Here is a 55,323-nt window from a genome sequence, read left to right on the forward strand (position 1 = left end):
ATTTTCGAGATGGTGCAGGCCGAACTGCGCCGTTCCGGCTTCGAGGAACTGGTGCGCGCCGGCATGGTGCTCACCGGCGGTGCCTCGAAGATGGAAGGCGTGGTCGAACTGGCCGAGGAAATGCTGCAGATGCCGGTGCGCGTGGGTATCCCGCAGCACGTCACCGGGCTGGGCGAAGTGGTGGGCAACCCGGTGCATGCCACCGGTGTTGGCCTGCTGCTGATGGGCAGCCAGATCGAACACCCCCGCCGCCCGTCGCTGCCCACCGGGCGCGCCGGCAGCATGTTCAAGAAACTCAAAACCTGGTTCCGCGGCGAATTCTGACGCGGCCCCTCGGCGGTAAAGCGGGGTGACACCCTGCTGCAGTACCCGGCACCACCGGCACCACCTGTAATACCAGCACTACACAACCCACACAGCCGCAACGGCGGCATGCAGCGCGACGGCAGGATGCCCGACCGCCCATGCCACCCAAAGCGGATACAACGAGGACACGGACATGGCGCATTTCGAACTGATTGAAAAGATGGCACCCAATGCGGTGATCAAGGTGATCGGCGTGGGCGGCGGCGGCGGTAACGCCGTGGCGCACATGGTCAGCACCAGCGTGGACGGCGTGGAATTCATCACCGCCAACACCGACTCGCAGGCCATCAAGAATTGTGGTGCCAAGCTGCAGCTGCAGCTGGGTACCAATGTCACCAAGGGCCTGGGTGCAGGCGCGAACCCGGAAGTGGGTCGCCAGGCTGCCCTGGAAGACCGCGAGCGCATCATGGATGCCCTGCAGGGCGCGGACATGGTGTTCATCACCGCCGGCATGGGCGGCGGCACCGGCACCGGTGCGGCACCGGTGGTGGCACAGCTGGCCAAGGAGATGGGCATCCTGACCGTCGCCGTGGTCACCAAGCCGTTCCCGTTCGAAGGCCGACGCCGCATGCAGGTGGCGCTGAAGGGCATTGAAGAGCTGAGCCAGCATTGCGACTCGCTGATCACCATCCCGAACGAAAAGCTGATCACCGTGCTGGGCCGCAACGCCACCATGATCCAGGCCTTCCGTGCCGCCAACGACGTCCTCCAGGGCGCCGTGCAGGGCATCGCCGACCTGATCGTGCGTCCGGGCCTGATCAACGTCGATTTCGCCGACGTGCGCACCGTCATGTCCGAAATGGGCCTGGCGATGATGGGTACCGGCACCGCCCGCGGTGATGACCGTGCCCAGGCCGCCGCCGAAGCCGCCATCCAGAACCCGCTGCTGGACGATGTGAACCTGGCCGGTGCCAACGGCATCCTGGTCAACATCACCGCCGGCGCCGACTTCACCATGGCCGAGTTCGACGAGATCGGCCGCACCATCGATGGCTTCGCGTCCGAAGACGCCACCGTGGTGGTCGGTACCGTGCTGGATCCGGACATGCAGGACGAAGTCCGCGTGACCGTGGTGGCCACCGGCCTGAACCGTGTCGTGGCGTCCAAGACCCAGCGTCCGGGCGAGCGCGCACCGATCAAGCTGGTCCGCAATGCCACCACCGGCCAGCCGGAGTTCGGCGAGTTCGACAACGGCGGCGATGCGGTCTCCAAGGCCGTCGGCGGCATGGGTCTGGGCATGGGTCTGCGTCGTCCGAGCGCGGACACCGTGGCCCCGTCGGCCCCGTCCTCCTCGAGCCCGGCGGCGGCTGAGCTGCCCAACGATTACCTGGACATCCCGGCGTTCCTGCGCCGCCAGGCGGACTGAGGGTTGCATGCCGGGGTCTTGTCCTCCCCGGTAGGCGCCTCCATGTCCCTTGCTGCCGGGCCAGGATAGGCCCGGCAGTCTGCTGCCCGTCCCATGATTCAGAAAGGGGCAGTGGTACTGCGTGTTATTCTTGTTTGTCATTGCCGCGCTGACAGCGCGCTCTTCCGGTCACCCCCCATGATTCCGCAACGCACCCTCAAGAACACGATCCGCGCCACCGGCGTAGGCCTGCACAGCGGTGACAAGGTCTATATGACCCTGCGCCCGGCCCCGGTGAACCATGGCATCGTGTTCCGTCGGGTCGATCTGGAGCCGGTGGTGGAAGTGCCTGCGCGCGCCGACCTGGTCACCGAAGTCACCCTGTGCACCGGGCTGACCTACCACGAGGCCAAGATCCAGACGGTGGAACACCTGATGTCGGCCCTGGCCGGCCTGGGTGTGGACAACATCATCGTCGAGCTGTCCTCGGCCGAGCTGCCGATCATGGACGGTTCCTCCGGCCCGTTCGTGTTCCTGCTGCAGTCGGCGGGCATCGCCGAGCAGGACGCGCCCAAGCGTTTCATCCGCATTCTCAAGACGGTGGAAGTCACCGACGGCGACAAGGTCGCCCGCTTCGAGCCCTATGAGGGCTACAAGCTCGGTTTCACCATCCAGTTCGACCACCCGATGATCCCGGCCAAGCAGTCGCGTGCCGAGATCGAGTTCTCCACGGCGGCCTACACCAAGGAAATCTCCCGCGCGCGCACCTTTGGTTTCATGCGCGACCTGGAGTACATGCGCGAGCGCAACCTGGGGCTGGGCGGTTCGATGGACAACGCCATCGTGCTCGACGAATTCCGCGTGCTCAACGACGACGGCCTGCGGTACGCCGACGAGTTCGTGCGCCACAAGATCCTCGATGCCATCGGCGACCTCTACCTGGCCGGTGGCCAGGTGCTGGGCGCCTATGAGGGCTTCAAGTCCGGCCATGCGCTCAACAACAAGCTGGTGCGGGCCCTGATGGCCGATGCCAGTGCCTGGGAATGGGTGAGCTACGCGGCCAATGCCGACGTGGCACCGGTGGTGTACGCACTGCCCGCCTATGCCTGATGGTAGGTAAGTGATTGATTTGATGGTAAAGCGAGCGGCGCCTTGGGGCGCCGTTCTGCGTTTTCAGGCTGAAGGCGGCGTCACGTTGACGTCAATGAACCGTGTACGTGCACAGGTCACGGATTTGTGAACCTGATCCAGGTTCTTACTGAATTTAACGCTTTTTTAATTAAACACTAACGACTGGCGGCCATTACGCAGCTACGATGCTGGCCGGCTCCCTGCCAAGTTCACGTCTCCGTGACGCGGCGGGGAAGGGGCGGGATGCCCCGATGCAGTCAGGACTTGGTGGAATCCACGTCGTGCAGACAAGCCAAAGCGTCGCGTAGCCCTTTGTGCGTGGCGGCTGAAACTGCGTGGGGTCCATTCCGGTTGTCGAGCGCTGGGGAGCGTGGCGGAGAAGGAGACGCAGTCTTGATGGTCACCTTGGTGACTTTCAGCCCGATGGACCGGGCCGCGTCGATGAGCTGGGCTTCGGCAAGCCGCACCTTGGCATGCCAGACCGGGGATTCGACGAGAAAAACGAGGTGCTCGCCGTTCACATTGGCCAACCGGCAACGGGTGGCCAGTAGGGGAGGCAAATGGGGGCGCAACTGCCGGTCCAGCGCATCGAGCCACAAGGCTCGTCGCAGCGGGTTCCCGGTTTTGTCCGCCATGACTGCATCCAGCGCCGGTTTCGGCACTGAGGCAGGACGGGCACTGGATTTCGGCTCAGACATGAAAACTCACTGATGGCATTCAAAAAGATCGTAATCAAAACGCGTGAAGGACAGGCCAAGACGCCGCTGGCGCGTTTGCGTTTCTACTTCGAAGATAGACCCCGGGCCCTGCTGGGCAGTGTGCTGGGGGTGGGCTGCCTGATCGGCTTCGGTGCCGGTATCGGTGGCAGCATGTTCAACGATTCCCGGCTCCACGCCAAGGTCGCCCAGCAGGAACGCGACCTGGCGCAGGCCCGCAAGGACGCCCAGACCCAGGTCAACGCGCTGGCTGCGCGGATGGGCGAGCTGCAGGCCCAGGCCACCCGTCTCAACGCCCTCGGCGAACGGCTGACCCAGATGGGCAAGCTGGAAGACGGCGAATTCGACTTCAACGAGACCCCGGGCCTCGGTGAAGGCGAAGCCGGCCCGACCCAGGACATCCCGGTCAGCGCGGTCAACAGCGACTTACAGGTGCTGGAGCAGCGCTTCGCTGCTTCAGGCCGCCAGCTGTCGGTGATGGAGTCGCTGATGTTCGATCATCAGCTGGAGCAGAACGCCGTGCCCTCGCGCATGCCGATCCGCAACACCTACATCACCTCCAATTTCGGCACCCGCAGCGATCCGTTCGGTCGCGGTGCGGCCACCCACAAGGGCATGGACTTCCACGCCCGTGTCGGTGACCCGGTCATGTCCGTGGCCGACGGCGTGGTCAGCTTCGCCGGCGTGAAGGGCGGCTACGGCAATGTGGTCGATGTCGACCATGGCAACGGCTATGTCACCCGCTATGCGCACAATTCGCGCCTGGTGGTGAAGGCCGGGGACCTGGTCCGGGCCGGGCAGGAAGTGGCCAAGGCCGGTTCCACGGGCCGTTCCACCGGTGCCCACGTGCACTTCGAGGTGTGGGAACGTGGCCAGGTGGTCAATCCGCGCAAGTTCCTCGGTGACGGCGGCAATACCCCGGTCGGGCGCGTGTCGCGCGGCTGATGGCGTCTGGTAGTGCCGGCCGCTGGCCGGCACTACCGCCACGGGGTTGAAACGCCAAGGCCCCGACCCAAGCTACAATGGGTGTTGCCATAGACAGGGCGCAGTGCGCCCTGTTTCGTTTGCGGCCGACGCCTCCCCCGGGAGCGCGTGGCCGTTGGGGCGTCTCATTCCAACCGGTTCCTTCAATGATCAACAGCCTGCTTACCCGCGTCTTCGGCAGTCGTAATGAACGACAGCTGCGCCAGCTCAACCGCATCGTCGCCAAGGTCAATGCGTTGGAGCCGGAAATCGAAAAGCTCTCCGACGAGCAGCTCAAGGCCAAGACCCCGGAGTTCAAGCAGCGCATCGCTGACGGTGAAGCCCTGGACAAGGTGCTGCCGGAAGCCTTCGCGGTCTGCCGCGAGGCCAGCCGCCGCGTGCTCGGCATGCGCCACTACGACGTCCAGTTGATCGGCGGCATGGTGCTGCACCTGGGCAAGATCGCCGAAATGCGCACCGGTGAAGGCAAGACCCTGGTGGCCACCCTGCCGGTCTACCTCAACGCGCTGGAAGGCAACGGCGTCCACGTGGTCACCGTGAATGACTACCTGGCCCGCCGCGACTCGGCGCAGATGGGCAAGCTGTACAACTGGCTGGGCCTGAGCGTGGGCGTGGTCTACCCGGGCATGCCGCACGGCGACAAGCGCGAGGCCTATGCCAGCGACATCACCTACGGCACCAACAACGAATTCGGTTTCGACTACCTGCGCGACAACATGGCGCTGTCGCGCGCGGACCGCTACCAGCGCGGCCTGCACTACGCGATCGTCGATGAAGTCGACTCGATCCTTATTGATGAAGCGCGTACCCCGCTGATCATCTCCGGCCCGGCCGACGATTCCCCGGAACTGTATATCCGCGTCAACCGCGTGGTGCCGGGCCTGATCAAGCAGGAAGCCGAAGAAGGCGAGGGCGATTTCTGGGTCGATGAGAAGGGCAAGCAGGTGCACCTGTCCGAAGCGGGCATGGAGCACGCCGAGCAGCTGCTGGTCGAAGCGGGCATCCTCAATGCCGAGACCGAAGGCCTGTACGCGGCGCAGAACCTGACCGTGGTCCACCACCTCAACGCCGCGCTGCGCGCGCACGCGATCTACCAGCGTGACGTGGACTACATCGTGCGCGATGGCGAAGTGGTGATCGTGGACGAGTTCACCGGCCGTACCCTGGCCGGCCGTCGCTGGTCCGATGGCCTGCACCAGGCCGTGGAAGCGAAGGAAGGCGTGCCGGTCCAGCGCGAGAACCAGACGCTGGCCAGCATCACCTTCCAGAACCTGTTCCGCATGTACAAGAAGCTGTCCGGCATGACCGGTACGGCCGATACGGAAGCCTACGAATTCCAGAGCATCTACAACCTGGAAGTGGTGGTGATCCCGACCAACCGCCCGACCATCCGCAAGGACGGTTCGGACCAGGTGTTCCTCAACCGCAACGGCAAGTTCAATGCCGTGCTGGCCGACATCCAGGCCTGCAACGAGCGCGGCCAGCCGGTGCTGGTGGGTACCACCTCGATTGAAACCTCGGAGATGCTGTCCGAGCACCTGAACAAGGCCGGCGTGCACCACGAAGTGCTGAACGCCAAGCAGCATGACCGCGAAGCGATCATCATCGCCAACGCCGGCATGCCCGGTGCGGTGACCATCGCCACCAACATGGCCGGTCGCGGTACCGACATCGTGCTCGGCGGTTCGCTCGAAGCGCAGCTGCACGAGTTGGGCGAAGAGGCCAGCGATGCGCAGCGCGCCCAGGTCAAGACCGAATGGCAGACCCGCCATGAAGCGGTCAAGGCCGCCGGCGGCCTGCACATCGTGGGCACCGAGCGCCACGAATCGCGTCGTATCGACAACCAGCTGCGTGGTCGTTCCGGCCGCCAGGGTGACCCGGGTTCGTCCCGCTTCTACCTGTCGCTGGAAGACAACCTGATGCGCATCTTCGCCTCGGACTGGGTCCAGAAGGCGATGCGCATGATGGGCATGAAGGAAGACGACGTCATCGAAGACCGCCTGGTCAGCCGCCAGATCGAAAAGGCGCAGCGCAAGGTGGAAGCGCACAACTTCGATATCCGTAAGAACCTGCTCGACTTCGACGACGTCAACAACGACCAGCGCAAGGTGATCTACGCCCAGCGCGATGAGCTGCTGGACGCCGAGTCGGTGAAGGACAACGTGGACGGCATCCGCGGCGATGTGATCTACGACATCGTGGCGCGCTTCGTGCCGCCGAACTCGATCGACGAGCAGTGGGACCTGCCGGGCCTGGAAGCGACGCTGGCGTCGGATCTGGGCGTGCAGATGGACCTGGTGGGTCTGTTCAAGCAGCACGAGGAACTGGACGCCGAGGCGATTGCCGAGAAGGTGCAGACCCGCATCGACGAGCACTTCGCCGAGAAGGAAGCCGGCGTGGGCGACGAGACCATGCGCGCGCTGGAGAAGCACGTGATGCTGACCGTGCTCGACCAGAGCTGGAAGGAGCATCTGGCGCGCATGGATTACCTGCGCCAGGGCATCTACCTGCGCGGTTATGCGCAGAAGCAGCCCAAGCAGGAATACAAGAAGGAAGCCTTCGAGCTGTTCTCGGAAATGCTGGAGAACGTCAAGCGCGAAGTGGTGACCCTGCTGGCGCGCGTACGCATCCGCAGCGAAGAGGAAGTGGCTGCGCTGGAGCAGGCCGAACGCCAGCAGGCCGAAGCCCGCCTGCTGCAGTCGCAGTTCCAGCATCAGGACGCCGGCAGCTACAGCGCGAAGGAAGAAGTGGACGAGATGCAGGCGCAGGCCGGTGTCGGCCAGGTCACCCGCGACGAGCCCAAGGTCGGTCGCAACGACCCGTGCCCATGCGGCAGCGGCAAGAAGTACAAGCACTGCCACGGCCAGCTGAGCTGACCTTGGCGGCATGAAAAGAAGCCCCGCCTTGTGCGGGGTTTTTTTGGGGTTCTTCTTCGATTGAGGGGAGCATCTCACTCCTTTTGAGGCTGAGGCGAGCGTTTGGGGCCGCCTTGGTGGCTGGCAGGCGCCACACGACATGTACCGCAGGGACTTACGCCGGGATTGCATCAGCCCGGTGGCATTGGGCATCCTGACCGCATGCCATCCCCCAAACGATCGATCCACGTCGTGGCCGGCGTCATCACCGACGCCCGCGGCCGCATCCTGCTCAACCGCCGCACCGAGAACAGCGACATGGCCGGGCTATGGGAATTCCCCGGCGGCAAGCGCGAGCCCGGTGAGAGTTCCGAGCAGGCGCTGATGCGCGAGCTGCGTGAAGAGCTGGGCATCGAGGCCGAGGTCGGCGAGTGGATCATGGATGTGCCGCAGATCTACCCGGACAAGCGGCTGCGCCTGGAAGTGCGCCGGATCCGCAGCTGGAAGGGCTCCCCGCGCGGCCGCGAGGGCCAGGCGATCACCTGGGTGGCGCCGGAAAAGCTGTCGCGCTATTCGATGCCCCCGGCCGACCTGCCGGTGGTGGCGGCGTTGCGCCACCCGGACCGCTACCTGATCACCCCGGAACCGGATGCCGACCACGCCAGCGCCCACGATCTGTGGCACCAGCGGTTGGCGCAGGCGCTGCAGGCCGGGGTCCGCCGGATCCAGCTGCGCACGCCGGACAGTCCGGCGCGGGTGGCCCTGGCCGAACAGGCCGTCGCCACCCATCGCGGCAACGTGCAGTGGCTGCTCAACCGCGATATCGAGTTGGCCCGGCGGCTGGGAGTGGGGGTGCACCTGGGTAGCGAGCAGCTGCTGCAGCTGGGCGAGCGGCCGCTGCCGGCCGAGCAGCTGGTCGCGGCTTCCTGTCACGATCTGGCGCAGCTGCAGGCCGCACAGCGGCTGGGCTGCGATTTCGCGGTGCTCGGTCCGGTGCTGGCCACGGCCAGTCATCCGCAGGCTGCGGCGATGGGCTGGGAGGCCTTCGAGGCGCTACGCGAGCAGGTGTCGCTGCCGCTGTACGCCCTGGGTGGGCTGGCCCCGGCGGATATCAGCGAGGCGCGCCGCCACGGCGGCCAGGGCATCGCCGCCATCCGCGCGCTCTGGCCGGACTGACCCCCCGGTAGTGCCGGCCGCTGGCCGGCACGCCGTTCCTACAACGTGATCCAGAAACACCCGTACTGGCGGCGCAGCCCAAACACGGTGCGCGCCGGGGTGGCGCTGTTGCCCAGGGTCTGCTCCAGACGCAGCCCGACGGGACGCGGCCGGCTGCTGGCCGCGACCGTGGCCAGGGCTGGATCGGCCGGCGTTGCGCTGGCACCGGCCTCGGTGGGGGCTGTTTGCGCTGCGTCGTCGCGTTCCGGGTACACCGGCGCGATATCCACCAATGGTCGCTGCACCACCGATTCCAGCCGGCCGATGATCTGGTTCGCGGTCGCGTTGGAGACATTGCTCCACAGGTAGATCGAGGACAGCCGGTTGACGTCCTGCAGGCTCACCGCGTCGCGGATCTGCCCGGTCAATTCGCTCAGTCGCCGCGCACAGCCGGCACGGTAGATGCCGGTGTTGCCCACCGATGGGGCGTGCGCAGGCATCCGCGCGGTGGCGCCCAGCGCATCACAGCTGCGGTCGGTGAACACGGTCTGGCCCTGCGCGTTGGTACAGCGGTTGACCTTCGGCGCCTGCGCCGAGGCCGGGGCAGGCAGGCACAGTGCGCACAGCAGCAGGAATACGACCGGTTTCATCGCAGCAGAGTAACCACGCCGGCGTTATCTGCAAGCGATTGATGCAGCCGACTTCAACCGCGCAGCAGCTTCAATACCTGGGTGGTCGGCTTGGCCAGGTTCAACGTATAGAAATGCAGCCCCGGTGCGCCCCCGGCGACCAGCTGCTGGCACAGGTTGGCGACCACTTCGGCACCGAACGCGCGCACCGATTCGGCATCGTCGCCGTAGGCCTGCATCTTCTTGCCGATCCAGCGTGGAATCTCCGCACCGCATTGTTCGGAGAACCGGCGCAGCTGGCTGAAGTTGGAGATCGGCATGATGCCCGGCACGATCGGCACGCTTACGCCCAGCTTGCGCACCGCATCGACGAAGTGGAAGTACGCATCGGCGTTGAAAAAGTACTGGGTGATCGCCGCGTCCGCACCGGCATCGATCTTGGCCTTGAAGTACTTCAGGTCCTTGAGCGCATCATCCGACTGCGGATGGGTTTCCGGATACGCACCCACCTCGATGCGGAACGCATTGCCATGCTCGGCGCGGATGAAGCTGATCAGCTCGGCGGCGTAGCGCAGGTCGCCCGGGTGGCCCATGCCCGAGGGCAGGTCACCGCGCAGGGCGACGATGCGCCGGCAGCCGATGGCCCGGTAAAGCTTGAGCAGCTCGCGGATCTCCTCGCGGCTGCCCCCCACGCACGACAAGTGGGGCGCCGCCTCGAAGCCGTGGTGCTGCTTGAGGTGGCGCACGGTCTCGGAGGTGTAGCTCAGGGTCGAACCACCGGCGCCGAACGTACACGACACATACTCCGGCGCGAAGGCCTTGAGCTTGGCGGCGGTGCGGTCGAGCTGGGCACGCTGGTCGTCGGTCTTGGGCGGGTAGAACTCGAAGCTGATGGCGGTCATGGGCGGCGGCGGCGGCTGGAGTGGCTCAATCATATCGCTTCATCGCGATGAATGCGAAGTGACACCTGGCGCGGTGGCAACGCTCCGTTCCGAGCTTCCCTCTGCTGTTGACCGATACACCAGGACTCCCGGAATGGTGGCGCTGGCGGTGCAAGGGACAGGGACCCTCGCAGGTTACCCTGTGCGCCCGTCCCGCTGCCGTCCCGCCCCATGTCCATCGTCCTCACCGAATTCGCCCGTCCCCGCCTGTTCCCGCGCGTGCCGCGTGGCAACACCATCCAGGACTGCAGCGCCGAGCAGTTCCAGGCGCATCTGAACGCGCATGCACCCTTCAAGGTGCTCGATGGCTATGCGCCGTTCTGCAAGCTGCACGTATACGAGAACTGGACCAGCACGCGCTGCCTCACGGTGCCGATCACCGATGCCAACCGCCACCAGTTGCATACCGGCTACGAAGCGCGCAACCGCGACGAGCTGCCGGTGCTGGTGCGCTGGTTTGAAGGCGTGGAATCACCGCGGGCCAACTACCTGGTGGTGATCCTGTACAGCGCCGAACAACTGGCACTGGAGGGCGCACCGATCGACGCCGACTGGGGCATCGTCGGCTGCATCTACACCGCCGAACCGGAAGAAGTGCCGATGGCGCCGATCACCATGATGCGCAACGCGCTGGGCGTGGAGGAGGGCGGATCGGGCGTGCCGCTGGACCGGCCGGCCTACCAGCGCGCCGTGACGTTCTGGGACAGCAACGCCAACTGGCGGCCGTGAGCCTGTGATGTGTGATCCGCCGTGACCGATGAATCGGCCACGGGCCGTGACCCATTGATCGGTAGTGCCACGCCATGCGTGGCAGGCGCTAACCCGGACGCAATGCAGCCACGCATGGCGTGGCTCTACCCGGCGGGTGCCCACTCCCACCACGGGTAGTGGTACTCGCGATCGGACGCGATCCAGGCGTTGCCACAGGCCACGCAACTGACGCTATGCGCATCGCCCCAGCTGCCTTGCGCCTCGTCGACTGACACGAGGCGCACGTGGCCCCGTTCAATCTCGCGGCGCGGATCAAAGAAGGGGTACTGCGGGTACAAACCACAGACACACCCGCCACGGTCACGCCACTGCCGCAGCCGGCGCAGCGCGAACTGCAGGTGCACGTCATGGCTCACCAGCACCCCACCCAGTGCGATGCCCGCGGTTGCACGCTCGATGCGTTCGATCCATTCGGCAAGCACCGCCAGCGTGGCATCGTCGCGCAGGTGCGCGATGGCGCAGGCCGCACTGCGGATGCGGTTGGGATCGGAGGACAGCAGGGCCTGTAGCAGCTCGGCACCGGGCCCCGCGGCAGGGGCGACGACACGTGCCGAAAACGGCCAGCGCATCAGCGCGCCTTGCCGATGGCGGCGAACTGTCCGCCGGTCAGCTGCAGCAGGTCGGCCGGGGCCAGGGCAACTTCCAGGCCCCGGCGGCCGGCGCTCACGTGCACGGTCGGCAGTGGCTGGGCACTGGCATCGAGAAACGTGCGCAACCGCTTCTTCTGCCCCAGCGGGCTGATCCCGCCCACCAGATAACCGGTGGCGCGTTGTGCCTGCTCGACCGGGGCCATCTCGCACTTTTTGCAGCCTGCGGCGTCGGCCAGCGCTTTCAGGTCCAGCGAACCACTGACCGGCACGATCGCCACCAGCAGTTCGTGCTTGTCGCTGCTGGCCAGCAGGGTCTTGAACACCACGCTCGCATCCAGGCCCAGTTGTTCCACCGCTTCGCTGCCATAGGAGTCGGCGTCGGCAGCGTGGGTGTAGGACAGCAGGCTGTGCGCGATGCCGTGCTGTTTGAGCAGGTGGATGGCCGGGGTCATGGCGGGTTCGTATTGCCGGGGGCAGTGCCATCGTAGCGCTGTGCCCACGGTGTGGCTTGACTCAGGCTATCGCCGGGTTGCCGCGCTGGCGTGGTTGCCGGCCAGCGGCCGGCACTACCGGGCGCACGGAGGGAAAGGAAGCAGAACGGGCGCCCGAAGGCGCCCGTCGTATGCATCGTCTGGAACCACGCTGCCGAGGGTAGTGCCGGCCGCTGGCCGGCACCTCCCGATGCGCAGGTCCGCGCGATCAGTAGCGGTAATGCTCCGGCTTGAACGGGCCGTCGACCGGCACGCCGATGTAATCGGCCTGGTCCTTGGTCAGGGTGGTCAGCTTCACGCCGATCTTTTCCAGGTGCAGGCGTGCCACTTCCTCGTCCAGCTTCTTCGGCAGCAGGTACACCTTGTTCTCGTAGCTGTCCTTGTTCGCCCACAGGTCGATCTGCGCGAGCGTCTGGTTGGCGAACGAGTTGGACATCACGAAGCTCGGGTGGCCGGTGGCGCAGCCCAGGTTGACCAGGCGGCCTTCGGCCAGCAGGAAGATCGCGTTGCCGTTCGGGAAGATGTACTTGTCCACCTGCGGCTTGATGTTCACGTGCTGCACGCCCGGGAAACCGACCAGCGCATCGACCTGGATCTCGTTGTCGAAGTGGCCGATGTTGCAGACGATGGCCTGGTCCTTCATCGCGCTCAGGTGCTCGATGCGGATGATGTCCTTGTTGCCGGTGGTGGTGACGTACAGGTCGGCACGGCCCAGGGTGGATTCCAGGGTGTTGACCTCGAAGCCTTCCATCGCCGCCTGCAGGGCGCAGATCGGGTCGATCTCGGTGACCACCACGCGCGCGCCGTAGGCACGCAGCGAGGCGGCGCAGCCCTTGCCCACGTCACCGTAGCCGCAGACCACGGCGACCTTGCCGGCCAGCATCACGTCCATCGCGCGCTTGAGGCCGTCGGCCAGCGACTCGCGGCAGCCGTAGAGGTTGTCGAACTTGCTCTTGGTGACCGAGTCGTTGACGTTGATCGCCGGAATCAGCAGGGTGCCGGCCTGGGCCAGCTGGTACAGGCGGTGCACGCCGGTGGTGGTCTCTTCGGAGACACCCTTCCAGTCCTTGACCACGCGTGCCCAGTAACCCGGACGCTCCTTGGCAACGCGCTTGAGCAGGTCCTTGATGACCTGTTCTTCGTGCGAGGCGGCCTTTTCGTCGACCCAGGTGCTGCCGTTCTCGAGCTCGAAGCCCTTGTGGATCAGCAGGGTGACGTCACCGCCGTCGTCCACCACCAGTTCCGGGCCGGTCAGGGTGCCGTCGGCCAGGGTGAAGGTCAGCGCGTCGAGGGTGCAGTCCCAATATTCCTCCAGCGACTCGCCCTTCCAGGCGAACACCGGGGTGCCGGACGCCGCGATCGCCGCAGCCGCGTGATCCTGGGTGGAGAAGATGTTGCAGGACGCCCAGCGCACGTCGGCGCCGATGTCCTTCAGCGTCTCGATCAGCACCGCGGTCTGGATGGTCATGTGCAGCGAGCCGGTCACGCGCACGCCCTTCAGCGGCAGGGTGGCGGCATGCTTGCGGCGGATCGACATCAGGCCCGGCATCTCGTGCTCGGCGATGTCCAGTTCCTTGCGGCCCCAATCGGCCAGCGAGATATCGGCAACCTTGTAATCACCTTCGGTGGAGAAGGTCTTGGCAACAGCGTTCATGCGTAAGCTCCGGTAGTGACGAGCCATGCTCGCCACGCCAGATGTCGGTAATCCGACAATGACATGACCAGCAAAACTCGCAATCGCCGGGCGCCGTTGGAACGTTCCTGGCCACCGAGCCTGGCCGTCCGGACAGGGTCCGGCGCGGTCGCAGCGCCCCTCGGTGGAGGGTCGCCCATTATATCGCGGCCCGGTGCATTGGCATGAATCGGTGGCGGCCCCCAACCAACGGCAGGGGGGCGATCGGTGCCCGGCTGTTAAGGTCCAAGGTTTGTAGCAGCAGAGGGATTGAAGATGACACGCAATGATCGTCGGCGCCGCGCGCGCTGGGGCAGCCTGATCGTAGGGATGGCGCTGCTTGCGGTGGCCCCGTTGGCACTGGCCGCAACGGCCGCCAAGGCCGTGCAGCCCCATGTGGCTTCGGCCAAGGCCGTGCAGGGCTACGAGCAGCCCTCGGCCGCGCTGCAGGCGGTGGTCGATGCCCCGCGCGCACCTACCCTGAGCCTGTCGCCGCGCCGGGACATCGCCGCGATGCTGCAGACCCCGTCGTTGCCGTCGATCACCGAGGTGGCCCAGCCGGAGCTGAAGCTGGCCGGGCTGCGCATCCATCCGGCCACCCACGCCTTCAGCCGTTTCAGCTTCAGCAACAAGCTGTGGCTGATGAACGTGGCCGACGGCAAGGAGCGCCAGATCACCGGCCTGCCGCAGCCGTTGTCGATCGCCACGCTGGCCTGGTCGCCAGACCAGCAGTACCTGGCCTTCAACCAGGTCCATGCGGCCACCGGCGCCAACGAACTGTGGATCGTCGATGTCGCCGCCGGTTCGGCGCGCAGGCTGGTGGCCGACCTGAACACCGTGCTCGGCGAGGGCTACAGCTGGCTGCCCGACAGCCGCGGGCTGCTGGTGATGCAGCAGCTCAAGGGCCAGGGCCCGGCACCGGCTGCCGGTGGCATCCCCACCGGTCCGGCGATCCAGCAGACCGAGGCCGATGCCGGCGTCCGCGCGATCCGCACCTACCAGGACCTGCTCAAGAATGAGGCCGACGCGCGCCTGTTCGATTACTACGCCAGCGCACAGCCGGCGCGGATCGCACTCAACGGCGTGGCGACCCCGCTGTCCACCGGCGGTATCTACCTGGACGTGAGCGTGTCGCCGGATGGCCGCTACCTGCTGGCCGAGCGCGTGCTGCGCCCGTACTCCTACCTGGTGCCGGCCGACGACTTCGCGCGCCGCATCGAAGTGCTGTCCGCCGCGGACGGCAAGCTGGAACACACGGTCAGCACGCTGCCGCTGGTGGAAGGCCTGCCCACCGGCAACGATGCAGTGCCCACCGGCGTGCGCAACATCGGCTGGCGCGCCGATGCCCCGGCCACGCTGGTCTGGGCCGAAGCCCAGGACGGCGGCGACCCGAACCGCGAGGCGAAGGTGCGCGATGCGGTGATGATGCAGTCCGCACCCTTCGAAACCCCGCCGGTCACCCTGGCCCAACTGGGCAGTCGCTATGCGGGCATCCAGTGGGGGCGGGGCGACCTGGCCCTGCTCAACGAATCGTGGTGGAAGAGCCGCGAAGTAAAACAGTGGCGGATCGCGCCAGACCAACAGGACGTTGCGCCGGAGCTGCTGTCCTCGCGCTCCTCGCAGGACCGCTACAGCGACCCGGGCAAGCCGGGCATGGTGCGCGACGTCAACGGTCGCTCGCGCCTGCAGATCACCGCCGATGGCCGCAGCATCTTCCTGTACGGGCAGGGTGCATCGCCGGAAGGCGATCGTCCGTTCGTGGATCGCTTCGACCTGGCCAGCAAACAGACCACGCGCCTGTTCCATTCGCAGGCGCCGGGCTACGCGGTCCCGCAGGCGCTGCTCGACCAGGAAGGCACGTCGCTGCTGCTGACCCGCGAGTCGCCCGATGCGCCGTCCAACTTCTACGTGCAGTCGCTGGCCGATGCCAACGCCGCGCCGCGTGCGCTGACCCGCTTCGAACACCCGCTGCCGCAGCTGCGTGGGGTGAGCAAGGAGCAGATCCGCTACAAGCGCAACGATGGCGTGGACCTCACCGCCACGCTGATGCTGCCGCCCGGCTACAACGCCAAGAAGGACGGTCCGCTGCCGCTGCTGATGTGGGCCTACCCGGGTGAGTTCAAGACCGCCGCGGCGGCCAGCCAGGTCACCGACTCGCCGTACCGCTTCAACGCGATCAGCTATTGGGGCCCGCAGGCGTTCCTGGCCAAGGGCTATGCGGTGCTGGTGAGTCCGTCGATGCCGATCATCGGCGAAGGCGACAAGGAGCCCAACGACACCTACCTGCCGCAGCTGATCGCCAATGCCGAGGCGGCGGTGGATGAAGTGGTGCGGCGTGGCGTGACCGACCGCGAGCACATCGCCATCGGCGGGCATTCTTACGGGGCCTTCATGACTGCCAACCTGCTCGCGCATACCCGCCTGTTCAAGGCCGGCATCGCCCGCAGCGGCGCCTACAACCGCACGCTCACCCCGTTCGGTTTCCAGGCCGAGGAGCGCAACTACTGGCAGGCGCAGGACGTCTACCAGAAGATGGCGCCGTTCAACTACGCCGACAAGATCAAGGACCCGATCCTCTTCATCCACGGCGTGGACGACAACAACTCCGGCACCTTCCCGATCCAGAGCGAGCGCATGTTCGCTGCGGTCAAGGGCCTGGGCGGTACCGCACGGCTGGTGATGCTGCCCAACGAATCGCACGCCTACCGCGCACGCGAATCGATCATGACCATGCTGGCCGAGAGCGAGCGTTGGCTGGAGCAGACCATCGGCCCGGGCGCGCCGATCGGTAAGAAGAAGCGCTGAGGGATTCCCTGGGGTGCCGGCCAGCGGCCGGCACTACCAGATGTAACTATTTGCGCAGTGCAGCACGGGCCCCGATCTGGGGTAGGCTTGGGTGGATTCCGTTCCCGAGGCCAGTGCGTCGCAGATGAACGAGTACCGCAGCAGCATCCTCTTTGCCACTCCCGATATTCCCCTGCGTGACGATGTGCGCCGACTCGGTGCGCTGGTCGGCGACCTGCTTGCCGAGCAGGTCTCCACGCAGTTCTTCGAAGATGTGGAACAGGTGCGTACGCGCGCCATCGCCCGTCGCGAAAGCGACGCCCCGCTGTCCGAGCTCCATGCCGCGCTGAGCGGGTTGCCGCCGCTGCATGCCGAAGCGATGGTGCGTGCGTTCAGTACCTATTTCCAGGTGGTGAACATCGCCGAGCGGGTGCATCGCATCCGTCGCCGTCGCGACTATCAGCGCGCCGGTACCGCGGTGCCGCAGCCGGATGGGCTGCAGGACGCACTGCAGAAACTCAAGGCGCAGGGCGTGAGCCTGGCCGAGCTGGGCGAGTGGCTGCCGCGCATCGACATCGAGCCGGTCTTCACCGCGCATCCCACCGAAGCGGTACGCCGCGCGCTGCTGGAAAAAGAGCAGCTGATGGTGGCCAGCCTGGTCGACAACCTTGATGGCCAGCGCACCCCCGGTGAAGCGGCCGCCGATGCCGCACGCTTCCGCATGGCGCTCACCGCGTCCTGGCAGACCACCGATTCCTCGCCGGTACGGCCCACCGTGGACGACGAGCGCGAGCACGTCGGCTTCTACCTGGTGCAGGTGCTGTACCGGGTGATCCCGGTGCTGTACGAATCGTTGCAGCAGGCATTGCTGGACACCTACGGCGAGAGCCTGCCGCTGCCGCGCCTGCTGCGCTTCGGCACCTGGGTGGGCGGGGACATGGACGGCAATCCGAATGTGGATGCCGGCACCATCCGCCACACCCTGGATGCGCAGCGCCAGGCAGTGCTCGGGCGCTATCAGAAGGACCTGCTGCAGCTGGCCAGCCTGCTCAGCCAGTCCACCGAGCGGGTGGCGGTGAGCGATGCGTTGCAGGCGCGCGTGGCGCACTACGAACAGCTGCTGCCCCAGGTGAAATCACGGCCGCGCCATGCCGACATGCCGTATCGCCTGCTCAACGACCGCATGCGTGCGCGCGTGCAGGCCACGCTCGACGATGCCGAGGGTGCCTATGCCTCACCGCAGGAACTGGAACAGGACATCGAACTGATCCTGGCCAGCCTGCATGCCAACAAGGGTGACCATGCCGGCGGTTTCGCGGTCCGTCGCCTACTGTGGCGCGTGCGCACCTTCGGCTTCCATCTGGCACGGCTGGATGTGCGCCAGGAATCGAGTGTGCATGGCCGCGCGCTGGCCAGCGTACTTGATGGCCAGGAGGCCTGGGACGCGGCCGATGCCGTCGCCCGTGCGCAGCGGCTGGCCCCGTTCGCCAGTGGCGCGCAGCCGCTGCCGGCCAGTACCGACGAGGCGGGCGCGCGCCTGGATGCGGTGTTCGCGGCGTTGGCCGATGCACGGCGCCGACACGGCACCGATGCGTTGGGCAGCTACATCATTTCCATGGCGCACGACCGCAGCGATGTGCTGGCGGTGCTGGCGCTGGCGCGCCGTGGCGGGCTGGTCGATGACGCCGGTGCGGTGCCGCTGGATATCGCCCCGTTGTTCGAGACCGTGGACGACCTCAAGCGCGGCACCGAGATCCTGCGTGACCTGCTCGCCGACCCGGTCTACCGCGCACACCTGGCCGCGCGCGAGGACGTGCAGATGGTGATGCTGGGCTATTCGGACAGTGGCAAGGACGGCGGCATCGCCGCCTCGCGCTGGGGCCTGCAGCGGGCCCAGGTGGAACTGCTGGAGCTGGCCGCCGACAGCGGCATCCGGCTGACCTTCTTCCACGGTCGCGGCGGCTCGATCAGCCGCGGCGGTGGCAAGACCACGCACGCGGTGGATGCCTCGCCGCGCGGCAGTATCGATGGTCGCCTGCGCGTGACCGAGCAGGGCGAGGTGATCCACCGCAAGTACGGTATCCGTGCCTTGGCGCTGCGTTCGCTGGAACAGGCTACCGGCGCGGTGCTGCGCTCGAGTCTGCGCCCGCGTGCGCCGGAACCGCGCGAGGAACAGTGGCGCCCGGTGATGGATCTGGTGGCGGAGAAGAGCGCCGATGCCTACCGCGCCTTCGTGGGCCAGAAGGACTTCATGCAGTACTTCCGCCAGGCCACGCCGATTGATGTGATCGAGCGGATGACGCTGGGCTCACGCCCGTCGCGGCGCTTGGGCGAGGATGCGGCGCTGTCGAACCTGCGCGCGATTCCGTGGGTGTTCGCCTGGAGCCAGGCGCGCGCGGTGATTCCCGGCTGGTTCGGCGTGGGCAGTGGCCTGCAGGCGGCGATCGATGCCGGGCACGAAGCCACGCTGCAGGAGATGGCGCGCGACTGGCCGTTCTTCAGCACGTTCCTGGACGACATCGCGATGGTGCTGTCCAAGGGTGACATCACCATCGCCGAGCAGTTCTCGCGGCTTTCCGGGCCGCTGCATGAACGCTTCTTCCCGCAGGTCCAGCGCGAACTGGAACTGACCGGGCGGCAGATCCTGGCGCTGACCGGCCAGCACGAATTGTTGCAGCATGACCAGCGGCTGGCGCTGTCGATCCGCCTGCGCAATCCCTACGTGGATCCGATCAGCGTGCTGCAGGTGGACCTGCTGCGCCGCTGGCGCGAAAGCGGTGGCGAGGATGACGACCTGCTGCGCGCGCTGGTGGCGTGCGTCAACGGGGTTTCGCAGGGGGTGCAGAACACCGGGTGAGGCGTACCGGCCCACGGTCGGTACCCGCCAGGCCCGCTATTCCGGGGAGGGCGGGTTGGACGCCAGCAGCTCGCGATGGCGCTGCTCCATTTCCTCGCGCAGCTGCCGGCGAATCAGCGCGGCGGCATGGCGGCGGCGCTCGTCGCTGGTTTCCAGCTGCAGCGGCGGTACCGGGGTCGGCTTGCCGTCCTCGTCCACCGCGACCATGGTGAAGAAGCAGCTGTTGGCGTGGCGCACGCTGCGCTTGAGGATGTCCTCGGCGACGACCTTGACGCCGATTTCCATCGACGAAGTGCCGGTGTAGTTGACCGAGGCCAGGAAGGTGACCAGCTCGCCGACCGCGATGGGCTGGCGGAACATCACCTGGTCCACCGACAGGGTCACCACATAGCGGCCGGCATAGCGGCTGGCACAGGCGTAGGCGACCTGGTCGAGCAGACGCAGCACCGCGCCCCCGTGGACCTTGCCGGAGAAATTGGCCATTTCCGGTGCCATCAGCACGGTCATGGTCAGCTGGTTGGATTTGAGATCGGGCATGGCTGGAGTGTAGCGCCGGTGGGTGGGGGGTATACGGAAAAGGGCCGCTTTCGCGGCCGCGCCGCGATGGCATGGATGCGCCGGGGGGATGAACGCATCGCCATGCGCCTGGGTCTTGCCGCCCAAACGACGACGGGCCGCTTTCGCGGCCCGTCGTTGTGTTTCGATCATTGCCGCGCTGCGCGCGGCCAGCCGACCAACGGTCTGGCTCTACCGATGGATTATTTCAGCTTCGCATCGGCGCGCAGGGCGGCGGCGCGATCGGTCTTCTCCCAGGAGAAGGCGGTCGCGTTGACGGTTTCGCCTGCACCGTCGAGGTAGCTGAATTCCTTCGGCTTGCGGCCGAAGTGACCGTAGGCGGCGGTCTGCTGGTACATCGGGTGGATCAGGTCCAGCATCTTGATGATGCCGTACGGACGCAGATCGAAGTGCTTGCGGATCAGCTTCTCGATCTTCTCATCGCTGATCTTGCCGGTGCCGAAGGTGGTGACCGAGATCGAGGTCGGCTCGGCCACGCCGATGGCGTAGGAGACCTGCACTTCGCAACGGTCGGCCAGACCGGCGGCCACCACGTTCTTGGCGACGTAGCGGGCAGCGTAAGCGGCCGAACGATCAACCTTGGACGGATCCTTGCCCGAGAACGCACCGCCACCGTGACGGGCGTAGCCGCCGTAGGTGTCGACGATGATCTTGCGGCCGGTCAGGCCGCAATCGCCCACCGGGCCGCCGATCTCGAACTTGCCGGTCGGGTTGATGTGGAACTTGGTGCCCTTGTGCAGCCACTTGGCCGGCAGCACCGGCTTGATGATTTCTTCGCGGACGGCTTCGATCAGGTCCTTCTGCTTCACGCCCGGCGCATGCTGGGTGGACAGAACAACCGCGTCGATGGCCGAGACCACGCCGTTTTCATAGCGCAGGGTGACCTGGCTCTTGGCATCCGGGCGCAGCCAGGACAGCGGCGAGTTCTTCTTCTTGCGGATCTTGGCCTGCTGCTCGACCAGACGGTGCGAGAGGTGGATCGCGGCCGGCATGTAGCTGTCGGTTTCGTTGGTGGCATAGCCGAACATCAGGCCCTGGTCGCCAGCGCCCATCTCTTCGGGCTTCTTGCGGTCCACGCCCTGGGCGATGTGCGGCGACTGCTTGCCGATCAGGTTCAGCACGCCGCAGGTCGCGCCGTCGAAGCCGACGTCGGAGCTGTCATAGCCGATATCCAGGATCACCTTGCGGGTCAAGGCTTCCAGGTCGATCCAGGCGCTGGTGGTGATTTCACCGGCCACGATCGCCACGCCGGTCTTGACCATGGTTTCGCAGGCCACGCGGGCGCGCTTGTCCTGGGTCAGGATCGCGTCCAGCACCGCATCGGAGATCTGGTCGGCAATCTTGTCCGGATGGCCTTCGGAGACCGATTCGGAGGTGAACAGGTAGCTGGACATCAGGCGTAATATCCTTTGATTCGGATGGAAAGATGGGTGCGGATGATACACGGCAAGGCGTGTTGTTGCATTGTGCGCCACGGGAAGTTGCCGGTGGTTAAGCCGATGTGCCCGTGCCGGGGCGCGTCAGGCGGGCATTGTGGCCCAGCGTCGGGGCCCAGTGTTCCACCAGCGTGACAACCGGCGGGCCTGCGTCCGCGGAGCTTCACGCCCTCGCCGTCATCTCCCTGAAGCCAAACCGCCATCGTGCTGCCGTCTGCCGCGCGCACGCTCTCGGCCAATCCGGGCCGCCGGGCATGAGTGAGCACGCCATGCAGGAACTCGAACAGCGCCTTGCGCAACGTTACCCCGACTGGTTCCACGGTCGTCGCGGCCAGCTCGCCCGGCCCCTGCTGCGCAGCGTCGGGCGCTGGTCACGGCTGGACCGGATCGAGGACTTCCTGCAGCGCAAGGCGGATCTGCGCGGCTTCGCCTTCGTCACCGCCGGGCTGGAGTTCATCGACAGCCAGTACCAGGTAGACCCGACGGCGCTGGCGCGGATCCCGGCCACCGGGCGGCTGCTGATCGTGGCCAACCATCCTTCCGGCGCACACGACGCGCTGGCCCTGCTCGACGCCGTCGGCCGCGTGCGCCGCGACGTGCGGATCGTGGCCAACGACCTGCTCGGGGCGATCGGGCCGCTGCAGGACCTGCTGCTGCCGGTGCGCATCCTCGGTGGCAAGGCGCAGCGCGCCAGCCTGCATGCGGTGGAGCACGCCCTGGCGGCCGAGCAGTGCGTGATCGTGTTCCCGGCGGGCGAGGTGTCGCGGCTGTCGCTGCGTGGCATCCGCGACGGTCGCTGGCAGCGCGGCTTCGTCCGCTTTGCCCGTGCGGCCGGTGCGCCGGTCCTGCCGGTGCGGGTGGAGGCGCGCAATTCGGCGTTGTTCTATGGGGCCTCGACGCTGTTCAAGCCGGCCGGCACCGCCCTGCTGGCGCGCGAGATGTTCGCCCGTCGTGGTCGGCCGTTGCGGCTGCGCATCGGCGAGCCGATGCAGCTGGGGCAGGGCGATCCGGCGGCCGAACTGGTGGCGGTGCGCCGGGCGCTGTATGCGCTGGGCCGCAACGCTGCGGCCCTCGCGCCTGCCGGCGGCGGCCCGGAGCCGCTGGCCGCGCCGGTGCCGCCGTCGCAGGTCGCCGCCGAGATCGCCACGGCCACCCAGCTCGGGCAGACCGCCGACGGCAAGCAGATCCTGCTGGCGCGCTGCCTGCCCGACTCGCCGCTGCTGCTGGAACTGGGGCGCCTGCGCGAGTTGACCTTCCGCCAGGTCGGCGAGGGCACCGGGCGCAGCCGCGACCTGGACGATTTCGATCCGCAGTACGAGCACATCGTGATCTGGGACGGTGCCGCCGAGCGCATCGCCGGTGCCTACCGGATCATGCGCGGTGCGCACGCCCTGGCCCGGCGCGGCCTGGCCGGGCTCTACAGCGCGTCGCTGTTCCGCTATTCCGACGACGCCATCACCCGCATTGCCGAAGGCCTGGAGCTGGGGCGCAGCTTCGTGGTGCCTGACTACTGGGGCAGCCGCAGCCTGGATTATCTGTGGCAGGGCATCGGCGCCTACCTGCACTGCCGGCCCGGCATCCGCTACCTGTTCGGCGCGGTGTCGATCAGCGCCGCGTTGCCGCGGCCGGCGCGCGAGCAGCTGGTGGCCTACTACCAGCGCTACTACGGCGCCGCCGCCGGGCTGGCCGAATCCAACCGGCCATTCCAGTACTTTGCGGCGCCGCCCAGTTTCGGCGTGCTGGATGCGGCGGCGGCATTCGATGTGCTCAAGGCCAACCTGGCCACGCTCGGCACCGGCGTGCCCACCCTGTACCGCCAGTACACCGACCTGTGTGAACCCGGCGGCGCGCGCTTCCTCGCGTTCGGGGTCGATCCGGATTTCAGCGATTCCATCGATGGCCTGATCGAGGTCGATCTGCGGGCGATCCGCCCCAACAAGCGCAGACGCTATCTGCGCGATGTGGGGACGCCGGCGTGAGCGCGCCGGCGACGCTGCTGCCCCATCGGCGCGCCGTGTTTCTCTCTGATGTCCACCTGGGGTCGCGCCACTGCCATGCCACCGAACTGGCGCGCTTCCTCACCCAGCTGCGCTGCGAGCGGTTGTATCTGGTGGGCGACATCATCGACCTGTGGTGGATGTCGCATCGCCGCGCCACCTGGGACACCGCACACAGCGCGGTGATCCAGGCCCTGCACGCGCTGCGCCGCGCCGGGACCGAAATCATCTACATTCCCGGCAACCACGATGCCTCGCTGCGCCAGATCTGCGGGCTGATGCTGCCGGCGATGCAGGTGCGTCGCCGTGCCATCCACGTCACCGCCGACGGGCGCCGGCTGCTGGTTGCCCACGGCGATGACTACGACGGCGTGACCCACTTCGGCGGCCTGCAGGAGAAGTTCGGCGACTGGCTGTACTACCGCATCCTCACCGGCAACCACCTGTTCAACGCGGTGCGGCGGCGGCTGGGCATGCGCTACTGGTCGCTGTCCGAATTCCTTAAGAAGCGCAGCAGCGCGGCCGAGCGCTACATCGAGCGCTTCGTGCAGGCGGGGCTGGACGATGTGCGCCGGCGCGGCCTGGATGGCATCGTCTGCGGGCACATCCACCGTGCCGCGCTGGTCCAGCGCGACGGCTTGGTCTACGCCAACGATGGCGATTGGGTGGAGAGCCTGACCGCACTGGCCGAGGATCACGATGGCAGCCTGCGCCTGCTCGATCATGCCGGGCACACCCTGGTGCAGCTGCCCCGCCCGATGGTGCTGGCCGCGGCGGCCTGAACTGCGACAACGGGCATCACCGCGCGTGGCCGCGCTGGTAGCATCGGCCGATGGACTCTTTTACCCAGATCGTATTGGGTGGCGCCGTTGCCGCCGCCATCGCTCCCGCCGGCCACCGCCGTGCGGCCCTGCTCGCCGGTGCCGCGCTGGGCACCCTGCCGGACCTGGACGCACTGCTGCTGGCATTCACCAGTGCCGACCCGGTCGCGCTGATGACCGAGCACCGCAGCTACAGCCACTCCTTGCTGGTGCTGCCCTGGGTGGCGGCGCTGATCTGGTGGCTGTTCAAACGCTTCGGCCACGGCCGCGTGGCGCAGGCGCCGGGGCGCTGGTTCTGGGCGATGCAGCTGGCCTTGATCACCCATCCGCTGCTGGATGCCTTCACCGTCTACGGCACCCAGCTGTGGTGGCCGTTCACGCCGTCACCGGCGATGTGGTCCAGCGTCTTCATCATCGACCCGCTGTATACCGTGTGGCTGCTGCTGGCCTGCGTGGTGGCCTGGTTCGCGCGCGCGCGCCCGCTGGCACAGCATGCCCTGGTGGCCGGGTTGGTGCTCAGCTGCGGGTATCTGGGCTGGTCGCAGATCGCCAAGCACCAGGTCGACCGTGATGCGCAGACCGCGCTGGCCGCCATGGGGCTGGGCGATGCGCCGCGCTTCTCGGTGCCGATGCCGTTCAACACGTTGTTGTGGCAGGTGGTGGCGATGACGCCCAGCGGCTATGTGATCGGCGAACGTTCGCTGGTGGCCGATACCGGGCCGATGATCTTCGAGGGGCATCTGTCCAACGTGCAGGCGCTGCGTCAGGCCGAGGCGGCGGGAATTCCGGCGGTACAGCGGCTGCAGTGGTTCAACCGTGGCTTCATGCGCGCCCAGGTGCGCGACGATCGCCTGGTGCTGAGCGACCTGCGCATGGGGCTGGAGCCGGACTACACCTTCAGCTTCGCGGTGGCCCGCGCTGAAGGTGAGCGGTGGACGGCGATCACGCCCGAGCAGCTGCGTCCGACCTATGAAGGCGAGCAGGGCAGGGCGATGGTCAAGCGGCGTTTCGCCGCGATGTGGGAACGGATCTGGAAAGCGCCGACCGCCGCAGCCACGGCAGCCCCGGCGCTGTAATACACGGGGGTCTCAATACACCGTGGCGCGCGCCTGCACGAACGAGAAGAAGAACACCGCGTTCGGATCGTTCTGGACCAGGCTGAACTCGCGACGCATGCCGTCCACGGTGTCCTGGTCGACCAGGCCGGCCTCCAGCAGCGGGTCGGCCGCCGACAGCAGCAGCTGTTCCCAGAACGCGATCATGGTCTTGCGCCGCGCCGGTTCGCGGTTGTCCAGGTGGATGGTCTTGATCTCGGTGTGCACATCGCGGAAGCCACCGGCCAACAACAGATTGCCCAGCTTGGCACCCACGAACGGGTCGCCGCCGTGGTCGTACTGGAAATCGTTGAAGGCCATCCAGTAGCGCCAGATGTGCGGCGAGTACGGGTCGAGCAGGAACGAGGCATTCATCACCTCGGTGATGTAGACCGGCGAGCCCGGTGCCAGCACCCGGCGCACCTCGTTGAGCACGCGCGCAGGCGAGGGTACGTGTTCGAGCACCCAGCACAGGAACGCCGAATCGAACTCGCGCGCGTCGAAGGGCAGGTTGCCGGCATCGGCCTGCAGCAGCGTGTAGCGCTCGGTGCACCACGGGGTCTTTTCCAGGTTGCCGCGCGCGGTGGCCAGTTGCGCCTCGCTCAGGTCCACCCCGGTGACGTGCAGTTCGGGGAAGCGGCGCAGCAGGATCTCGGTCTGCGCACCCACGCCGCTGCCTACTTCGAGCAGGCGCCGGGCGCCGCTGTAGTCGATGCTGCTGAAGATGCTCGACTCCAGCAGCCGGGCCTGGATGACCAGACGATGCTGCTCGCTATCGGAAAAGCCGTGCAGGTAGGTAGGGGCGGTGATCGGCGAGGTCATGGCGGCGGGCTCGAAGACGCGGCGTGCTCAGGCCGCGGAGGACAACGGCTCGCCGGCGGCGAGGGCATCGAAGTAATCGGTGGTCAGCGCGACCTGGCTGGCGGCATCGTCGGCGCGGTTCACCACCGCACGGAACGCGGCGTTCTCGGGGCGGTCCTTGGCGTACCAGCCCAGGTGCTTGCGCGCGATGCGCACGCCCTGCGGTTCGCCGTAGAAGTCGTGCAGCGCATGCAGGTGGCCGAGCAGGAGGTCGCGCACCTCGGCCAGTGTCGGCGGTGCCAGCCGTTCGCCGGTGGCCAGGTAGTGGGCCACTTCGCGGAAGATCCACGGGCGGCCCTGCGCGGCGCGCCCGATCATCACCGCATCCACTCCGGTGCTGGCCAGCACCTGCGCGGCCTTCTGCGGCGAATCGATATCGCCGTTGGCGATCACCGGGATACGCAGCGCGGCCTTGATCGCCGCGATGGTCTCGTACTCGGCCAGGCCGGTGTAGTGCTGGTCGCGGGTGCGGCCATGCACGGCCAGCGCGGCGATCCCGCTGTCTTCGGCGATATGCGCGATGCGCGGGCCGTTGCGATGGTCGCAGTCCCAGCCGGTACGGATCTTCAGGGTGACCGGTACATCGACCGCGTTGACCACGGCAGTGAGGATGCGCGCGACCAGATCTTCATCGCGCATCAAGGCAGAGCCCGCCCAGGCATTACAGACCTTCTTGGCCGGGCAGCCCATGTTGATGTCGATGATCTGCGCGCCGTGGTCGACGTTGTAGCGCGCCGCCTCGGCCAGCTGCTGCGGCTCGGTGCCGGCGATCTGCACGCTGATCGGGTCCGGCTCGCCGGCATGGTCCATGCGGTGGAGCGATTTGCGGGTGTTCCAGAAGCGCGGGTCGGAGATGGTCATCTCCGAGGCCGCCAAGCCCGCACCCAGCCGTTTGCACAGCAGGCGGAAGGGCTTGTCGGTGACACCGGCCATCGGCGCCAGCACCACGTTGGGCTGGATGTTGTAGGGGCCAATCTGCATGCGCGCATTGTAGTGCCGGCCGCTGGCCGGCACTACCGGGTCAGGGTGCCGGCGATGTACAGCGCGGCCAGTGCCAGGCAGGTCAGTGAACTGGCATACCAGAAGCGCGCACCGTTGTAGCCCGGGCGGACCCGACCGATGATCAGCCCGGCCAGGCCCCGGCCGCCGAGGACGCCGATGATCCCCAGCAACACCCAGCGGGTGCCGGGCAGCGGGCGCACCCAGCCAGCCGCCGACAAGGCGTACAGCGTCCAGATGCCCAGCACGATGGTGATCGCGGCCGTGATCAAGGCCGGTTCGATACGCCCGGCACGGGCCAGTCGCACCATGCGTTGGCCGGCCCCGAAGAATTCATACCACGGGGCGCCGAAGGCGATGCAGCCGATGTGCAGCAGCACGGCAAGCGCGGTGCCGGCAGCCGCCAGCAGCATCCAGAACGGGGTGTCGGTCATGTCGTGCGTCGTCCGTGAGCGGGGGAGCTCATTGTCGAGTGACGGCAGCATCGGGGCACTACAGGCAGCGGCCATCCGCTGGCAATCCTCGGCCAGGTACGGGAACCTTCTCCGCGACGCCGACGGTCGTCAGGGCGCCGGACCACAGGCATAGGCCAGCACGGCCAGATGCCGCTGTGGGTCGAGCCCGAGCAGGGCCAGCACGGCGGCATCCTCGAATGAACCGATCGCGCAGCCGGCGGCGTTCATCGCGGCCACTTCCTGCCCCAACGCCCCCAGCCAGACCCCGGCCTCGATCAACACGAAGCGGCCACCGCGCTCACCGTACTTGGCCAGTGTGCCGGCCGGCTCGGCGATCAGGAACAGCACGGCCGCCGGCCGTTCCGGCCACGCCACGCCGAGCAGGGTGGACAGCGCCGACCACGGCGGGCAGGGTGCCAGCGGCACCAGCGCATGGTTGAGCGGGTCGTACCAATGGATGCCCGCCGCTGCGCCGATCGCATCGTCGTTGCCGTACAGCGCGGCATAGGCCTGGATCGGATACTTCGCCCCGCCGGAGGGCAGCCGCCGCGTGTCACTGTCGCCCGGTCGGGCGCGCAGCGGGGCCAGTACGCGCCCCAGTTCCTGCGCGCCCCAACGGGTGTCACCGAAACGGCGGCCACTGTGGCGCTGTGACAGCGGGTCGCCGGGTTGTACCGGGTCCGGCAGGGCGATACCGGCCGCCGCATGCAACGGCCGCGGCGGCGACCAGGCGCGTGCCGCATCTTCGGCGATGCGCATGCGCATGACCTCGGCGCGTGCAGGGTTGAGCTCGCCGTTGTGCCAGAACAGATGGAACAGCGGGGCATCTTGCCAGGGGGAAGGCGGTGACGGCATGCGGTCCTCGTGCATCAACCCAAGGGATGCGGGAAGGGATTGGGAAACGCGCCGCTGTGCGGCACGCCGGGATACCGCCAGGCCACGTCCCGGCAGCGGCCGCCGAGGAACGGCGCACGCTCGTCGGCATGCAGGCCGCTGAGCTGCGGCGACAGCACCCGCATCACCCGCAGTCCGGCCGCAGCCACATCGGCGGTGGTCAACTCGCGGTAGTACAGCGCGATGCCGGCACTGCCCAGGTGGCGCCGCAGCAGATCCAGCTCGGCCACTGCGCGCGCTGCCGCCGGGCGGAGCGCGGTGCCCGGCGACGGCAGCTGCAACGGGCTGTCGCCGGCAGCCCGCAGCAGCGGCAGGTGCGGCCACAGTTCCGGGCGCAGGGTGTAGAACGCGGCATGTTCGTCGAAGCTGCGCAGCGCGGCGGCTTCGCGGGGAAGCCGGGCGCTTTGGCGGCCACACAGATGCGCGGCAAAGGTCAGCGCCTGCTGCCATTCCAGCAGCGCCTTGTGCAGCGCCTCGCCCGGATCGGCGCGGCAGGCGATGCCGAGCACGTAGCGCTGGCGGCCTTCAAACGGGATGCCGCCAGCGACCGCGATCACCGGGTGCGGGTTCCAGTGCTGGGTCAGGTCGAAGGCCTGCAGTTCGCCACCGCGCTCGCTTGCATGGGCGTGCCAGTGCGCTGGCAGCGCGATGCTCCGGCCGGCCACGCCATTGAGCCATGTCACCGCCAGCGCATCGCGCTCCAGCAGTTCCTGGGCCGCGCGCAGCAGCGCCAGCCACGCGCCATCGCGGCCATCCCGCCAGGCGGCGAGGCCACTGGACGTGGACGGCAAGCGCGCCTGGCCGCTGCGCGGCCCCAGTCCAACCAGTTCCTGCGGCACCCAGGCCACCCGGTTGTCATCCAGCGCATGCACCGCGGCGAACAGATCGTCGTCGCGTTCGGGCATCGGCCACGGGAAGCCCGGCGTTGCACGTTGGCCTGCCGAGAACAGGGCGAATGCCGATTCATCCAGACGTTGTTCGGGCGTCAGTGCATCACGGCGACGCACCTCGAACCCCGACTGCGCCGCCGCCAGCCGCTCCAGTGCCTCGGCGACCGCGCCATCGGCGGCCGCATCGGCATCCAGTGCGACCGCGCCTGAAACGCCCTGCCAGGGATTGGCCGGGTCGGCCGGGGTGGCGGCATTGTGCACCTGCCGTCCCTCGAACAAGGGCCCGGTCGCATCGCAGGGGCTGGCTTCAATCGGCTGTGCCGGGCGCACCAGGCCGCAGCGCGCACGCGCCGCGCCATGCAGCAGGTGCGAAGACAGCGTGGGCACTTCAGGCTCCGCCGCGTGCACGGCGGAGCGGCTCATTTCATCAGGCCCAGCCAGAGCATCATCTCGACGGCACCGACCACGAACAGGCCCAGCAGCAGGACGATGCCGATGCCGATGCCGCGCCCGAGCGAACGCCCCGAGCGCTCGTAGACGAGGGCGCAGATGCCGACATACACCCCGACGGCGACGAACAGGCCGAATATCGGGTTGGAGATGCCCATGAAAATGCCACCGCCGACCGCGGCCAGCGGCAAGGCGAACAGCCCCAGCAGCACCCGACCCGTGCGGCCCAGCCCAGCCACCGGCACGACCGGGGTGGGTGTCTGCGGAAGCTCCGGATGCGCCGTGATGGACGGTTCCTGCGGCAACGCAGGCTGGCGGTCGGTATCGCCGGTATCGGCGGTGGCGTGTGCGTCGCTGCTGGCGGCTACGGGCGCGACGGGTTCCAGCCCGCCGAACACCACCGCCGACAGCACCGAGGTGCCCAGCAGGGTGACGATGCAGGAACTGCACGTGGTCGACGTCGAGCCACCGCCTGCCGCGGCAAGATCCTGGCGCGAGGCACTGGCATCGAACTGGGTAGGCAGGCGATACATACCGTCACTCCATTGACCGATGCGGAAGCGCCCGGCGCGTGGGCCACATTATCACGGCCGCCCGGCGTCCCAGGGCAAGGACAGCGGTGCCGGCAGCACCGCCTCGCCGCTCTGGCAGGCGGGGCACCACGGCAGCCGCAGCACCCTGTCGCGTTCGCCGTGCAGGCGATGCAGGTCGAGCCAGACGCTGCGTTCGAGATAGCCCAGCAACAGGTGTGGCTGATCCAGCAACGGCGCGACCAGCGCCGCGATCCGTGCCGGCTGCGCGGCGACCGCCGGCATCGCCGGCACCGCCGCGTCGCCCCAGCGGCGCAATACCCGGTTGCCCAGGCAATACACGCAGGCGCTCTGGCCGGGCACCACATAGGGCCCCAGCGCGAGCGTGTGGTGATAGCTGAGGTCGAGCAGCAGATGCGGTTGCGCCGGCATCTGTGCACGGTAGCGGGTCAGGGCCTGTTCCCAGCCGAGCCCATGCCGGACCAGGACCAGCAGCTCGGCCTCGGCGGAGGCATCGACACGCTGCAGATCCGCGCTGGCATGCTGGTCGAAGGCATCGGCCAATCCGGGCAGCGGTTCGCCGAGCCACTCGAGTGCATAGCGGCGCACCTTGCGCACTGCCTGCAGCGGCGCCAGCACACCGAGGCGGATCATCTGGCGGACCGCCGGGCCGCAGTCGGCATCCTCCTGCAACAGCGCCAGGGTGTCGTTCTGCCAGTGGCCGAGGATCCGATCGATGACCGCCGGCGTATCGGCCTCATCGACCACATACAGTTCGTCGGCGCCACCGGACACCAGCAGCAGCTGGCGCTGTGCATGGGTCTGCGCGAACACGGCCCAGGCCGGATTGCGCGTCCAACGCGGTTCGTCGGCGTGTGTGCCTGCGTGTTGCTGACTGCCTGCTGCTGCCACTGCGTACAGTCCGTGTATCGGCGAAGGCCCAAGGATAGCGACAAACAGGCTCACCACGTTCTGCTAGGGTGCGCTCGTGCCCATGCCGTCGGTTTCCAACGCTCCTGTCCCCCAGCCGCCTTGGCGCGAGGCGATGCTGTGGATGCTGCTGCTCGGAGTGATGTTCATCCATGGCTACAGCTGGAGCAACCAGTGGGCCGCCAGCCAGGCCACGACCTACAGCCTGCATGGGCGCTGGGACGATGCGATCCCGTTCTGGGCGTGGACGATCTGGCCCTACCTGGCGCTGAACCTGCTTTACCCGTTGACCTTCTTCCTCTGCCCGACCCGGTCGGCCTTGCGCCGCCATGCGCTGGCCATCGCCCTGGTACAGGCCGTCTGCATCCTCATCTTCGTGTGCTGGCCGACCGGCAACATCCGTGTGTTGCCGCAGCCGGATGGCCCGACCGGGCTGCTGTTCGCACAGCTGCGGGCGTTCGAGGCGCCGTTCAACATGGCGCCGTCGCTGCATGCCGCCGTCCTGGTGCTGGTATGGCAGGCCTGGCGCAAGGCGTTGCAGGAGGCGACCGCGTTGCGCTGGCTGTGGCACGGCGCCTGTGGCCTGATCCTGCTGTCGACGGTAACCACCTGGCAGCACGATCTGCTGGACGTGATCGCCGGGCTGCTGCTGGGTGCGCTGGCGTTGTGGATCACGCGACGCGTTCCGCTTTCTTCGTTCCGGGGGTGAGGCGAGCGTTGGGGCCCGCTGGGTGGCCGGCAGGCGCCTTGGCAAATGTCCCCCGGCGCCGGCCGCTGGCCGTCACCTCCTCCTTTATTTTGCCCAGTCGCCTGCCAGCCACCCAGCGGGCTCGGCTTCGGCACGCGACGGCAAAGCCGAGCGCTTTCAAAGAGCCCAAAAAAAAGGCCAGCGCTGGCGCTGGCCTCGGTATCCACGGCGGTGACGCTTACTTGTTTTCGGCGTCGGCCGGGGTGAAGTGCGGCATCGCCACGGCGGCGCCTTCCTTCTCGGTGGAACGGCCGGCGAACTGGTTGGCGAAACGCACGTGACGGGCGAAGGCCGCTTCCGGGTCCTGCGCGATCGAAGCGCACAGCGCACCGTTGAAGGCATCGCCGGCACCGGTGGTGTCGAGCACCTGCACCTGTTCGGCGCCCACGCGGTAGTAAGGCTGCGTGTCGCCACGCAGGTTCTCTTCCGCATGCGAGACGAACACCCCAACCGAACCCAGCGTCACCACCACGGTGCCGTTGCCGGTCAGCTTGCGGCACAGCGCATGCAGGCTGGCACCGTCGAGCGCGGCGACGTCGTTGGCATCCACGCGCTCGCCGACATGGCGGCCGAGCAGGGCGGCGAACTCGGTCTCGTTCGGGGTCAGCACATCGGCCAGCTTGAGCAGGCCGATGCTGGAGGGCGCGTCGGCCGGCGCCGCGTTGAGCACGGTGACTACACCGGCCTCACGGGCGATGGCCAGCGCCGCCTCGATGGTTTCCACCGGCGATTCGAGCTGGGCCAGCACCACCTTGGCGCCACCGAGCAGGCCGCGCTGGGCCTGGACGAAGTCCACGCTCAACGCCGCGTTGGCGCCCGGGCCGATCACGATGGTGTTGCGGCCGCGGGCGTCGACGTAGATGCCGCCGGTGCCGGTGGGCTCGCTGCTGGCTTCGGCGGTCAGGGTGAAGCGGTCCTGGTCGGCCAGGCCACGCGCCATCGCGCCGCCGGCGTCATCGCCCAGCGCGCACAGGAACGTGGTGTCCGCGCCGGCACGCCGCGCCGCCACGGCCTGGTTGAAACCCTTGCCGCCGGGGCCGGTGCTGTAACGCCCGGCAATGGTCGCACCCGGGGCCGGGAGCGACTCGCAACGCCAGACATGATCCACGTTGAAGGAACCGACTACGACGACACTGCTACTCATAAAGACTGTTTCTCAAAGAACGGATATCAGCTGAAATGCGTCAGCACGCCGGCGATGGTCGCCGTCATGAAGGTAGCGATGGTACCGCCCAGCACCGCACGCAGGCCGAACTTGGCCAGATCGTGGCGACGCTCCGGGGCAAGCCCACCAATACCACCGATCTGGATGGCGATCGAGCTGAAATTGGCGAAACCGCACAGCGCGTAAGTGGCAATCAGGCGGCCTTCGGCCGACAGGCTCATGCCCGGCACCTGGCCGTTGACGATCTCCGACAGTTTGGAGTACGCCACGAACTCATTGATCACGACCTTCTGGCCGATCAGCGAGCCCACCGTGGTGGCATCGGCCCACGGGGTGCCGATCACCCAGGCGATCGGGGCCAGCAGGTAGCCGAAGATGGTGGACAGGTCGGTCGGACGGCCGATGATGGCCTGCAGACCGGTGATCTCGCCCAGCCAGGTCAGCGGTGCGTTGAGCAGCGCGATCAGGGCGATGAAGGCCAGCAGCATCGCACCGATGTTCAGCGCCAGCTTGAGGCCGTCGCCGGCGCCGGCCGCGGCCGCGTCGATGATGTTGCTGGAGGTCTTCTCCACTTCCATCTTGACCGTGCCACGGGTGAGCGGGGTACCGGTTTCGGGCACCAGCAGCTTGGCCACCACCAGGGTCGCCGGGGCCGCCATGATGCTGGCCGCCAGCAGATGCTTGGCGTAGAAGGCCTGCTGCACCGGGTCGTTGCCGCCGAGCATGCCCACATAGGCTGCCAGCACGCCGCCAGCGATGTGCGCCATGCCGCCGATCATCATGGTGATCAGTTCGGACTGGGTCATCTTGGCGATGTACGGGCGCACCGTCAGCGGCGCCTCGGTCTGGCCGATGAAGACGCTGGCGCAGACGCTGGTGGTTTCCGCACCGGACACACGCATGATCTTGGTGATCGCCCAGGCCATGCCGCGCACGATCGTCTGCATGACGTTGAGGTGGTACATGACCCCCATCAGCGCCGAGAAGAAGATGATGGTGGGCAACACCTGGAAGGCGAAGATGAAGCCGAACTGCTCGGTGTTCATCAGGCTGCCGAAGATGAACTTGGAGCCCTCGTTGACGAAGCTCAGGATCCTGACGAAGCCCTTGCCCAGCGCGTCGAACACATCCCGGCCACCGGGCACCAGCAGCACCACCGCCGCAAAGGCGATCTGCAACGCGATACCGGTAACCACCAGTCGCCAGTCCACGGCGCGCTTGTTGTTCGAGAACAACCAGGCGATGCCGATCAGCACTGCCAACCCGAACAGGCCGAAGCCAATCCTGCCCAAACCTTCGACCATGAGACTTCCCTTGGGGCACCGCGAAAAACGGGAAGCCTAGAGCAGCGGCAGGGGCGGGGCAAGGAAAAGCAGCGTCCGCGTTCCGATCGGCCGCGATCCGGCCAGCATCGACAAGGGTTTGGCGCCGATCCGGAGCTAGACTAATGGGAATCATTCCGGCCCGAATGCGGGCCTGCAGCAGGAGAACCGCATGCAGTATCGGCGTCTTGGCAACACCGGCCTGAAGCTCTCGGCCCTTTCCTTCGGGGCCTGGGTGACCTTCGGTGACCAGATCGGCCGCGATGAATCGCGCAACCTGGTGGCCAGCGCCTGGGACCACGGGATCAACTTCTTCGACAACGCCGAGGGCTATGCGCGCGGCCGCGCCGAGCAGGTGATGGGCGATGTGATCGCCGACCTGCGCCTGCCCCGCGATGGCTTCTGCGTGTCCAGCAAGGTGTTCTTCGGTGCCGTGGACGACCCGCGCCCGACCCAGCACGGGCTGTCGCGCAAGCATGTGACCGATGCCTGCCACGCCGCGCTCAAGCGGCTGCGGGTGGACTACCTGGACCTTTACTACTGCCATCGCCCCGATCCGGACACCCCGATCGCCGAGACCGTGCTGGCCATGGACACCCTGATCCGCCAGGGCAAGGTGCTGTACTGGGGCACCTCGGAGTGGTCGGCCGCGCAGATCCAGCAGGCGGTCACCATCGCCCGCGCGCAGAACCTGCACCTGCCCTCGATGGAGCAGCCGCAGTACAACCTGCTGCACCGCGAGCGGGTCGAGCGCGAGTACGCGCCGCTGTATGCCGATGCCGGGCTGGGCACCACGATCTGGTCGCCGCTGGCTTCGGGCCTGCTGACCGGCAAGTACAACGCCGGGGTGGAGGCCGACTCGCGGCTGGGCCAGGGCCAGCTGGGCTGGCTGAAGGACCTGGTGCTGGGCGATCCCGCCGAGCAGCGGCTGGAGAAGGTGCGCCGCTACACCGCCCTGGCGGCACAGCTGGGCCACTCGCCGGCGCAGCTGGCCATCGCCTGGTGCCTGCGCAACCCGAACGTTTCCAGCGTGATCCTCGGCGCCAGCCGGGTCAGCCAGCTGGAAGAGAACCTGGGCGCGCTGGCGCTGCTGGACCAGGTGGACGAAGCGAGCTGGCAGCAGATTGAAGCGGCGTTCGCGTAACGCTGTGCCTTGCGGGGTGGGGCGTTAGCGGGGGAACTGGGGCGGTTTTGGGGTTCTGTCCTGGGGTGGGGTGCCGAGCATGGCTCGGCACTACCTGGGGCTTTGCGATTGATGACGTCAATCGAAAGTTCTAAAGCAATCATTAATCTCATCAATGAAGTTGAGAATGGTTGTTGATTGTCAACTGAGAATCATTATCATTTAACTCGTCCCTCGCACGAGTCCAGACGATGATGAACACTCAAGCTGCTGTACTGCTGCGCCCCGAAACACTGACCCTGCGTGATCGCCCGGTCCGGGTCGTACCGCCCGAAGAAGTGATCGACAGCGAAGCCCTGCTCAAGGGCCGCCGCGAAATCCTGATCCAGCACGGCGATCGCTTCTATCGCCTGCGCCACACCAGCAACGACAAGCTGATCCTGACCAAGTAGTGCCGGCCGCTGGCCGGCTGCTCTGGGTGCCGGCCGCTGGCCGGCAGCTCTGGGCGGCAGTCGCTGGCCGACTGCTCCCGGTGCCGGCTGCGTAGCCGTCTGCTCCCGGCAGGCCACCCCCTCCCCCCGGCCTGCCGCCCAGAACCGCTCTCTCTCCCCCTCGACGTTTCGCCGGCGACTTCCGGTCAACGGCGTTGGTCGGGGGTCTCCTTCCGCTGCAAGCCGATTCCAGCCAAACACCATGACCCGTCCTACTGCCCTGAGCGTTGCCTTGTGGCTGGCGCTGCCGATGGCCGCGCATGCCGCCGCCGATGCCGCCCCTGATGCCACCCGTGAGTTCGATCGCGTGCAGGTCACGGCCACGCGCACCGCGCGCGCGCTGAGCGATGTCGCCGCCACCGTCGATGTGATCGACCGTGAGCAGCTCGACAACCACCTGGTCCAGAACATCAAGGACCTGGTGCGCTACGAGCCGGGTGTGTCGGTGACCGGCAGCCCGGCCCGCTTCGGCCTGGGCGGCTTCCGCATCCGCGGGCTGGACGCCAACCGCGTGCTGATCCAGACCGACGGCATCGCCATGCCGAAGGCCTTCGCGATCGGCAGCTTCGCCGACGCCAACCGCAACTTCACCGATCTGGAAACGCTCAAGCGGGTCGAGATCGTGCGCGGCCCGGCCAGCGCGCTGTACGGCTCCGATGCATTGGGCGGCGTGGTCGCCTTCGTCACCAAGGACCCCAAGGATTACCTCAAGGACGGCAGGAACAGCTACGTCGGCCTGAAGTTCGGCTATGACGGCGAGTGGCAGGGCCTGCTCGGCAGCGTCACCACTGCCTTTGGCGGCGAGCGCTGGAGCGGCATGGTCAACGTCAACCATCGCCAGGGCCAGGAGACCGAAAGCATGGGTGAGGTGCGCAGCAGCGACAGCCGCCGTACCGCCGCCAATCCGCAGGAACGCGATGGCCGCAGCGTGCTCAGCAAGCTGGTGTACGCGCCCAGCGAGACCCAGCGTTTCAAGCTGACCGTGGAAGGTAACGAAGACAGCGTGGACACCGACGTGCTGTCCTCGATCGCCCCGGCTACCGCCGCGCCGCCGGCCGCCACGGCCACCACCGGCATGAAGGCGCGCGACCACCAGACCCGCGCGCGGCTGTCCATCGCCCATGAAATGGACGATGTCGGCCTGGGCTTCGCCGACAGCCTGTCGTGGCAGCTGTACCGCCAGGACAGCGAAACCACCCAGCGCACCGATGAGACCCGGGGCAACCGCAGCCGCCGCCACCGCGAGTTCAATTTCGACCAGCGCGTGTATGGCCTGCAGGCGGTGTTCCACAAGGGCCTGCAGACCGGCGCGGTCGAGCATGAACTGACCTACGGCTTTGACGGTGCCTGGACCGAGACGCGACAGAAGCGCGATGGTTACCAGGTCTCGGCCACCGGCGTGGTCAGCACGACGATCCTGCCCGATGCCTTCCCGGTGCGCGATTTCCCGATCAGCAAGACCACCGAGCTGGGCCTGTACGCACAGGATGAAATGCGCTTCGCCGAGGGCCGCTTCTCGCTGGTGCCCGGCGTGCGCGTGGACCACTACGAACTGCGCCCGGAAGTCGATGCGATCTTTGCCGCCGACAATCCCGGCATGGGCGTGTCCAGCCTGACCAAGACCAGCGTGTCGCCGAAGCTGGGCATGGTCTGGCGTTTCGCCGACCAGTGGTCGCTGTTCGCCGGCTACGCGCATGGCTTCCGCTCGCCGCCGTACAACGACGTCAACCTGGGCTTCACCAACGTGGCCTTCGGCTACACCGCCATTCCCAACCCGGACCTCAAGCCGGAAACCAGCGATGGCGTTGAACTGGGCGTGCGCTTCCTGAGCCCGGCCGCCTACGTCAGCCTGAGTGGCTACTACAACGACTACAAGGACTTCATCGAGTCCCAGCGCCAGGTGGGCATCAACAGCCAGGGCCTGATCGTGTTCCAGTCGCAGAATGTGGCCGACGCGGAAATCTACGGCGCCGAGTTGAAGGCCGGCGTGGACTTCGGCGAGCTCAACAGCGCGCTGGCGGGCTGGTCGTTGAACAGTTCGGTGGCCTGGTCGCGTGGCCAGAACAAGACCGAAGACGTGCCGCTGGAATCGATCGACCCGCTGCGCGGCACCGTCGGCATCGCCTTCGACCGCGACAGTTGGGGCGTGGAACTGGCGGGCACCTTCGCCAAGCGCAAGGACCGCCTGCCGCCGGCACTCGCGCCGGGCAGCGCGCCCTTCAGCCCGGCCGGTTACGGCGTGCTCGACCTGATGGCGCATTGGGAATTCGCACCGGGCGCCAAGATCAACGTGGGCGTGTTCAACCTGGGCGACCGCAAATACATCGACTACTCGGCCGTGACCTCGGCGCTGGCCACCAACAGCGCGGTGATCGACCGCTTCAGCAACCCCGGCCGCAACGTTTCGGCCAGCCTCGCCGTGAGCTGGTAGCGCCATGAGCCGCGCCCTGTCCGCAGTGCGACCGGCGGCCCGCGACCTGCGTCCGGGCGCGTTGCCTTCGCCGGCACAGCTGGCCTCGCTGGGCACGGTGCTGTGCCTGTACCGGCCCCACAGCAGTGAGCTGGGCGGCTGGAAGCAGGCGGTATCGGCCCACGCGTGCCAGGGCATGGACAGCGAAGGCATCCGCGAGAGCCTGTGCTTCGCCGACGCGCGCGGCCGCTGCTGCTGGCGCCTGTACCTGTTGCCGGACAGCGACTTCCTGGCCTGGGACCGCCTGGTGTCGGCGTACCCGGCACGGCCGGAGCCGGCCAACGATGGCGGTGTCGCCGAGCGGTTGTGGCGGCGTCTGGCTACCCGCCTGGGCGGTGATCCGTGGCGGATGTGCGCATTGCGCCTGCATGCCGGTGACGGCCAGGGCCTGGCCGCGAGCCTGGCCTCGTTGTCATCGCTGGGGGCCAACGCCGCGCGCCGGATCGCGCGCGTGGAAGGCGCCGATGGCGAGCTGTGGATCGACGATTGCTGCTGTGCCTCGGCCGCACGCAGCAGCACTGCCACCACAGCGTCGGGTGAGGTGCCGCTGATCCGGCTGTAACCGACTGATGGACGATGGATCGACCGCGGCCACGGACGGCCATGACCCCTTGCAAGCCACTCCTGAAGAGAACCTTTAGATGAAACTCCAGACAGCCAGTGCGTGGTTGCTGCTAGCCAGCAGCGGTATCGCCCATGCCCAGCCCTCCGACCTGCAGCGCGACCACGACAGCATCGTGGCGATGAAGGGCGAGTACATCGTCGACTTCGCCTTCGACGAAACCGTGCTGCTCAAGCCCGGCTATGAGCGCGCGCCGGCGGTGCGCAGCGGGGGCAACGAGGTGGTGATCGTGGTTGAGGACACGCCCAAGCGGGTGGTGCTGCAGCACATTCTGGTGGATGCCAAGAGTGGCCACGTGACCAAGCATTGGCGGCAGGACTGGGTGTACGAGGCAGCGAACCGTTTCGAGTTCAGCGCCGAGCAGACCTGGCAGGTGCGCACGATTCCGGCAGCGGTCAATGCCGGTGCGTGGACGCAGTGCGTGTACGAGGTGAGCGATGCGCCGCGCTACTGCGGTACGGGCAAGTGGGACTACAGCAATGGCGTGGCGACCTGGACCAGCGATCTGAGCTGGCGTCCGCTGCCGCGCCGCGAGTACACCCGTCGCAGCGACTACAACGCGCTGTCGGTGGTGAACCGTCACACGCTGACGCCGAACGGCTGGACGCACGAGCAGTTCAACACCAAGATCCTGCGCGGTGCCGACGGCAGCCAGCAGGAGATCGCGCGTGAGTTCGGTTTCAACGATTACAACAAGACGACCGAGGTCAACTTTACCCCGGCCTACGATTACTGGTCTGCCACGGCAGGTTACTGGGGCAAGGTGCGCCAGCGCTGGGACGGTTTCCTGGGCCAGGCCCCGGGCGTGCACCTGAAGACGAAGCTGGACGGCATGGCGATGATCATTCCGCTGTTCACCCAGGCCCAGGACATCCAGGACGGCAAGAAGGTCAAGGACGCCGAGATCGACAAGGTGTTCAAGCAGTGGGTCGAGAAGGCACCGGCCGAGGCTGCACGCTGAGTCTTTTGTTTACCTGAGCGCGGAATTGATACGAAGAAACGCCTCCCGGGGCGTTTCTTTTTTTATATTTCAGGTGTTGGAGTGTTGCCTGGTTGGTCGCCTCGGCGTCTCCCTGTCTGCGTGGGGAAGGGCACCGGGCAGCCCAGGCCGGGACACGCCGTAAATCCATCCATGGAGGCTTGTTCACAACATCCATGTTGTGAACAATCCCGGCCTGGGCTACCCGGCACCCTTCCGTCAGCAGCATCGGTGGCGGCGGGAAACAGCGAGGAAGCGTCGCGCAACGTACGCAATCCAAGGTAGAGCCGAGCCATGCTCGGCTGCTCTCCCAACCGCCCATCGCATTCTCCGAGGAAGGGCAGCGGTTCCCCCTGTCCAGGACTGTTCACAACATGGATGTTGTGAACAAGCCCCCATGGATGGGTTCACGGCGTGTCCTGGACAGGGGGAACCGCTGCCCTTCCAGCCCTGAAGAACGACGCGCTGCCTTTCAGCTCCAGCAGTGAACGCAGAGTCGAATCACTCCTTGAACATCAACAACGCCGCCACCACGATCAACGCGAACGCGGCCCAGTGGTTCCACTTCAACGGCTGGTCCAGATACACCGCCGAGAACACCGCGAACACCACCAGCGTGATCACCTCCTGCATCCCCTTGAGCTGCGGCGCCGAATACACCGCGCTGCCCAGCCGGTTCCCCGGCACCTGCAGGCAGTACTCGAAGAACGCGATACCCCAGCTCACCAGGATCACCGTCATCAACGGCGCGCTCTTGTATTTCAGGTGCCCGTACCAGGCGACTGTCATGAAGATGTTGCTGCCCAACAGCAGCAGCACCGGGTACAGATAAGCAGTGAAAGGCGTGCCGGGCATCCGGGCGGTCTCGTGGTCAGGGGCGGGCAGCATAGCCGGGCCCGCCCCTGCACCGTGTCATCGCCGCCCCGCTCAGGCCTCGCGCAGCGCCAACGCTGGCGGCGTATGCAGAATCCGCCGCGTGCCCCACCAGCCGGCCAGCATGCTCAGCCCCATCCCGATGGCCCCGCCGGCCAGCAGCGGCCCCCAGGGCGGGCTCAGCGTCAGCTCGAACACCTGCCGGGCCACCACGCTGCCCAGCAGCGCCGCCGTGCCCACCGCCAGCAGCGCCGACAACAATCCCAGCGCCCCGAACTCCACCAGCACCGCCCCGCGCAGCTGCGTCCGGGTGGCCCCCAGCGTGCGCAGCACCGCGCTGTCGTAACGGCGCTCACCGGCCGTGGCTTGCAACGCCGCCAACAGCACCAGCAGCCCCGCCAGCAGGCTGAAACCCATCACCAGCTGCACCGCCTGGGTCACCCGGTCCACCACCTCGCGCACCCGCTGCAGGATGCTGTCGATATCCAGCAGCGAAATGTTCGGGTAATCGCGGGTCAGTGCCGCCAGCTGCGGCGCCTGCGCGCGCGGCAGGTGGAAGGCGGTGATCAGGTTGTACGGCGCATCGGCCACCGCCCCTTCGTTGAGCAGCAGGAAGAAGTTGACCCGGAACGAGTCCCAGTCGGCCTTGCGGATGCTGGTGACCGTGAAACTGCGCTCCTGCTCGCCCATCTGCAGCGTCACCTTGTCGCCCAGCTGCATGCCGTAGCGCTCGGCCCAGCCCTGCTCGATCGAAGCTTCCGCCGCCGTACTGCCCGGCGCCCAGTAGCGCCCGCTCAGCAGCGTGTTGGCCGGCGGGAAGTCGTGCCGCCAGGAGAAGTTGACCGGCCGGTTGGCATCGTCGTCATCGTTGCTGTTGTCTTCGCGCTGCTGCCGCTGGGGCGCACGCCCGTTGACCGCCAGCAGACGCCCGGTGCTGAACGGCTCGATCCCCGGCGCGGCTACGCCCAGCCCGTCCAGCGCGGCCACCACCGCGTCGCGCTGCTCCGGCTGGATGTTCATCAGGAAGTAGTTCGGCGTATCGCTGGGCAGGCGGTCGCGCCATTGCGCCAGCAGCCCCGGCCCGATCACCGACAGCAGCAACAGCGCACACAGCGACAGCGACAATCCCACCAGCTGCATCACCGCCAGCCCACGGCGCCGGGTCAGGGCGGCCAGGCCCAGCTTCCAGCGCCCGCGCAGCCGCGGCTGCAGCCCGCGCAGCAGCCACAGCGACAGCGCGCCCAGTGCCCCGGCCAGTGCCGCCAGCGCCGCCAACCCACCCAGCACCCAGGCCGCCAGCTTCACATCGCCGGTAGCCTGTACCGTCAGTGCCACCGTGGCCGCCAGCGCGGCGGCGTAGACCAGCAGCGAGCTTGGCGGCAGCGCGGCGAAGCTGCGGTTGAGCACCCGCATCGGCGGCACGCTGCGCAGCCGCAGCAACGGCGGCAGGCCGAAGCCCAGCAGCAGCACCAGCCCGATCCCGGCCCCGGTCAGCGCCGGGGTCGCCTGTGGCAATGGCAGGCGGTTGGGAATCAACCCGCCCAGCGCCTGCACCAGCCCCGCCTGCGCCGCCATGCCCAGCCCGATCCCGACCAGGCAGGCCGGCACCGCCAGCATCAACAGTTGCAGTGCCATCGCGGTGAGAATGTCGCGCTGGCGGGCACCCAGGCAGCGCAGCACGGCGACCTGGTCGATCCGGCGCATCGCGAAGCGGTTGGCGGCCAGTGCGGTCGCCACACCGGCCAGCAGCACCGCCAGCAGCGCGGCCAGCGACAGGAAGCGCCCGGCCAGGTCGAACGCGCCGCGCACCCCGCGCTGGGTGTCGGCGATGCCAACGATGCGGTAGCCCTTGGCCTGTGGCGCCAGCCAGTCGCGGAACGCGGCGATGCGCGCGCTGTCACCGGCGAACATCATCCGGTACGACGCGCGGCTGCCCGGGCCGAGCAGGCCGGCACGGTCGACATCGACGCGGTTGACCAGCAGCGGCGGCGACAGCTGCATCAATTCACCGGAGGTGTCCGGCTCGGCCTGCAGCACGCGGGTGATGGTGAGCGTGCCTGCGCCGAACTCCAGCGCGTCGCCCACCTTCAGCCCCAGCGCCTGCATCAGCCGGGCATCGGCATACGCCTGGCCCGGCGGTGGCGTGCCGGCGACTTCGCTGCCGGGTGCGTGCAGCGCACGGCTCACGCGCAGCTCGCCGCGCAGTGGGTAGCCGTCGCTGACCGCCTTGATGTTGGCCATCTGGCTGGCCTCGCCATGGAACAGCACGCTGGGGAAGCTGACCAGGCGCGTGCTGGCCAGGCCGCGCGTGCGCGCCGCCTCGGCGTAGCTCAGCGGGATGTCCTCGCGGGCACTCAGGCCGAGGTCGCCACCGAGCATCTCCGCCGCGCTGCCGGTCAGCGCCAGGGTGACCCGGTTGACCAGCGTGCCCACTGCGGTCATTACCGCCACCCCGAGCACCAGCGCGGCGAACACGGTGAGCAGGTCGCCGGCGAGGAACTCCCGGCGCAGCGCCCGCGCGGCGTGCTTGATCACATTCATGCGGGCAGGCCGGCGATGCGGTCCACCAGCCGGCCGCCATCGAGCTGGTACAGCCGCTCGCACCGCTGGGCCAGGCGCAGGTCGTGGGTGACCAGCACCAGGGTGGTGTCGCTGGTGGCGTTGAGCGCGAACAGCAGGTCGCTGATCTGCTGGCCGGTGGCCTGGTCCAGGCTGCCGGTGGGCTCATCGGCGAACAGGATGCGCGGCTTGGCCACGAACGCCCGGGCCAGCGCCACGCGCTGCTGCTCGCCGCCGGACAGCTGGCGCGGGTAGTGGCGGGCACGATGACTGAGCCCGACCTGCTCGAGCACCTCGCGCACCCGCGCCGGGTCTTCGCGCCCGGCCAGCTCCAGCGGCAGCGCGATGTTCTCTTCCGCGGTCAACGCGGGCAGCAGGTGGAAGCTCTGGAACACGAAGCCGACCTCGCGGGCGCGCAGCTGCGCGCGGGCTTCTTCATCGAGCGTGTTGAGTTCGGCACCGGCCAGCGTGATGCGGCCGTGGCTGGGCAGGTCCAGCCCGGCCAGCAGGCCGAGCAGGGTGGTCTTGCCCGAACCGGACGCGCCGACGATGGCCACGCTCTCGCCTTCATGGACGGTCATGTCAATGTTGTCCAGTATGTGGACTTCACCCTCCGGGCCACGCGCGGACTTGCCCACCTGGTGGGCGGCGATGGCGACGGCTGCGCTGCGGGGGGACAGGCTGTCGATGAGGATTCTCCAATGAAGCAAGCAATGTGGACGGGCCGGACGGCCCTGATGATCTGGCTGCTGGCAGGATTGCTGCTGGCGCCGATGCTGGCCTGTGCCAAAGGTGCAGACACCCGCACCACGGTGCTGATCGTCGGCGACAGCCTCAGTGCCGCCCACAATATCCCGGCCGCGTCGGGCTGGGTGAACCTGCTTCAGCAGCGGGTCAAACAACAGCTCACGCCCGTGCCGACGATCGTCAACGCCAGCATCAGCGGCGAAACCACGGCCGGAGCACTGACCCGCCTGCCGGGCCTGCTGGCCAGGCATCAGCCGTCGGTGGTGGTGATCGAACTGGGCGGCAACGATGCCCTGCGCGGGCTCAGCCCGGCGCAGCTGCGCGGCAACCTGGAAAAGATGATCGTGGCCAGCCGCAAGGCCGGCGCGAAGGTGCTGCTGCTGGGCATCGATGTGCCGCCCAACTACGGCCCGGCCTACCGCCAGCGGCTGCGCCAGACCTACACCGGGCTGGCCACGCAGTACCAGGTGCCGCTGCTGCCGTTCCTGCTCGAAGGGGTGGCCCTGCAGCCGGCGCTGATGCAGGCCGACGGCCTGCATCCCACGGCCGCTGCGCAGCCGAAGGTGCTCGACAACGTATGGCCGCTGCTCAAACCCCTGCTTTGACCGCCATTGCGCTCGGTGTGTGAGCGGCTTCACACCACGTCCACCGCCGATGCGGCATGTTTCACAAAGCTGAAGAAAGAGGGAATCCCATGCGTCAGACAAAGGAGACCTCCGGCCTGGTGCTGGTGGTCGAGGACAACCGCAATATCTCCGAGATGATCGGTGAGTATCTGGAAGGCCGCGGGTTCGAGGTCGATTACGCCCAGGACGGGCTGGACGGCTATCGGCTGGCGGCGGAGAACAGCTACGACGTGGTCGTGCTGGACTTGATGCTGCCGCGTCTGGACGGCATCGAAGTCTGCCGCCGGCTGCGCAACGATGCGCGCAAATCGACCCCGGTGCTGATGCTGACCGCGCGTGACACGCTCGATGACAAGCTCACCGGTCTGGGGTTCGGCGCCGACGATTACCTGACCAAGCCGTTCGCCATCCAGGAACTGGAAGCGCGCCTGCGTGCGCTGATCCGCCGCGAGCGCCGCCAGGTCGGTTCGGAAGTGCTCAAGGTCGCCGACCTGGTGCTGGACCCGGTCAGCATGCGCGCCACCCGCGCCGGCACCGAGCTGCAGCTGTCGCCGATCGGTCTGCGCCTGCTGACCATCCTGATGCGTGAATCGCCCCGTGTGGTGACCCGCCAGGAAATCGAACGCGAGATCTGGGGCAATGGCCTGCCCGATTCGGACACCCTGCGCAGCCATCTGTACAACCTGCGCAAGATCATCGACAAGCCGTTCGACCGTCCGCTGCTGCACACCGTGCAGAGCGCCGGCTACCGCATTGCCGATATCGCCCAGCCGATGAGCTGATGCCACCCGGCGCGACGGGCGCATGACCGGACGGGCCCTGCGGGGCCCGGATGTGTGCAGCGACCCGGCTCTTGCCGGGCCGTTGTCGTTTTTTGCACGATGGAATCACGGCGCGTTTTCCTATAATCGCGGCGAACCGCCCTGGACCCCGTAATGCCGCACGGTCTGCCGCGCAAGATCCGTATCGTCTTCATCCTCCAAGCCGTGCTGGCCAGCCTGGGCATCCTGCTGGGCGCCTGGCTGGTGTCGCTGGTGATCAAGCACAGCCTGGTCAGCAGCGCGCTGCGCGAGGAGGCGGCGTATTACTGGCAGTTGTACGAGGCCTCGCCCGTACAGCCACCGCCGAACACGCAGAACATCCGCGGCTATCTGCTGGAAACCGGGCAGTCCAGCCTGAGCCTGCCGGCCAACCTGCGCCCGCTGGCGCCGGGCTTCCACGAATTGCCCGATGACGACCAGCTGGTGCTGGTGGATGCACGCCCGGAAGGGCGCCTGTACCTGGTGTTCCTGCGCTCACGCGCGGAGATGCTGGCGTTCTGGTTCGGGATCGTGCCGGTGCTGCTGACGTTGCTGGCGGTGTACGGGGCCTCGTGGATCACCTACCGGGCTTCCAAGCGGCTGGTGTCGCCGGTGAACTGGCTGGCGCGGCGGGTGTCACGCTGGGATCCCGGCCATCCGGAGGCCTCGGACCTGGCCCCGGAAAAGCTGCCGGCGGACATGCAGGGCGAGACCCGGCAGTTGGCCGCAGCCCTGCATTCCCTGGCAACGCGGGTCACCGCGCACGTGGCGCGCGAGCGCAATTTCACCCGCGATGCCAGCCACGAACTACGCACGCCGTTGACCGTGATCCGGGTTGCCAGCGACATGGCACTGGCCGATCACGACGTGCCACCGCGCATGCGGCGCAGCCTGCAGCGCATCCAGCGGGCCGGACGCGACATGGAAGCGGTGATCGATGCGTTCCTGATCCTGGCCCGCGAGGCGGATGTGGAGCCGCAGATCGAGTTGTTCGATGTCAACGATATCGTGCGCTACGAAGTGGACAACGCACGCGAGCTGCTGGGCGGCCGCCCGGTGGAGATTCATCTGCACAGCGCCGGGGAGGTGCTGTTGCATGCGCCGCCGCGGGTGCTGCAGGTGGTGGTGAGCAATCTGCTGCGCAACGCCTGCAGTTACACCGATGAAGGGCGTATCGATGTGACGGTGGACGAGGACCGGGTGACGGTGCGCGACACCGGGATCGGGATGTCGGCCGAGGCGTTGAGCCGTGCCTTCGAGCCGTTCTACCGGGCCGAGCCCACGCGCCCGCAGGGCACCGGGCTGGGCCTGTCGATCGTGCGGCGCCTGTGCGATCGCTTCAGATGGAAGGTCACGCTGGCCAGCGAGCCGGGCCAGGGCACCCAGGCCACGATCGCGTATCGGTGAGCGCGGCGGCTGCAGCGATGCCGCCGCGGTGGGTGCCGACAGATACCGCGGTAGGTGCCGACAGATACCGCGGTGGGTGCCGACCGTTGGTCGGCACACCCCTCAGCTCAATCGCAGCTGACCTTCGGCACCAAGGCCTGGCGCCAGATCGCATAGCCTTCCGGTTTCATATGCAGCATGTCCTCGCGGAACAACGTCGCGCGCGGCTGCCCATCGCTGCCCAGCATCGGCGTGTAGATGTCGATGTAGCCCGTGTTCGGCAGCTTGGCCAGCGCCGCCTTGACCATCGCGTTGGCCTCGATGATCGCCGGCAGCAGGTTCGCCCGCGAGGGGCTGGGCTTGATCGAGATGTACGCCACCGTCGTCTTCGGCAGGTCGCGGTGCACGCGCTGCACGAAGGCGACCACATCGTCGCGCACCTGCACCGCGCTGCGGCCACTGTTGAGGTCGTTGTCGCCGGCGTAGAAGAACACCTTGCACGGCGCGTACGGCACCACGATGCGGTCGGCGTACCAGGTGCTGTCGCGCACTTCCGAACCGCCGAAGCCGCGGTTGAACACCGGCTGGCCGGGGAAGTCGCTGGCGAGGGTGTCCCACATCCGGATCGAGGAGCTGCCGATGAATTCGATGCCCCCGCGCGGCGGTGGCTGCTGGGCATCGGCCACGGTGAAGCGGGTGATGTCCTGATCCCAGGCGACGTTGGAGACCTGCGCCGGCACCTGGGGGCTGGGCTGCGGTTCTCGGGCCAGCGCGGGCAGGGCGGCGCCGAGCGCCAGGGCGAGCAGCAGGGGGCGGGTGCAGCGGTGCAGCATCGTGGGACTCCTCGGGCGGGCGCCCGCAGGGGCGCCCAGATCGGCGGGGTTCCATCATAGAAGCTGGCGGCAGGACGCGCCGGTCCGGGCGGTCTTCGACAATGGTCCGACGGGCTTGTGGCAAAATGGAGGATTGACTGCCCATTCAGCGATGCCCATGACCGCCTGCCACGTGCTGTTCCTGCCGTCCCTGAGCACCGGAGCGTGCCCCCGTGGCTGACGAATTCGGGCACCTGCCGCGCGGCCCCCGGCGCATCTTCAAGGCGGCGGTGTGGTCCTGGCAGGGCCTGCGCGCGGCCTGGTTGCACGAGTCCTCGTTCCGGCTGGAGGTCTACCTGCTGGTGGTGCTGGCCCCGATCGCGCTGTGGCTGGGCCAGACCCCGGTCGAGCGCGCGCTGATGATCGGCTCGGTGCTGCTGGTGCTGGCGATGGAACTGGCCAACTCGGCGATCGAAGCCGTGATCGAGCGCTACGGCGCGGAATTCCATGAGCTTGCCGGGCGTGCCAAGGACATGGGCTCGGCGGCGGTCTTCGTGCTGATGATGAACGTGCTGGTGTGCTGGGGCCTGGTCCTGGCGCCGCAACTGTTCTGACGCACCGCTTACGTCATTCCCCCCTTGTAAGGATGTATCCCCATGTACCTTGAGTTGTTGTCCGATCCGAACGTCTGGTTGACCCTGTTCACGCTGAGCGCACTGGAAATCGTGCTCGGCATCGACAACCTGGTGTTCATCTCGATCGCGGTGAGCAAGCTGCCCGAAGCGCGCCGTCCGTTCGCGCGCAAGCTCGGCATCGCCGTGGCCTGCATCACCCGGATCGCGCTGCTGGTGTCGCTGGCCTACCTGGCCCACATGGAAGCCAACCTGTTTACCGTGGCCGGTATCGGCATCTCCATCCGCGACCTGGTGCTGATCCTCGGCGGCCTGTTCCTGATCATCAAGGGCGGCATGGAAATCCGCGAGCTGATCACCGGCGGCGAAGACGAAGACCCGAGCACCACCAAGACCTCGGCCGTGTTCGGCATGGTCATCGCGCAGATCGCCATCATCGACATCGTGTTCTCGCTGGACTCGGTGATCACCGCCGTCGGCATCGCCGACCACGTGCCGGTGATGGTCGCCGCGATCCTGCTGTCGGTGGCCGTCATGCTGCTGGCTGCCAACCCGCTGGGCCGCTTCATCGACGCCAACCCGACCGTGAAGATGCTGGCGCTGGCCTTCATCCTGCTGATCGGCGCGGTGCTGATCCTGGACGGTCTGGGCGTGCACGTGCCCAAGCCCTACATCTACGCCGCGATGGGCTTCTCGGTGCTGGTGGAATGGCTGAACCTGCTGATGCGCCGCCGCGCCGTGGCCCACCACGTGCCGGGTGCCGGCAACTGGTAAGGGGCTGGGTGCCGGCCAAGGCCGGTACCTACAAAGGCTTTACCGCAAACGTGGCATGCTCCGGGTCCCGTCCATCGAGATCCGGAGCCGGCCATGCGATCGTTCTCCCGCCTGTTGTGCCTGGCCGTGCTGGCCTCCCTGTTGTCCGGTTGCGGCTACAACGCCATCCAGCAGAAGGATGAGCAGGTCAAGGCCGGTTGGGCCGAAGTGCTCAACCAGTACAAGCGCCGCGCCGACCTGATCCCGAACCTGGTGCAGACCGTGGAAGGCTATGCCAACCAGGAACGCCAGGTGCTCACCGACGTCACCAACGCCCGCGCCCGCGTCGGCCAGGTCAACGTGAACGCCGACGACGCCGACTCGCTCAAGCAGTTCCAGCAGGCCCAGGGCGAACTCAGCGGTGCGCTGTCGCGGCTGCTGGTGGTGACCGAGAACTACCCGAACCTGAAGTCCGACCAGGGCTTCCGCGATCTGCAGGCGCAGCTGGAAGGCACCGAGAACCGCATCACCGTGGCGCGTGGCCGCTACATCCAGACGGTGCAGGACTACAACACCTTCCTGCGCCAGTTCCCGCAGGTGATCACCGCCAAGCTGTTCGGCTATGCGATCAAGCCGAACTTCACCGTGGAAAACGAAGCGCAGATCGCGCAGCCGCCGGCCGTGAAGTTCGGTTCACAGGCCCCGGCCCCGGCCCCCGCGCCGCAGCCGCAGCAGGCCCCGGCGCACTGAACCGGTGAACATCCGCCTGCTGCTGCGCGGTCTGCTGCTCCTGGCGTTGTGCCTGGCCCTGCCGGCCTGGGCACAGGGCCAGGCGGCCATTCCGCCGTTGTCCTCGCCGGTGGTGGATACCACCGGCACCCTGGATGCCGCGCAGACCCAGGCGTTGCAGGCGCAGGCACTGGCCCTGCAGCAGCGCAAGGGCAGCCAGCTGCAGATCCTGATGGTGCCCAGCACCCAGCCCGAGACGATCGAGCAGTACACCCAGCGCGTGTTCGAGCAGTGGCAGATCGGCCGCAAGGGCGTGGACGACGGCGTGCTGCTGGTAGTGGCCAAGGACGACCGCCGGGTCCGCATCGAACCGGGCTACGGGCTGGAAGGGGCGATCCCCGATGCGATCGCCAACCGGGTGATCCAGGAGTACCTGGCCCCGCGCTTCCGCGACAACGACTACGCCGGGGGGCTGGTCGAAGCCAGCGCAGCGCTGGTCAAGCTGATCGACGGTGAGCAGCTGCCGGCCCCGGTCAGCACCCACCGTGCCACCCGCAATCCGGACAGCGATGGCTGGACGGTGGCGCTGGTGATCGGCTTCTTCGTCGGCAGTTTCCTGCGCGCCATTCTCGGCTGGCTGCCGCGCCCGGTGCGCGCGCTGCTCGGTGGCGGTGGCGCGGCGGTGGCCGCGTTCCTGTTCACTTCGCTGTGGATCGCCAGTGGCCTGGCCGGGCTGATCGGCCTGGTCGTGGGGCTGTCCTCGGGCCGGGTCGGTGCCTTCGCGCGCAACAGCGGGTGGGGCGGTGGCGGCGGTTGGGGCAGCGGCGGGGGCTTCGGTGGCGGTGGTGGTGGCTGGGGAGGCGGCGGTGGACGTTCGGGAGGCGGTGGCGCCTCGGGAGGTTGGTGATGCGTTGGTGGCGGCACCTGTTCGCGCCCTCGATACGGCGCGCCTTCCCCCCGGCCCGGCTGCAGGCGATCACCGAGGCCATCACGGCCGGTGAGCGTCGCCATGGCGGCCAGGTGATGTTCGCGGTCGAAGCCGATCTGCCGCTGCTGGCGCTGTGGCAGCGGGTCAGCCCGCGCCAGCGCGCCGAACACGCCTTCGCCCAACTGCGCACCTGGGACACCGAACACAACAACGGCGTGCTGGTCTACCTGCTGCTGGCCGACCACGCCATCGAGCTGGTGGCCGACCGCGGTCTGCGCGGCAAGATCGGCGAGGCGCAATGGGCCGATATCTGCGCACATATGCAGCAGCAGCTGTGCCAGGGCGATCGGCATGCAGCGGTGCTGCTGGCCATCGAGGAGGTGTCCACGCTGCTGGCCGGGCACTATCCGCCCGTGCCGGGGTCCAAGGATGACGGTCTGCCCAACACGCCCCAACTGCTTGGTTGAGGTGGCGGCGGACTGGCCCGAGAATAGCCGCTTACCTGCAAGGCATCGCCCATGATCTATTTCCACGACATCGACCCCATCGCCCTCTCGCTCGGGCCGATCAAGGTGCACTGGTACGGCATCATGTACCTGCTCGGCTTCACCGCCGCCTGGTGGCTGGGGCGCAAGCGGATCGCGGCGGGGCGCCTGCCCGGGGTGGATGCCAATGAGTTCTCGGACCTGCTGTTCTACGCCATGCTCGGCGTGGTGGTCGGCGGCCGCGTGGGCTACATGCTGTTCTACGCACTGTCGGATTTCCTGCACAACCCGCTGCTCCTGTTCAAGGTCTGGGATGGCGGCATGAGCTTCCACGGTGGCCTGCTGGGCGTGTTGTTCGCCTCGTGGTACTGGTCGCGCAAGCACCGCCTGCACCTGTTTGACACCATCGATTTCATGGTCCCGCTGGTCCCGCTGGGGCTGGGCTTTGGCCGCATCGGCAACTTCATCGGCGCCGAGTTGTGGGGCAAGTACACCGATGGCACGTGGGGCGTGGTGTTCCCCAGCGGCCTGCCGGCGCCGTTGAACGGGCTGGACCTGGCTACCTTGAAGACCCAGTTCGCCAGCGGTGCGCTCAACCCGTACGCGCGCCATCCCTCGCAGCTGTATGAAGCGCTGCTGGAAGGCCTGGTGATGTTCGTGGTGCTGTGGGTGGTCTCGGCCAAGCCACGCCACCGCTATGTCATCGCCGGCCTATTCGCGCTGATGTACGGCGCGTTCCGCTTCGCGGTGGAGTTCGTGCGCATGCCCGACAACGGCGTCTACATCGCCTTCGACTGGCTCACCCGGGGCCAGATCCTGAGCCTGCCGCTGGTGGCCTTCGGCCTGGTGCTGCTGGTGCTCTCGCGCCGCGCCCCCACGCTGCAGCCGGTGCTGCCGGTGGCCGCCGCCGGGGCCAAGGCATGAAGCCCTACCTGGACCTGCTGTCGCACGTACTGGAACACGGCGCGGAGAAGTCCGATCGCACCGGCACCGGCACGCGCAGCGTGTTCGGTTGGCAGATGCGCTTCAACCTCAACGACGGCTTCCCGCTGGTCACCACCAAGAAACTGCACCTGCGCTCGATCATCCACGAGCTGCTGTGGTTCCTGAAGGGCGACACCAACATCGGCTACCTGAAAGACAACCAGGTGCGGATCTGGGACGAATGGGCCGATGCCAACGGCGACCTCGGCCCGATCTACGGCAAGCAGTGGCGCAGCTGGGCCACTGCCGATGGCGGCGCGATCGACCAGATGCAGTGGCTGGTGGAGGAGATCAAGCGCAACCCGGATTCACGCCGCCTGGTGGTCAGTGCCTGGAACGTCGGCGAGCTGTCGCAGATGGCGTTGATGCCCTGCCACAACCTGTTCCAGTTCTACGTGGTCGACGGCAAGCTCAGCTGCCAGCTGTACCAGCGCAGTGGCGACATCTTCCTCGGTGTGCCGTTCAACATCGCCAGCTACGCGCTGCTCACCCACATGGTGGCGCAGGCCACCGGGCTGGGCGTGGGCGATTTCGTGCACACCCTGGGCGATGCGCACCTGTACGCCAATCACTTCGAGCAGGCCCGCGAGCAGCTCGCCCGCGAACCGCGCGCGTTGCCCACGCTGTGGTTGAACCCGGAAGTGACCGACCTGTTCGGTTTCCAGTTCGAGGACATCCGCATCGACGGCTACGACCCGCATCCGGCCATCAAGGCGCCGGTGGCGGTGTGAGGCCGATGAAGCTCTCCATGATCGTGGCGCTGGACCGCAACCGCGGCATCGGCCAGGACAACGACCTGCCGTGGCGCTTGCCCGACGACCTCAAGCACTTCAAGGCACTCACCTTGGGCAAGCCGGTGCTGATGGGGCGCAAGACCGCGCTCTCGCTCGGGCGTGCGTTGCCCGGGCGGACCAACCTGGTGCTCACCCGCAGCGGCCAGGTGCCGTTCGAGGGCATGCAGGCGGTGGCGTCCTTCGAGGACGCGCTGGCCATTGCCAGCAGTGAACAGGCCGCGGAACTGTGCGTGATCGGCGGCGGCGAGATCTTCCGCCAGCTGCTCGAGCACGCCACCGACCTGCACCTGACCTGGGTGGATGCCACGGTCGCGGCCGATACGCATTTTCCCGACGTGGATCCCGCACAGTGGATCGAGGTGGCGCGCACGCACCACCCGGCCGATGAGCGGCACGCGTTCGCCTTCGATTTCGTGGATTACCAGCGCCGCTGAAGCGAGAAGTTCAGCGCGGCGTCGCGGCGGCCAGCAGTGCCGCCGGCGGCGCTCGATAGTGGCCGATGATGCGGTGCTGGAACAGCAGGTCTTCTTCCTGCGTTCCGCGTGCGATGTTGTGCAGGATCAGCGGCGTGCCATCGGTGCGCCGACGGTCGGAGACGATGCCGACGTGCAGCAGGCCATGACCGTTGAGCTTCCAGGCCACGATGTCGCCGGCGGCGTAGTCGGCCGGTTGCAGGGACAGCGGCTGCTGCCAGCCTTGTCGGTCGAACCAGCGCATCAGGTTGGGCACGCGGCGATGATCGATGTTGCGGTCCGGGCGCGCCAGGCCCCACAGCGCGGGATAGTCGTTGAAGTGGCTGCGCATGTCTTCGTGGATACGCGCCTGCAGGTCGATTCCCTGGTGGCGCAGCGCACGCACGATCACATCGGTGCACACGCCACGGTCGGCGGGCACGTCGCCGCCCGGGTAGGCCAGCACGACGTAGGCCGGGTCGTAGCGGAGGGTCTGGCCGACCTGCGCGCGGGCGGCCGTTACCAGCGGCGGTGAGAGGGCAGGCGCTGCGCTGCTGGCCGCCGTGCCGGAGGGCGCGACGGCAGCGGTCTGGTCGGGTGCGGTGCTGCGCTGACAGGCATTGGCTGTCATTAGCACCAGGCCCAGCAGCAGGAGCCGGGCGCGGTACTTCACGCGGTGGTGGGGGTGCTGCCGCCGTTGTCGCCGGCCGGTTCGCGCGCGCGTTGCGGCTGCGGTGCGCGCGGGCCGCGATCGCCACGCTGGCGCGGTGGACGGCCTTGGCCATTGCCGCCATTCCCGCCGTTCCCACCATTGCCGCCTTCGTTGCCGGCGCGCCGCGCCGGCGGGCGTGGTGTGGACACCGGCTTGGGTACGTCGCGGCCGGGTACCTGGACCACACGCAGTTCGTCGGTATCCAGCTGCAGCGCGGTGAGCTTGCCGCCCCAGACCGCACCGGTATCGATGGCATGCACGCCCTGGGTGATGGTCAGGCCCAGCGCCGACCAATGGCCGCAGACGATCTTCAGATCACGCTCGACCCGGCCCGGTACTTCGAACCACGGGTACAGGCCTTGTTCCTGGGTGCCCGGGGTGCCTTTGTCTTCGATCCCGATCCGACCGCGCGGCGTGCAATAGCGCATGCGGGTGAACAGGTTGATGATCGCGCGCGCGCGGTCATACCCGGCCAGGCCCGGCGACCAGCCGGGCTTGTCGCCGTACATGTTGCGGAACAGTTTGCGGTAGCCGCTGCCGTGCAGCTGCACCTCCACTTCGCGGGCATGCTTCTCGGCCAGCTGGGTGGTCCACTTCGGGGCCAGCCCGGCATGGATCATCATCCAGCCCAGCTCGCGGTCCACATGCGCCAGCTTCTGCATGCGCAGCCATTCCAGCAGGACGTCGCGGTCTTCGGCCTGCACGATGCGCAGCAGGTCCGGGTTGACCTTGCGCTGCTCTTCCTCGGTGCGTGCACCCACGGCGAGCAGCGACAGATCATGGTTGCCCAGCACCACCACGCTGCTGTCGCGCAGCGAGTGGACCAGGCGCAGGGTTTCCAGCGACTGACCGCCGCGGTTGACCAGATCGCCACAGAACCACAGGGTGTCCACCGCCGGGTCGAAGCGGAT

Annotated in this window: 52 protein-coding genes and 1 riboswitch (2 of these 53 only partly in view); of the genes, 29 read left to right on the plus strand and 23 right to left on the minus strand. The window is 67.6% G+C overall.

Going from position 1 to position 55,323, the window contains the following annotated elements; translation table 11 throughout:
• The 3 genes from ftsA to lpxC all read left to right on the plus strand — a co-directional run.
• Positions 1-324 carry the 3' end of a cell division protein FtsA gene (ftsA, locus tag AC3IPM_RS03340; protein ID WP_017355446.1) on the plus strand. Its footprint begins 912 nt before the window's first position, so the window shows 324 of its 1,236 coding nt (coding positions 913-1,236); its start codon lies beyond the left edge, outside the window; the stop codon is at positions 322-324.
• A 175-nt stretch (positions 325-499) separates the two neighbouring features.
• The gene (ftsZ, locus tag AC3IPM_RS03345) at positions 500-1,732 is read left to right on the plus strand and encodes a cell division protein FtsZ (RefSeq protein ID WP_489302530.1); all 1,233 of its coding nucleotides are present in this window, start codon (positions 500-502) and stop codon (positions 1,730-1,732) included.
• Between the two features lie 177 nt (positions 1,733-1,909).
• Positions 1,910-2,821 carry a UDP-3-O-acyl-N-acetylglucosamine deacetylase gene (gene lpxC / locus AC3IPM_RS03350; RefSeq protein WP_489302531.1) on the plus strand — a complete coding sequence of 304 codons (912 nt, stop codon included), beginning with the start codon at positions 1,910-1,912 and terminating at the stop codon, positions 2,819-2,821.
• A 278-nt stretch (positions 2,822-3,099) separates the two neighbouring features.
• Here lpxC and AC3IPM_RS03355 read toward each other — a convergent pair whose 3' ends face one another.
• Positions 3,100-3,540 carry a DciA family protein gene (locus AC3IPM_RS03355; RefSeq protein WP_489302532.1) on the minus strand — a complete coding sequence of 147 codons (441 nt, stop codon included), beginning with the start codon at positions 3,538-3,540 and terminating at the stop codon, positions 3,100-3,102.
• A gap of 12 nt (positions 3,541-3,552) precedes the next feature.
• On the opposite strand from AC3IPM_RS03355, the gene AC3IPM_RS03360 reads away from it, so the two are divergent.
• The 3 genes from AC3IPM_RS03360 to AC3IPM_RS03370 all read left to right on the plus strand — a co-directional run bounded on the left by AC3IPM_RS03360 (position 3,553) and on the right by AC3IPM_RS03370 (position 8,573).
• Positions 3,553-4,503: a M23 family metallopeptidase gene (locus AC3IPM_RS03360; RefSeq protein ID WP_489302533.1), complete on the plus strand. Its 951-nt coding sequence runs from the start codon at positions 3,553-3,555 to the stop codon at positions 4,501-4,503.
• 185 nt (positions 4,504-4,688) lie between these two features.
• The gene (gene secA / locus AC3IPM_RS03365; protein ID WP_489302534.1) at positions 4,689-7,418 is read left to right on the plus strand and encodes a preprotein translocase subunit SecA; all 2,730 of its coding nucleotides are present in this window, start codon (positions 4,689-4,691) and stop codon (positions 7,416-7,418) included.
• Positions 7,419-7,619: 201 nt separating this feature from the next.
• Complete coding sequence (locus AC3IPM_RS03370) at positions 7,620-8,573, plus strand: Nudix family hydrolase (RefSeq protein WP_489302535.1); 954 nt, start codon at positions 7,620-7,622, stop codon at positions 8,571-8,573.
• 38 nt (positions 8,574-8,611) lie between these two features.
• Here the strand turns inward: AC3IPM_RS03370 and AC3IPM_RS03375 are convergent, their stop codons facing one another.
• Together AC3IPM_RS03375 and metF are read right to left on the minus strand one after the other, a co-directional pair.
• Positions 8,612-9,202, minus strand: a complete 591-nt coding sequence (locus AC3IPM_RS03375) for a DUF4124 domain-containing protein (protein WP_489302536.1) — start codon at positions 9,200-9,202, stop codon at positions 8,612-8,614.
• Positions 9,203-9,255: 53 nt separating this feature from the next.
• A complete protein-coding gene (gene metF, locus AC3IPM_RS03380; protein ID WP_489304003.1) occupies positions 9,256-10,083 on the minus strand; it encodes a methylenetetrahydrofolate reductase [NAD(P)H] in 828 nt (275 codons plus the stop codon).
• Positions 10,084-10,293: 210 nt separating this feature from the next.
• Here metF and AC3IPM_RS03385 point away from each other — a divergent pair, with 210 nt between their 5' ends.
• The gene (locus AC3IPM_RS03385; protein WP_489302537.1) at positions 10,294-10,851 is read left to right on the plus strand and encodes a DUF3228 family protein; all 558 of its coding nucleotides are present in this window, start codon (positions 10,294-10,296) and stop codon (positions 10,849-10,851) included.
• Positions 10,852-10,976: 125 nt separating this feature from the next.
• Here AC3IPM_RS03385 and AC3IPM_RS03390 read toward each other — a convergent pair whose 3' ends face one another.
• From AC3IPM_RS03390 to ahcY, 3 genes are all read right to left on the minus strand, one after another.
• The gene (locus AC3IPM_RS03390) at positions 10,977-11,462 is read right to left on the minus strand and encodes a hypothetical protein (protein WP_489302538.1); all 486 of its coding nucleotides are present in this window, start codon (positions 11,460-11,462) and stop codon (positions 10,977-10,979) included.
• Positions 11,462-11,935, minus strand: coding sequence for a Cys-tRNA(Pro) deacylase (ybaK, locus tag AC3IPM_RS03395; protein WP_489302540.1), 474 nt, complete (start codon positions 11,933-11,935; stop codon positions 11,462-11,464). Before ybaK ends, AC3IPM_RS03390 begins: the two co-directional genes overlap by 1 nt.
• 247 nt (positions 11,936-12,182) lie before the next feature.
• Positions 12,183-13,628: an adenosylhomocysteinase gene (gene ahcY, locus AC3IPM_RS03400; RefSeq protein ID WP_489302541.1), complete on the minus strand. Its 1,446-nt coding sequence runs from the start codon at positions 13,626-13,628 to the stop codon at positions 12,183-12,185.
• 81 nt (positions 13,629-13,709) lie between these two features.
• A riboswitch (S-adenosyl-L-homocysteine riboswitch) is annotated at positions 13,710-13,796 on the minus strand.
• A 126-nt stretch (positions 13,797-13,922) separates the two neighbouring features.
• On the opposite strand from ahcY, the gene AC3IPM_RS03405 reads away from it, so the two are divergent.
• Both AC3IPM_RS03405 and ppc read left to right on the plus strand, forming a co-directional pair.
• On the plus strand, positions 13,923-16,451 hold the full coding sequence (locus AC3IPM_RS03405; protein WP_489302542.1) for a S9 family peptidase: 2,529 nt from the start codon (positions 13,923-13,925) through the stop codon (positions 16,449-16,451).
• Between the two features lie 124 nt (positions 16,452-16,575).
• A complete protein-coding gene (ppc, locus tag AC3IPM_RS03410) occupies positions 16,576-19,287 on the plus strand; it encodes a phosphoenolpyruvate carboxylase (RefSeq protein ID WP_489304004.1) in 2,712 nt (903 codons plus the stop codon).
• Between the two features lie 36 nt (positions 19,288-19,323).
• On the opposite strand, the gene AC3IPM_RS03415 is transcribed toward ppc, so the two are convergent.
• Together AC3IPM_RS03415 and metK are read right to left on the minus strand one after the other, a co-directional pair.
• Positions 19,324-19,824 (minus strand): acyl-CoA thioesterase, encoded by a 501-nt coding sequence (locus AC3IPM_RS03415; RefSeq protein WP_489302543.1) that lies wholly within the window; start codon positions 19,822-19,824, stop codon positions 19,324-19,326.
• A gap of 221 nt (positions 19,825-20,045) precedes the next feature.
• Positions 20,046-21,257, minus strand: coding sequence for a methionine adenosyltransferase (metK, locus tag AC3IPM_RS03420; protein WP_489302544.1), 1,212 nt, complete (start codon positions 21,255-21,257; stop codon positions 20,046-20,048).
• 311 nt (positions 21,258-21,568) lie between these two features.
• On the opposite strand from metK, the gene olsF reads away from it, so the two are divergent.
• From olsF to AC3IPM_RS03435, 3 genes are read left to right on the plus strand one after another with little or no spacing between them, the layout of a single operon-like run.
• Positions 21,569-23,278: a bifunctional ornithine lipid synthase OlsF gene (gene olsF, locus AC3IPM_RS03425; RefSeq protein WP_489304005.1), complete on the plus strand. Its 1,710-nt coding sequence runs from the start codon at positions 21,569-21,571 to the stop codon at positions 23,276-23,278.
• Positions 23,275-24,078 (plus strand): UDP-2,3-diacylglucosamine diphosphatase, encoded by an 804-nt coding sequence (locus AC3IPM_RS03430; protein ID WP_489302545.1) that lies wholly within the window; start codon positions 23,275-23,277, stop codon positions 24,076-24,078. The genes olsF and AC3IPM_RS03430 overlap by 4 nt, the downstream gene beginning before the upstream one ends.
• A 50-nt stretch (positions 24,079-24,128) precedes the next feature.
• Positions 24,129-25,193, plus strand: a complete 1,065-nt coding sequence (locus AC3IPM_RS03435) for a metal-dependent hydrolase (RefSeq protein WP_489302546.1) — start codon at positions 24,129-24,131, stop codon at positions 25,191-25,193.
• A gap of 12 nt (positions 25,194-25,205) precedes the next feature.
• Here AC3IPM_RS03435 and AC3IPM_RS03440 read toward each other — a convergent pair whose 3' ends face one another.
• The 7 genes from AC3IPM_RS03440 to AC3IPM_RS03470 all read right to left on the minus strand — a co-directional run bounded on the left by AC3IPM_RS03440 (position 25,206) and on the right by AC3IPM_RS03470 (position 31,124).
• A complete protein-coding gene (locus AC3IPM_RS03440; RefSeq protein ID WP_489302547.1) occupies positions 25,206-26,033 on the minus strand; it encodes a methyltransferase domain-containing protein in 828 nt (275 codons plus the stop codon).
• A 27-nt stretch (positions 26,034-26,060) separates the two neighbouring features.
• On the minus strand, positions 26,061-27,053 hold the full coding sequence (gene dusB, locus AC3IPM_RS03445; RefSeq protein WP_489302548.1) for a tRNA dihydrouridine synthase DusB: 993 nt from the start codon (positions 27,051-27,053) through the stop codon (positions 26,061-26,063).
• 32 nt (positions 27,054-27,085) lie between these two features.
• On the minus strand, positions 27,086-27,505 hold the full coding sequence (locus tag AC3IPM_RS03450) for a hypothetical protein (RefSeq protein ID WP_489302549.1): 420 nt from the start codon (positions 27,503-27,505) through the stop codon (positions 27,086-27,088).
• 129 nt (positions 27,506-27,634) lie between these two features.
• Positions 27,635-28,381 carry a SagB/ThcOx family dehydrogenase gene (locus AC3IPM_RS03455; RefSeq protein WP_489302550.1) on the minus strand — a complete coding sequence of 249 codons (747 nt, stop codon included), beginning with the start codon at positions 28,379-28,381 and terminating at the stop codon, positions 27,635-27,637.
• Between the two features lie 14 nt (positions 28,382-28,395).
• The gene (locus tag AC3IPM_RS03460) at positions 28,396-29,733 is read right to left on the minus strand and encodes a YcaO-like family protein (protein WP_489302551.1); all 1,338 of its coding nucleotides are present in this window, start codon (positions 29,731-29,733) and stop codon (positions 28,396-28,398) included.
• The gene (locus AC3IPM_RS03465) at positions 29,730-30,293 is read right to left on the minus strand and encodes a hypothetical protein (RefSeq protein WP_489302553.1); all 564 of its coding nucleotides are present in this window, start codon (positions 30,291-30,293) and stop codon (positions 29,730-29,732) included. The genes AC3IPM_RS03460 and AC3IPM_RS03465 overlap by 4 nt, the downstream gene beginning before the upstream one ends.
• A gap of 51 nt (positions 30,294-30,344) precedes the next feature.
• Entirely contained in the window at positions 30,345-31,124 is a 780-nt protein-coding gene (locus AC3IPM_RS03470; RefSeq protein WP_489302554.1) for a hypothetical protein, read from the minus strand.
• A 211-nt stretch (positions 31,125-31,335) separates the two neighbouring features.
• Here AC3IPM_RS03470 and AC3IPM_RS03475 point away from each other — a divergent pair, with 211 nt between their 5' ends.
• Positions 31,336-31,929 carry a phosphatase PAP2 family protein gene (locus tag AC3IPM_RS03475; RefSeq protein ID WP_489302555.1) on the plus strand — a complete coding sequence of 198 codons (594 nt, stop codon included), beginning with the start codon at positions 31,336-31,338 and terminating at the stop codon, positions 31,927-31,929.
• 217 nt (positions 31,930-32,146) lie between these two features.
• Here AC3IPM_RS03475 and AC3IPM_RS03480 read toward each other — a convergent pair whose 3' ends face one another.
• Together AC3IPM_RS03480 and AC3IPM_RS03485 are read right to left on the minus strand one after the other, a co-directional pair.
• Positions 32,147-33,112, minus strand: a complete 966-nt coding sequence (locus AC3IPM_RS03480; RefSeq protein WP_489302557.1) for a ribokinase — start codon at positions 33,110-33,112, stop codon at positions 32,147-32,149.
• A 26-nt stretch (positions 33,113-33,138) separates the two neighbouring features.
• Complete coding sequence (locus AC3IPM_RS03485; protein WP_489302558.1) at positions 33,139-34,437, minus strand: NupC/NupG family nucleoside CNT transporter; 1,299 nt, start codon at positions 34,435-34,437, stop codon at positions 33,139-33,141.
• 190 nt (positions 34,438-34,627) lie between these two features.
• Between AC3IPM_RS03485 and AC3IPM_RS03490 the strand changes: the two genes are divergently transcribed.
• From AC3IPM_RS03490 to AC3IPM_RS03510, 5 genes are all read left to right on the plus strand, one after another.
• Positions 34,628-35,599, plus strand: coding sequence for a potassium channel beta subunit family protein (locus AC3IPM_RS03490; protein WP_489302559.1), 972 nt, complete (start codon positions 34,628-34,630; stop codon positions 35,597-35,599).
• A 230-nt stretch (positions 35,600-35,829) separates the two neighbouring features.
• The gene (hemP, locus tag AC3IPM_RS03495; protein ID WP_017357220.1) at positions 35,830-36,030 is read left to right on the plus strand and encodes a hemin uptake protein HemP; all 201 of its coding nucleotides are present in this window, start codon (positions 35,830-35,832) and stop codon (positions 36,028-36,030) included.
• A gap of 241 nt (positions 36,031-36,271) precedes the next feature.
• The gene (locus tag AC3IPM_RS03500) at positions 36,272-38,500 is read left to right on the plus strand and encodes a TonB-dependent hemoglobin/transferrin/lactoferrin family receptor (RefSeq protein WP_489302560.1); all 2,229 of its coding nucleotides are present in this window, start codon (positions 36,272-36,274) and stop codon (positions 38,498-38,500) included.
• A gap of 4 nt (positions 38,501-38,504) precedes the next feature.
• Positions 38,505-39,101: a Hemin transport protein gene (locus AC3IPM_RS03505; RefSeq protein ID WP_489302561.1), complete on the plus strand. Its 597-nt coding sequence runs from the start codon at positions 38,505-38,507 to the stop codon at positions 39,099-39,101.
• 79 nt (positions 39,102-39,180) lie between these two features.
• Positions 39,181-40,122 (plus strand): DUF6607 family protein, encoded by a 942-nt coding sequence (locus AC3IPM_RS03510; protein ID WP_489302562.1) that lies wholly within the window; start codon positions 39,181-39,183, stop codon positions 40,120-40,122.
• A gap of 519 nt (positions 40,123-40,641) precedes the next feature.
• Here AC3IPM_RS03510 and AC3IPM_RS03515 read toward each other — a convergent pair.
• The 3 genes from AC3IPM_RS03515 to AC3IPM_RS03525 form a co-directional block, all read right to left on the minus strand.
• Positions 40,642-40,995, minus strand: a complete 354-nt coding sequence (locus AC3IPM_RS03515) for a DMT family protein (RefSeq protein ID WP_489302563.1) — start codon at positions 40,993-40,995, stop codon at positions 40,642-40,644.
• A 72-nt stretch (positions 40,996-41,067) separates the two neighbouring features.
• The gene (locus AC3IPM_RS03520; RefSeq protein WP_489302564.1) at positions 41,068-43,554 is read right to left on the minus strand and encodes an ABC transporter permease; all 2,487 of its coding nucleotides are present in this window, start codon (positions 43,552-43,554) and stop codon (positions 41,068-41,070) included.
• Positions 43,551-44,153 carry an ABC transporter ATP-binding protein gene (locus tag AC3IPM_RS03525; protein ID WP_489302566.1) on the minus strand — a complete coding sequence of 201 codons (603 nt, stop codon included), beginning with the start codon at positions 44,151-44,153 and terminating at the stop codon, positions 43,551-43,553. The genes AC3IPM_RS03520 and AC3IPM_RS03525 overlap by 4 nt, the downstream gene beginning before the upstream one ends.
• Positions 44,154-44,273: 120 nt before the next feature.
• Here AC3IPM_RS03525 and AC3IPM_RS03530 point away from each other — a divergent pair, with 120 nt between their 5' ends.
• The 3 genes from AC3IPM_RS03530 (at position 44,274) to AC3IPM_RS03540 (ending at position 47,152) form a co-directional block, all read left to right on the plus strand.
• A complete protein-coding gene (locus AC3IPM_RS03530; protein WP_489302567.1) occupies positions 44,274-44,924 on the plus strand; it encodes an arylesterase in 651 nt (216 codons plus the stop codon).
• 89 nt (positions 44,925-45,013) lie between these two features.
• A complete protein-coding gene (locus AC3IPM_RS03535) occupies positions 45,014-45,727 on the plus strand; it encodes a response regulator transcription factor (RefSeq protein WP_019182442.1) in 714 nt (237 codons plus the stop codon).
• A gap of 153 nt (positions 45,728-45,880) precedes the next feature.
• Positions 45,881-47,152 carry a sensor histidine kinase gene (locus AC3IPM_RS03540; RefSeq protein WP_489302568.1) on the plus strand — a complete coding sequence of 424 codons (1,272 nt, stop codon included), beginning with the start codon at positions 45,881-45,883 and terminating at the stop codon, positions 47,150-47,152.
• A 107-nt stretch (positions 47,153-47,259) separates the two neighbouring features.
• Here AC3IPM_RS03540 and AC3IPM_RS03545 read toward each other — a convergent pair whose 3' ends face one another.
• Positions 47,260-47,964 carry an SGNH/GDSL hydrolase family protein gene (locus AC3IPM_RS03545; protein WP_489302569.1) on the minus strand — a complete coding sequence of 235 codons (705 nt, stop codon included), beginning with the start codon at positions 47,962-47,964 and terminating at the stop codon, positions 47,260-47,262.
• A 212-nt stretch (positions 47,965-48,176) separates the two neighbouring features.
• Here AC3IPM_RS03545 and AC3IPM_RS03550 point away from each other — a divergent pair, with 212 nt between their 5' ends.
• From AC3IPM_RS03550 to AC3IPM_RS03585, 8 genes are all read left to right on the plus strand, one after another.
• The gene (locus AC3IPM_RS03550; RefSeq protein ID WP_489302570.1) at positions 48,177-48,557 is read left to right on the plus strand and encodes a diacylglycerol kinase; all 381 of its coding nucleotides are present in this window, start codon (positions 48,177-48,179) and stop codon (positions 48,555-48,557) included.
• Between the two features lie 42 nt (positions 48,558-48,599).
• On the plus strand, positions 48,600-49,349 hold the full coding sequence (locus tag AC3IPM_RS03555; protein WP_489302571.1) for a TerC family protein: 750 nt from the start codon (positions 48,600-48,602) through the stop codon (positions 49,347-49,349).
• Between the two features lie 93 nt (positions 49,350-49,442).
• Positions 49,443-50,078 carry a LemA family protein gene (locus tag AC3IPM_RS03560; protein WP_489302573.1) on the plus strand — a complete coding sequence of 212 codons (636 nt, stop codon included), beginning with the start codon at positions 49,443-49,445 and terminating at the stop codon, positions 50,076-50,078.
• Between the two features lie 10 nt (positions 50,079-50,088).
• The gene (locus AC3IPM_RS03565) at positions 50,089-50,964 is read left to right on the plus strand and encodes a TPM domain-containing protein (RefSeq protein ID WP_489304006.1); all 876 of its coding nucleotides are present in this window, start codon (positions 50,089-50,091) and stop codon (positions 50,962-50,964) included.
• Positions 50,964-51,452 carry a TPM domain-containing protein gene (locus tag AC3IPM_RS03570; RefSeq protein ID WP_489302574.1) on the plus strand — a complete coding sequence of 163 codons (489 nt, stop codon included), beginning with the start codon at positions 50,964-50,966 and terminating at the stop codon, positions 51,450-51,452. Before AC3IPM_RS03565 ends, AC3IPM_RS03570 begins: the two co-directional genes overlap by 1 nt.
• A gap of 51 nt (positions 51,453-51,503) precedes the next feature.
• Entirely contained in the window at positions 51,504-52,394 is an 891-nt protein-coding gene (lgt, locus tag AC3IPM_RS03575; RefSeq protein WP_489302575.1) for a prolipoprotein diacylglyceryl transferase, read from the plus strand.
• Positions 52,391-53,185 carry a thymidylate synthase gene (locus AC3IPM_RS03580; RefSeq protein ID WP_489302576.1) on the plus strand — a complete coding sequence of 265 codons (795 nt, stop codon included), beginning with the start codon at positions 52,391-52,393 and terminating at the stop codon, positions 53,183-53,185. The genes lgt and AC3IPM_RS03580 overlap by 4 nt, the downstream gene beginning before the upstream one ends.
• 5 nt (positions 53,186-53,190) lie before the next feature.
• Positions 53,191-53,682 (plus strand): dihydrofolate reductase, encoded by a 492-nt coding sequence (locus tag AC3IPM_RS03585; RefSeq protein WP_489302577.1) that lies wholly within the window; start codon positions 53,191-53,193, stop codon positions 53,680-53,682.
• A 10-nt stretch (positions 53,683-53,692) separates the two neighbouring features.
• Here the strand turns inward: AC3IPM_RS03585 and AC3IPM_RS03590 are convergent, their stop codons facing one another.
• The gene (locus AC3IPM_RS03590; protein WP_489304007.1) at positions 53,693-54,331 is read right to left on the minus strand and encodes a DUF1287 domain-containing protein; all 639 of its coding nucleotides are present in this window, start codon (positions 54,329-54,331) and stop codon (positions 53,693-53,695) included.
• Positions 54,332-54,369: 38 nt separating this feature from the next.
• Positions 54,370-55,323, minus strand: the 3' portion of a protein-coding gene (locus AC3IPM_RS03595; RefSeq protein WP_489302578.1) for a symmetrical bis(5'-nucleosyl)-tetraphosphatase. 66 nt of this gene lie beyond the right edge of the window; only the last 954 of its 1,020 coding nucleotides appear in the window; the start codon falls outside the window, past its right edge; its stop codon occupies positions 54,370-54,372.

This window comes from Stenotrophomonas sp. GL_111, from assembly GCF_057835245.1.

What these genes read in the sequence shown, in the direction of transcription:
- ftsZ (WP_489302530.1), top strand. Translation starts at nt 500, where the DNA reads ATGGCGCATTTCGAACTGATTGAAAAGATGGCACCCAATGCGGTGATC.
- lpxC (WP_489302531.1), top strand. Translation starts at nt 1,910, where the DNA reads ATGATTCCGCAACGCACCCTCAAGAACACGATCCGCGCCACCGGCGTA.
- AC3IPM_RS03355 (WP_489302532.1), bottom strand. Translation starts at nt 3,540, where the DNA reads ATGTCTGAGCCGAAATCCAGTGCCCGTCCTGCCTCAGTGCCGAAACCG.
- AC3IPM_RS03360 (WP_489302533.1), top strand. Translation starts at nt 3,553, where the DNA reads ATGGCATTCAAAAAGATCGTAATCAAAACGCGTGAAGGACAGGCCAAG.
- secA (WP_489302534.1), top strand. Translation starts at nt 4,689, where the DNA reads ATGATCAACAGCCTGCTTACCCGCGTCTTCGGCAGTCGTAATGAACGA.
- AC3IPM_RS03370 (WP_489302535.1), top strand. Translation starts at nt 7,620, where the DNA reads ATGCCATCCCCCAAACGATCGATCCACGTCGTGGCCGGCGTCATCACC.
- AC3IPM_RS03375 (WP_489302536.1), bottom strand. Translation starts at nt 9,202, where the DNA reads ATGAAACCGGTCGTATTCCTGCTGCTGTGCGCACTGTGCCTGCCTGCC.
- metF (WP_489304003.1), bottom strand. Translation starts at nt 10,083, where the DNA reads ATGACCGCCATCAGCTTCGAGTTCTACCCGCCCAAGACCGACGACCAG.
- AC3IPM_RS03385 (WP_489302537.1), top strand. Translation starts at nt 10,294, where the DNA reads ATGTCCATCGTCCTCACCGAATTCGCCCGTCCCCGCCTGTTCCCGCGC.
- AC3IPM_RS03390 (WP_489302538.1), bottom strand. Translation starts at nt 11,462, where the DNA reads ATGCGCTGGCCGTTTTCGGCACGTGTCGTCGCCCCTGCCGCGGGGCCC.
- ybaK (WP_489302540.1), bottom strand. Translation starts at nt 11,935, where the DNA reads ATGACCCCGGCCATCCACCTGCTCAAACAGCACGGCATCGCGCACAGC.
- ahcY (WP_489302541.1), bottom strand. Translation starts at nt 13,628, where the DNA reads ATGAACGCTGTTGCCAAGACCTTCTCCACCGAAGGTGATTACAAGGTT.
- AC3IPM_RS03405 (WP_489302542.1), top strand. Translation starts at nt 13,923, where the DNA reads ATGACACGCAATGATCGTCGGCGCCGCGCGCGCTGGGGCAGCCTGATC.
- ppc (WP_489304004.1), top strand. Translation starts at nt 16,576, where the DNA reads ATGAACGAGTACCGCAGCAGCATCCTCTTTGCCACTCCCGATATTCCC.
- AC3IPM_RS03415 (WP_489302543.1), bottom strand. Translation starts at nt 19,824, where the DNA reads ATGCCCGATCTCAAATCCAACCAGCTGACCATGACCGTGCTGATGGCA.
- metK (WP_489302544.1), bottom strand. Translation starts at nt 21,257, where the DNA reads ATGTCCAGCTACCTGTTCACCTCCGAATCGGTCTCCGAAGGCCATCCG.
- olsF (WP_489304005.1), top strand. Translation starts at nt 21,569, where the DNA reads ATGCAGGAACTCGAACAGCGCCTTGCGCAACGTTACCCCGACTGGTTC.
- AC3IPM_RS03435 (WP_489302546.1), top strand. Translation starts at nt 24,129, where the DNA reads ATGGACTCTTTTACCCAGATCGTATTGGGTGGCGCCGTTGCCGCCGCC.
- AC3IPM_RS03440 (WP_489302547.1), bottom strand. Translation starts at nt 26,033, where the DNA reads ATGACCTCGCCGATCACCGCCCCTACCTACCTGCACGGCTTTTCCGAT.
- dusB (WP_489302548.1), bottom strand. Translation starts at nt 27,053, where the DNA reads ATGCAGATTGGCCCCTACAACATCCAGCCCAACGTGGTGCTGGCGCCG.
- AC3IPM_RS03450 (WP_489302549.1), bottom strand. Translation starts at nt 27,505, where the DNA reads ATGACCGACACCCCGTTCTGGATGCTGCTGGCGGCTGCCGGCACCGCG.
- AC3IPM_RS03455 (WP_489302550.1), bottom strand. Translation starts at nt 28,381, where the DNA reads ATGCCGTCACCGCCTTCCCCCTGGCAAGATGCCCCGCTGTTCCATCTG.
- AC3IPM_RS03460 (WP_489302551.1), bottom strand. Translation starts at nt 29,733, where the DNA reads ATGAGCCGCTCCGCCGTGCACGCGGCGGAGCCTGAAGTGCCCACGCTG.
- AC3IPM_RS03465 (WP_489302553.1), bottom strand. Translation starts at nt 30,293, where the DNA reads ATGTATCGCCTGCCTACCCAGTTCGATGCCAGTGCCTCGCGCCAGGAT.
- AC3IPM_RS03475 (WP_489302555.1), top strand. Translation starts at nt 31,336, where the DNA reads ATGCTGTGGATGCTGCTGCTCGGAGTGATGTTCATCCATGGCTACAGC.
- AC3IPM_RS03480 (WP_489302557.1), bottom strand. Translation starts at nt 33,112, where the DNA reads ATGAGTAGCAGTGTCGTCGTAGTCGGTTCCTTCAACGTGGATCATGTC.
- AC3IPM_RS03485 (WP_489302558.1), bottom strand. Translation starts at nt 34,437, where the DNA reads ATGGTCGAAGGTTTGGGCAGGATTGGCTTCGGCCTGTTCGGGTTGGCA.
- AC3IPM_RS03490 (WP_489302559.1), top strand. Translation starts at nt 34,628, where the DNA reads ATGCAGTATCGGCGTCTTGGCAACACCGGCCTGAAGCTCTCGGCCCTT.
- hemP (WP_017357220.1), top strand. Translation starts at nt 35,830, where the DNA reads ATGATGAACACTCAAGCTGCTGTACTGCTGCGCCCCGAAACACTGACC.
- AC3IPM_RS03500 (WP_489302560.1), top strand. Translation starts at nt 36,272, where the DNA reads ATGACCCGTCCTACTGCCCTGAGCGTTGCCTTGTGGCTGGCGCTGCCG.
- AC3IPM_RS03505 (WP_489302561.1), top strand. Translation starts at nt 38,505, where the DNA reads ATGAGCCGCGCCCTGTCCGCAGTGCGACCGGCGGCCCGCGACCTGCGT.
- AC3IPM_RS03510 (WP_489302562.1), top strand. Translation starts at nt 39,181, where the DNA reads ATGAAACTCCAGACAGCCAGTGCGTGGTTGCTGCTAGCCAGCAGCGGT.
- AC3IPM_RS03515 (WP_489302563.1), bottom strand. Translation starts at nt 40,995, where the DNA reads ATGCCCGGCACGCCTTTCACTGCTTATCTGTACCCGGTGCTGCTGCTG.
- AC3IPM_RS03520 (WP_489302564.1), bottom strand. Translation starts at nt 43,554, where the DNA reads ATGAATGTGATCAAGCACGCCGCGCGGGCGCTGCGCCGGGAGTTCCTC.
- AC3IPM_RS03525 (WP_489302566.1), bottom strand. Translation starts at nt 44,153, where the DNA reads ATGACCGTCCATGAAGGCGAGAGCGTGGCCATCGTCGGCGCGTCCGGT.
- AC3IPM_RS03530 (WP_489302567.1), top strand. Translation starts at nt 44,274, where the DNA reads ATGAAGCAAGCAATGTGGACGGGCCGGACGGCCCTGATGATCTGGCTG.
- AC3IPM_RS03535 (WP_019182442.1), top strand. Translation starts at nt 45,014, where the DNA reads ATGCGTCAGACAAAGGAGACCTCCGGCCTGGTGCTGGTGGTCGAGGAC.
- AC3IPM_RS03540 (WP_489302568.1), top strand. Translation starts at nt 45,881, where the DNA reads ATGCCGCACGGTCTGCCGCGCAAGATCCGTATCGTCTTCATCCTCCAA.
- AC3IPM_RS03545 (WP_489302569.1), bottom strand. Translation starts at nt 47,964, where the DNA reads ATGCTGCACCGCTGCACCCGCCCCCTGCTGCTCGCCCTGGCGCTCGGC.
- AC3IPM_RS03555 (WP_489302571.1), top strand. Translation starts at nt 48,600, where the DNA reads ATGTACCTTGAGTTGTTGTCCGATCCGAACGTCTGGTTGACCCTGTTC.
- AC3IPM_RS03560 (WP_489302573.1), top strand. Translation starts at nt 49,443, where the DNA reads ATGCGATCGTTCTCCCGCCTGTTGTGCCTGGCCGTGCTGGCCTCCCTG.
- AC3IPM_RS03570 (WP_489302574.1), top strand. Translation starts at nt 50,964, where the DNA reads ATGCGTTGGTGGCGGCACCTGTTCGCGCCCTCGATACGGCGCGCCTTC.
- lgt (WP_489302575.1), top strand. Translation starts at nt 51,504, where the DNA reads ATGATCTATTTCCACGACATCGACCCCATCGCCCTCTCGCTCGGGCCG.
- AC3IPM_RS03580 (WP_489302576.1), top strand. Translation starts at nt 52,391, where the DNA reads ATGAAGCCCTACCTGGACCTGCTGTCGCACGTACTGGAACACGGCGCG.
- AC3IPM_RS03585 (WP_489302577.1), top strand. Translation starts at nt 53,191, where the DNA reads ATGAAGCTCTCCATGATCGTGGCGCTGGACCGCAACCGCGGCATCGGC.
- AC3IPM_RS03590 (WP_489304007.1), bottom strand. Translation starts at nt 54,331, where the DNA reads ATGACAGCCAATGCCTGTCAGCGCAGCACCGCACCCGACCAGACCGCT.